51 protein-coding genes are annotated in these 44,954 nt (G+C 75.6%); 29 read left to right on the top strand and 22 right to left on the bottom strand.

All coding sequences use genetic code 11. The annotated features are described in order from the left end of the window. The first annotated feature begins 273 nt into the window (after positions 1–273). Positions 274–1,806: an SCO6880 family protein gene (locus ACI79D_RS22135; RefSeq protein WP_456920663.1), complete on the top strand. Its 1,533-nt coding sequence runs from the start codon at positions 274–276 to the stop codon at positions 1,804–1,806. Next, positions 1,803–3,332: a hypothetical protein gene (locus ACI79D_RS22130; protein WP_456920662.1), complete on the top strand. Its 1,530-nt coding sequence runs from the start codon at positions 1,803–1,805 to the stop codon at positions 3,330–3,332. Before ACI79D_RS22135 ends, ACI79D_RS22130 begins: the two co-directional genes overlap by 4 nt. Positions 3,333–3,447: 115 nt before the next feature. Here the strand turns inward: ACI79D_RS22130 and lepB are convergent, their stop codons facing one another. The 10 genes from lepB to glgA form a co-directional block, all read right to left on the bottom strand. Further along, on the bottom strand, positions 3,448–4,011 hold the full coding sequence (gene lepB / locus ACI79D_RS22125; RefSeq protein WP_456920661.1) for a signal peptidase I: 564 nt from the start codon (positions 4,009–4,011) through the stop codon (positions 3,448–3,450). A 23-nt stretch (positions 4,012–4,034) separates the two neighbouring features. Next, the gene (locus tag ACI79D_RS22120; protein WP_456920660.1) at positions 4,035–4,688 is read right to left on the bottom strand and encodes a hypothetical protein; all 654 of its coding nucleotides are present in this window, start codon (positions 4,686–4,688) and stop codon (positions 4,035–4,037) included. A 194-nt stretch (positions 4,689–4,882) separates the two neighbouring features. Next, positions 4,883–6,247: a sensor histidine kinase gene (locus tag ACI79D_RS22115; RefSeq protein ID WP_456920659.1), complete on the bottom strand. Its 1,365-nt coding sequence runs from the start codon at positions 6,245–6,247 to the stop codon at positions 4,883–4,885. Further along, positions 6,237–6,923 (bottom strand): response regulator, encoded by a 687-nt coding sequence (locus ACI79D_RS22110; RefSeq protein WP_456920658.1) that lies wholly within the window; start codon positions 6,921–6,923, stop codon positions 6,237–6,239. The genes ACI79D_RS22115 and ACI79D_RS22110 overlap by 11 nt, the downstream gene beginning before the upstream one ends. Positions 6,924–7,120: 197 nt before the next feature. Next, positions 7,121–7,534 (bottom strand): response regulator, encoded by a 414-nt coding sequence (locus ACI79D_RS22105; protein WP_456920657.1) that lies wholly within the window; start codon positions 7,532–7,534, stop codon positions 7,121–7,123. A gap of 208 nt (positions 7,535–7,742) precedes the next feature. Then, positions 7,743–8,486 carry a GAF domain-containing protein gene (locus ACI79D_RS22100; protein ID WP_456920656.1) on the bottom strand — a complete coding sequence of 248 codons (744 nt, stop codon included), beginning with the start codon at positions 8,484–8,486 and terminating at the stop codon, positions 7,743–7,745. Positions 8,487–8,562: 76 nt separating this feature from the next. Further along, the gene (locus ACI79D_RS22095) at positions 8,563–9,363 is read right to left on the bottom strand and encodes an ABC transporter ATP-binding protein (protein WP_456920655.1); all 801 of its coding nucleotides are present in this window, start codon (positions 9,361–9,363) and stop codon (positions 8,563–8,565) included. After that, entirely contained in the window at positions 9,360–10,439 is a 1,080-nt protein-coding gene (locus ACI79D_RS22090) for a FecCD family ABC transporter permease (RefSeq protein ID WP_456920654.1), read from the bottom strand. The genes ACI79D_RS22095 and ACI79D_RS22090 overlap by 4 nt, the downstream gene beginning before the upstream one ends. 11 nt (positions 10,440–10,450) lie before the next feature. Then, entirely contained in the window at positions 10,451–11,389 is a 939-nt protein-coding gene (locus tag ACI79D_RS22085) for an ABC transporter substrate-binding protein (RefSeq protein WP_456920653.1), read from the bottom strand. Positions 11,390–11,607: 218 nt separating this feature from the next. Then, a complete protein-coding gene (gene glgA / locus ACI79D_RS22080) occupies positions 11,608–12,780 on the bottom strand; it encodes a glycogen synthase (RefSeq protein WP_456920652.1) in 1,173 nt (390 codons plus the stop codon). A 74-nt stretch (positions 12,781–12,854) separates the two neighbouring features. Between glgA and glgC the strand changes: the two genes are divergently transcribed. Together glgC and ACI79D_RS22070 are read left to right on the top strand one after the other, a co-directional pair. Beyond that, entirely contained in the window at positions 12,855–14,075 is a 1,221-nt protein-coding gene (gene glgC, locus ACI79D_RS22075) for a glucose-1-phosphate adenylyltransferase (RefSeq protein WP_456920651.1), read from the top strand. Positions 14,076–14,222: 147 nt separating this feature from the next. Continuing rightward, complete coding sequence (locus ACI79D_RS22070; RefSeq protein WP_456920650.1) at positions 14,223–14,705, top strand: 2'-5' RNA ligase family protein; 483 nt, start codon at positions 14,223–14,225, stop codon at positions 14,703–14,705. Positions 14,706–14,710: 5 nt separating this feature from the next. On the opposite strand, the gene ACI79D_RS22065 is transcribed toward ACI79D_RS22070, so the two are convergent. Then, positions 14,711–15,361 (bottom strand): O-methyltransferase, encoded by a 651-nt coding sequence (locus tag ACI79D_RS22065; RefSeq protein ID WP_456920649.1) that lies wholly within the window; start codon positions 15,359–15,361, stop codon positions 14,711–14,713. A gap of 275 nt (positions 15,362–15,636) precedes the next feature. Between ACI79D_RS22065 and sigE the strand changes: the two genes are divergently transcribed. From sigE to ACI79D_RS22045, 4 genes are all read left to right on the top strand, one after another. Beyond that, positions 15,637–16,254 carry an RNA polymerase sigma factor SigE gene (gene sigE / locus ACI79D_RS22060; protein WP_456920648.1) on the top strand — a complete coding sequence of 206 codons (618 nt, stop codon included), beginning with the start codon at positions 15,637–15,639 and terminating at the stop codon, positions 16,252–16,254. Continuing rightward, complete coding sequence (locus ACI79D_RS22055; RefSeq protein WP_456920647.1) at positions 16,251–16,829, top strand: anti-sigma factor; 579 nt, start codon at positions 16,251–16,253, stop codon at positions 16,827–16,829. Before sigE ends, ACI79D_RS22055 begins: the two co-directional genes overlap by 4 nt. Positions 16,830–16,936: 107 nt before the next feature. Then, the gene (locus ACI79D_RS22050) at positions 16,937–18,454 is read left to right on the top strand and encodes a S1C family serine protease (RefSeq protein WP_456920646.1); all 1,518 of its coding nucleotides are present in this window, start codon (positions 16,937–16,939) and stop codon (positions 18,452–18,454) included. Positions 18,455–18,551: 97 nt separating this feature from the next. Continuing rightward, positions 18,552–18,941: a twin-arginine translocase TatA/TatE family subunit gene (locus ACI79D_RS22045; protein ID WP_456920645.1), complete on the top strand. Its 390-nt coding sequence runs from the start codon at positions 18,552–18,554 to the stop codon at positions 18,939–18,941. A 150-nt stretch (positions 18,942–19,091) separates the two neighbouring features. Here ACI79D_RS22045 and ACI79D_RS22040 read toward each other — a convergent pair whose 3' ends face one another. Then, entirely contained in the window at positions 19,092–20,243 is a 1,152-nt protein-coding gene (locus ACI79D_RS22040) for an Mrp/NBP35 family ATP-binding protein (protein ID WP_456920644.1), read from the bottom strand. Positions 20,244–20,426: 183 nt separating this feature from the next. Between ACI79D_RS22040 and ACI79D_RS22035 the strand changes: the two genes are divergently transcribed. Together ACI79D_RS22035 and ACI79D_RS22030 are read left to right on the top strand one after the other, a co-directional pair. After that, the gene (locus ACI79D_RS22035) at positions 20,427–21,122 is read left to right on the top strand and encodes an AzlC family ABC transporter permease (protein ID WP_456920643.1); all 696 of its coding nucleotides are present in this window, start codon (positions 20,427–20,429) and stop codon (positions 21,120–21,122) included. Further along, positions 21,119–21,436 carry an AzlD domain-containing protein gene (locus ACI79D_RS22030; protein ID WP_456920642.1) on the top strand — a complete coding sequence of 106 codons (318 nt, stop codon included), beginning with the start codon at positions 21,119–21,121 and terminating at the stop codon, positions 21,434–21,436. Before ACI79D_RS22035 ends, ACI79D_RS22030 begins: the two co-directional genes overlap by 4 nt. Positions 21,437–21,444: 8 nt before the next feature. Here the strand turns inward: ACI79D_RS22030 and ACI79D_RS22025 are convergent, their stop codons facing one another. Further along, positions 21,445–21,921: a methylated-DNA--[protein]-cysteine S-methyltransferase gene (locus tag ACI79D_RS22025; protein WP_456920641.1), complete on the bottom strand. Its 477-nt coding sequence runs from the start codon at positions 21,919–21,921 to the stop codon at positions 21,445–21,447. Positions 21,922–22,009: 88 nt separating this feature from the next. On the opposite strand from ACI79D_RS22025, the gene ACI79D_RS22020 reads away from it, so the two are divergent. Next, a complete protein-coding gene (locus tag ACI79D_RS22020) occupies positions 22,010–22,654 on the top strand; it encodes a DUF6518 family protein (RefSeq protein ID WP_456920640.1) in 645 nt (214 codons plus the stop codon). Here the strand turns inward: ACI79D_RS22020 and ACI79D_RS22015 are convergent, their stop codons facing one another. Next, the gene (locus tag ACI79D_RS22015) at positions 22,655–23,185 is read right to left on the bottom strand and encodes a DUF1003 domain-containing protein (protein ID WP_456920639.1); all 531 of its coding nucleotides are present in this window, start codon (positions 23,183–23,185) and stop codon (positions 22,655–22,657) included. After that, positions 23,178–24,416 carry a magnesium transporter MgtE N-terminal domain-containing protein gene (locus ACI79D_RS22010; protein WP_456920638.1) on the bottom strand — a complete coding sequence of 413 codons (1,239 nt, stop codon included), beginning with the start codon at positions 24,414–24,416 and terminating at the stop codon, positions 23,178–23,180. The genes ACI79D_RS22015 and ACI79D_RS22010 overlap by 8 nt, the downstream gene beginning before the upstream one ends. A gap of 100 nt (positions 24,417–24,516) precedes the next feature. On the opposite strand from ACI79D_RS22010, the gene ACI79D_RS22005 reads away from it, so the two are divergent. The 3 genes from ACI79D_RS22005 (at position 24,517) to ACI79D_RS21995 (ending at position 27,532) form a co-directional block, all read left to right on the top strand. Next, the gene (locus tag ACI79D_RS22005) at positions 24,517–25,392 is read left to right on the top strand and encodes a PhzF family phenazine biosynthesis protein (RefSeq protein ID WP_456920637.1); all 876 of its coding nucleotides are present in this window, start codon (positions 24,517–24,519) and stop codon (positions 25,390–25,392) included. Positions 25,393–25,556: 164 nt separating this feature from the next. After that, the gene (locus tag ACI79D_RS22000) at positions 25,557–26,417 is read left to right on the top strand and encodes a DMT family transporter (protein WP_456920636.1); all 861 of its coding nucleotides are present in this window, start codon (positions 25,557–25,559) and stop codon (positions 26,415–26,417) included. A gap of 161 nt (positions 26,418–26,578) precedes the next feature. Next, the gene (locus tag ACI79D_RS21995; RefSeq protein WP_456920635.1) at positions 26,579–27,532 is read left to right on the top strand and encodes an HpcH/HpaI aldolase/citrate lyase family protein; all 954 of its coding nucleotides are present in this window, start codon (positions 26,579–26,581) and stop codon (positions 27,530–27,532) included. Between the two features lie 51 nt (positions 27,533–27,583). Here the strand turns inward: ACI79D_RS21995 and ACI79D_RS21990 are convergent, their stop codons facing one another. Together ACI79D_RS21990 and ACI79D_RS21985 are read right to left on the bottom strand one after the other, a co-directional pair. Beyond that, a complete protein-coding gene (locus tag ACI79D_RS21990) occupies positions 27,584–27,976 on the bottom strand; it encodes a DUF4190 domain-containing protein (RefSeq protein ID WP_456920634.1) in 393 nt (130 codons plus the stop codon). A 20-nt stretch (positions 27,977–27,996) separates the two neighbouring features. After that, on the bottom strand, positions 27,997–28,656 hold the full coding sequence (locus ACI79D_RS21985; protein ID WP_456920633.1) for a hypothetical protein: 660 nt from the start codon (positions 28,654–28,656) through the stop codon (positions 27,997–27,999). 124 nt (positions 28,657–28,780) lie between these two features. On the opposite strand from ACI79D_RS21985, the gene ACI79D_RS21980 reads away from it, so the two are divergent. Further along, entirely contained in the window at positions 28,781–29,977 is a 1,197-nt protein-coding gene (locus ACI79D_RS21980; protein WP_456920632.1) for an acyl-CoA dehydrogenase family protein, read from the top strand. Between the two features lie 49 nt (positions 29,978–30,026). Here the strand turns inward: ACI79D_RS21980 and ACI79D_RS21975 are convergent, their stop codons facing one another. Next, a complete protein-coding gene (locus ACI79D_RS21975) occupies positions 30,027–30,737 on the bottom strand; it encodes a DUF4230 domain-containing protein (RefSeq protein ID WP_456920631.1) in 711 nt (236 codons plus the stop codon). A gap of 124 nt (positions 30,738–30,861) precedes the next feature. After that, positions 30,862–31,089, bottom strand: a complete 228-nt coding sequence (locus ACI79D_RS21970; protein ID WP_456920630.1) for a mannosyltransferase YkcB-related protein — start codon at positions 31,087–31,089, stop codon at positions 30,862–30,864. Between the two features lie 122 nt (positions 31,090–31,211). Here ACI79D_RS21970 and ACI79D_RS21965 point away from each other — a divergent pair, with 122 nt between their 5' ends. The 5 genes from ACI79D_RS21965 to ACI79D_RS21945 all read left to right on the top strand — a co-directional run bounded on the left by ACI79D_RS21965 (position 31,212) and on the right by ACI79D_RS21945 (position 35,755). Next, positions 31,212–32,150: an NADP-dependent oxidoreductase gene (locus ACI79D_RS21965; RefSeq protein ID WP_456920629.1), complete on the top strand. Its 939-nt coding sequence runs from the start codon at positions 31,212–31,214 to the stop codon at positions 32,148–32,150. 83 nt (positions 32,151–32,233) lie between these two features. Next, positions 32,234–32,566: an EthD family reductase gene (locus ACI79D_RS21960; RefSeq protein ID WP_456920628.1), complete on the top strand. Its 333-nt coding sequence runs from the start codon at positions 32,234–32,236 to the stop codon at positions 32,564–32,566. Positions 32,567–32,600: 34 nt separating this feature from the next. After that, entirely contained in the window at positions 32,601–34,151 is a 1,551-nt protein-coding gene (locus tag ACI79D_RS21955) for an acetolactate synthase large subunit (protein WP_456920627.1), read from the top strand. 148 nt (positions 34,152–34,299) lie between these two features. After that, positions 34,300–34,863: a hypothetical protein gene (locus ACI79D_RS21950; protein WP_456920626.1), complete on the top strand. Its 564-nt coding sequence runs from the start codon at positions 34,300–34,302 to the stop codon at positions 34,861–34,863. Positions 34,864–34,945: 82 nt separating this feature from the next. Further along, complete coding sequence (locus tag ACI79D_RS21945; RefSeq protein WP_456920625.1) at positions 34,946–35,755, top strand: alpha/beta hydrolase; 810 nt, start codon at positions 34,946–34,948, stop codon at positions 35,753–35,755. A gap of 7 nt (positions 35,756–35,762) precedes the next feature. On the opposite strand, the gene ACI79D_RS21940 is transcribed toward ACI79D_RS21945, so the two are convergent. Then, positions 35,763–36,434 carry a class I SAM-dependent methyltransferase gene (locus tag ACI79D_RS21940; RefSeq protein WP_456920624.1) on the bottom strand — a complete coding sequence of 224 codons (672 nt, stop codon included), beginning with the start codon at positions 36,432–36,434 and terminating at the stop codon, positions 35,763–35,765. Between the two features lie 112 nt (positions 36,435–36,546). On the opposite strand from ACI79D_RS21940, the gene ACI79D_RS21935 reads away from it, so the two are divergent. The 3 genes from ACI79D_RS21935 (at position 36,547) to ACI79D_RS21925 (ending at position 38,968) form a co-directional block, all read left to right on the top strand. Beyond that, positions 36,547–37,497: a helix-turn-helix domain-containing protein gene (locus tag ACI79D_RS21935; protein ID WP_456920623.1), complete on the top strand. Its 951-nt coding sequence runs from the start codon at positions 36,547–36,549 to the stop codon at positions 37,495–37,497. A 152-nt stretch (positions 37,498–37,649) separates the two neighbouring features. Beyond that, entirely contained in the window at positions 37,650–38,312 is a 663-nt protein-coding gene (locus ACI79D_RS21930) for a DUF4142 domain-containing protein (protein ID WP_456920622.1), read from the top strand. Beyond that, positions 38,309–38,968 carry a class F sortase gene (locus tag ACI79D_RS21925; RefSeq protein WP_456920621.1) on the top strand — a complete coding sequence of 220 codons (660 nt, stop codon included), beginning with the start codon at positions 38,309–38,311 and terminating at the stop codon, positions 38,966–38,968. The genes ACI79D_RS21930 and ACI79D_RS21925 overlap by 4 nt, the downstream gene beginning before the upstream one ends. A gap of 164 nt (positions 38,969–39,132) precedes the next feature. Here ACI79D_RS21925 and ACI79D_RS21920 read toward each other — a convergent pair whose 3' ends face one another. Beyond that, the gene (locus ACI79D_RS21920; protein WP_456920620.1) at positions 39,133–39,375 is read right to left on the bottom strand and encodes a hypothetical protein; all 243 of its coding nucleotides are present in this window, start codon (positions 39,373–39,375) and stop codon (positions 39,133–39,135) included. A 380-nt stretch (positions 39,376–39,755) separates the two neighbouring features. Next, positions 39,756–40,208, bottom strand: coding sequence for a peptidase inhibitor family I36 protein (locus ACI79D_RS21915; RefSeq protein WP_456920619.1), 453 nt, complete (start codon positions 40,206–40,208; stop codon positions 39,756–39,758). Between the two features lie 477 nt (positions 40,209–40,685). Between ACI79D_RS21915 and ACI79D_RS21910 the strand changes: the two genes are divergently transcribed. Genes ACI79D_RS21910 through ACI79D_RS21885 form a run of 6 tightly spaced genes read left to right on the top strand, consistent with a single transcriptional unit; the run spans position 40,686 to position 44,885 of the window. Then, positions 40,686–41,933, top strand: coding sequence for a CpaF family protein (locus ACI79D_RS21910; protein WP_456920618.1), 1,248 nt, complete (start codon positions 40,686–40,688; stop codon positions 41,931–41,933). Then, positions 41,921–42,793, top strand: a complete 873-nt coding sequence (locus ACI79D_RS21905; RefSeq protein WP_456920617.1) for a type II secretion system F family protein — start codon at positions 41,921–41,923, stop codon at positions 42,791–42,793. Before ACI79D_RS21910 ends, ACI79D_RS21905 begins: the two co-directional genes overlap by 13 nt. After that, positions 42,790–43,731: a type II secretion system F family protein gene (locus ACI79D_RS21900; RefSeq protein WP_456920616.1), complete on the top strand. Its 942-nt coding sequence runs from the start codon at positions 42,790–42,792 to the stop codon at positions 43,729–43,731. The genes ACI79D_RS21905 and ACI79D_RS21900 overlap by 4 nt, the downstream gene beginning before the upstream one ends. Before the next feature lie 29 nt (positions 43,732–43,760). Then, on the top strand, positions 43,761–43,967 hold the full coding sequence (locus ACI79D_RS21895; protein ID WP_456920615.1) for a hypothetical protein: 207 nt from the start codon (positions 43,761–43,763) through the stop codon (positions 43,965–43,967). Further along, positions 43,960–44,421, top strand: a complete 462-nt coding sequence (locus ACI79D_RS21890; RefSeq protein ID WP_456920614.1) for a TadE/TadG family type IV pilus assembly protein — start codon at positions 43,960–43,962, stop codon at positions 44,419–44,421. The genes ACI79D_RS21895 and ACI79D_RS21890 overlap by 8 nt, the downstream gene beginning before the upstream one ends. Then, entirely contained in the window at positions 44,418–44,885 is a 468-nt protein-coding gene (locus ACI79D_RS21885; RefSeq protein WP_456920613.1) for a hypothetical protein, read from the top strand. The genes ACI79D_RS21890 and ACI79D_RS21885 overlap by 4 nt, the downstream gene beginning before the upstream one ends. The last annotated feature ends 69 nt before the right edge of the window (positions 44,886–44,954 follow it).

Raw genomic sequence — 44,954 nt, 5'->3', positions numbered from 1 at the left:
CCCCCCCCCCCCCCCCGCCCCCCCCCCCCCCCCCCCCCCCCCCCCCCCCCCCCCCCCCCCCCCCCCCCCCCCCCCCCCCCCCCCCCCCCCCCCCCCCCCCCACTCCGCGGCCCGCCTGGGCACCGGCGGTCGTGGTCTCGAGCGCACTAGGGGCGCCGAGCCGGTCCCGGTGGCCGGGCCCGTGACCGAGCCGTTCCGCGCGGGCGCCACCCGCAGCTCCTCCGAGGCCCGTCCCGTCCCGACGCCCCGACCCGACGTGGAGGACCCGCTCCCGTGACCGTCGCGCCCCCCGCCCCCGCCCAGCCCCGCACGTACGGCAACTGGCGCCGCCCGGCCAGCCCCGGGCTCGGCAGCCTGGGCATCCTGGGCACCGCCCTGCTGCTGGCCGGCCTCATCGGGGTGATCGCCACCCTGGTGCTGGTCGGCCTCCTCGAGGCGGTGGTCGCCGGCGCCGTCGTCGGCCTGCTGCTCGCGCTGCTGGTGGTCCGCGACCGCCACCACCGGTCGGGGGTGCAGCGGCTGTCCACCCGCGTCGGCTGGACCCGGGCCCGGCGCGGCGGGGCGCACCTCTACCGCTCCGGGCCGCTCGGGCGCACCCCGCAGGGCACCTTCTCGCTCCCGGGGCTGGCCGCGGCGTCCCGCCTCTCGGAGTGGGAGGACTCCTACGGCCGGCCCTTCGCGCTGGTCACCGTCCCGGCCACGCGGCACGCCACCGTCGTGCTGGTCACCGAGCCCGACGGCGCCTCCCTGGTCGACGACGAGCAGGTCGACACCTGGGTGGCGCACTGGGGCGCCTGGCTGGGCGCGCTCGGCAACGAGCCGGGCCTGGTGGCGGCGTCGGTGACCCTCGAGACCGCGCCGGACTCCGGCACCCGGCTGCGCCACGAGGTCGGCACGCACCTCGACCCGCGGGCGCCCGACGTCGCGCTGGCCATGCTGCGGGAGGTCGTCGACACCTACCCGGCCGGGTCGGCCACGGTGACCGCCTACGTCTCCCTGACCTTCACCACGGCCGGCCGGTCCGGTGGACGGCGGCGGAACGACGAGGACGTCGCCCGGGACATCGGCACCCGCCTGCCGGGCCTGACCGCCGGGCTCAACGCCACCGGCGCCGGCGCGGTGCGCCCGGCCACCGCCCAGGAGCTGTGCGAGGCGATCCGGGTGGCCTACGACCCGTCGGTGGCGGCGGCGCTCGACGAGGCCCGCACCGCCGGCGGCACCCCCGAGCTGCGCTGGTCGGACGTCGGACCGGCCGCCGCGCAGGCCGGCTGGGGCTGGTACCGCCACGACGGCGGGCTGTCGGTGACCTGGTCGATGACCGAGGCGCCGCGCGGCGAGGTGTACTCCTCGGTGCTGGCCGACCTCGTCGCGCCGCACCCCGACATCGACCGCAAGCGGGTCACGCTGCTGTACCGACCGCTCGACGCCGGCCGCGCCGCCCGGATCGTCGAGCAGGACAAGCGCACGGCGGACTTCCGCGCGTCGTCGTCCTCCCGGCCCACCGCGCGGGTGCTGCTGGAGCAGCGGGCGGCGGCGCTCAGCGCCGAGGAGGAGGCCCGCGGCGCCGGGCTGGTCGACTTCGCGATGCTCGTGACGGCGACCGTGGCCGACGCCGACCTGATCGACGACCCGCGGGCCGCGCTCGACGTCGTCCGCGCCGCGGTCGACAACCTGTCGGCGACCGCCCGCACCCAGCTGCGTCCGGTGTACGGCTCGCAGGACTCGGCGTTCGCCGCCGCGCTGCCGCTGGGCATCGTCCCCTCGGCGCACCTGGCCGTGCCCCGTGAGCTCCGGGAGGCGCTGTGAAGCACCGGTCGACGAAGCGGACGGCGCCGGCCCCGGGGCCCGCGCCCCGCGGCTGGTCCGGGCGCGGTCGGGGCGCCTCGACCTACGTCCAGGCGCCCGACGAGTGGCGGGCGACGACCGTTCAGGCCTGCGGGCTGTGGCCGTTCGCCGTGGGCGCCGGGACGCCGATGACCGGGGTGCCGCTGGGCCGCAACCTGCTCTCCGGCGCGACGCTGTGCTGCGACCCGATCAGCTGGTTCCAGCGGGCCAACCTGATCAGCAACCCGTCGGCGTTCGTGCTGGGCAGGCCGGGCCTGGGCAAGTCCACCGTGGTCCGCCGGATGGCCCTCGGGCTGGCCGGCTACGGCGTCCTGCCGATGGTCCTGGGCGACCTCAAGCCCGACTACGTCGACCTGGTGGAGGCCATCGGCGGCCAGGTCATCCGGCTCGGCCGGGGCCGCGGGCACCTCAACGTCCTCGACCCCGGTGAGGCGGTGGCGGCCGCGGCCCGGCTGACCGGCGACGCCCGCGAGCAGGTGCTCGCCGACGCGCACGGACGCCGACACGCGATCGTCTCCGCGCTCATCACGGTCATGCGCGGGACGCCGCCCACCGACCGCGAGGAGACCGTCCTCGACCGGGCGCTGCGCGTCCTCGACGACACCCACGACACCGCCCGGCTGGGCGCCCCGACGCTGCACCACCTGCTCGAGGTGCTCCGGGCCGCGCCCGACGACGTCCGCGCCGCCGCCCTCGACCGCGGCGACCGCAGCCGCTACGACGACGTCACCGAGGACCTCGAGGCCACGCTGGTCGGGCTGACCGGTGGCGGGCGGCTGGGCCGCATCTTCGCCGAGCCCACCACCACGCCGATGCGCCGCGACCGCCCGGTCGTCTTCGACGTCTCGAGCATCGACGACGCCCAGACCGACCTGCAGGCGGCCGTGCTGCTGGCCTGCTGGTCGGCCGGCTTCGGGACGATCAGCGTCGCGCACGCGCTGGCCGACGCCGGCCTCGAGCCGCGCCGGCACCACTTCGTCGTCCTGGACGAGCTCTGGCGGGCGCTGCGCGCCGGTCGGGGCATGGTCGACCGGGTCGACGCCCTCACCCGCCTGAACCGGCAGCGCGGCGTCGGCATGGCGATGGTCAGCCACACCATGAGCGACCTGCTGGCCCTCCCCAGCGAGGAGGACCGGATGAAGGCGCGCGGTTTCGTCGAGCGCTCCGGCATGGTCATCTGTGGCGGGCTGCCGTCGGCGGAGATGCCGATGCTCACCTCCGCCGTCCCGCTCACCCACGCCGAGCAGGACCTGCTGGTCGGCTGGCAGGACCCGCCGGCCTGGAACCCCGGCACCGGCGCCGAGGCCGAGCCCCCGGGCCGGGGCCGCTTCCTCGTCAAGGTGGGCGGCCGGCCGGGCATCCCGGTGCACGTGACGCTCACCGGCGTGGAACGTCAGCTCAACGACACCAACAAGCTGTGGCACGAGCTGTCCCGCTCCGCCGACGACCTGACGTCCTCGGCGGCGGAGGGCCCCGTCCGCGGCTGACGACCCGCGCCCCGGTCGGCCTCCCCGGCGAGATCACGCGATCTCACACGCTCGGCGGGCGGCTGGACCTGCGAGATCCCGTGATCTCGACCGTGGCCCCGGTGAGAGCGTGCGCTCAGCAGCCCTCGTAGGGGGAGGGCAGCGAACCCGGTGAGGGCCACAGGCGCCCGCTCACGGCGCCGACCAGCGCGTCCTCGGGGACCGCCCCGAAGGCGCGGGAGTCGATGGCGCCGTCACGGTTGTCGCTGAGCAGGAACAACGAGCCCTCCGGCACGGTCACCGGGCCGAAGTAGACGCCGTCCAGCAGCGCGGGGTCGATCGCCGGCTCGCAGACCGCGGCGCCGTCCACCACGAGGACGCCGTCCTCGATGGCCACCTGGTCCCCGCCCAGCCCGACGACCCGCTTGACCAGCAGCAGGTCCTCGAGGGGGCTCTCCACGGCCACGACGTCCCCGCGGTGGACCGCGCCGTGCCAGTGCTGCACGAGCAGCAGGTCGCCGGGGGAGACGGTCGGCTGCATGCTGACGGAGTCGACCCGCATCACCTGCACCGGGAGCAGGCCGACCAGGCTCGCGGTGAACAGCACGGCCAGGCCGACGGCCCCCCACGCCACCGCCCCCCGCAGCCGGGCGAACAGGGCACCGCCGCGGCCACCGGTGCGGGGGTCACCGGTGACCACGGCGGCAGATCGGGGGGTACGGCTCACCCGAGGACGCCGGTGAGCCAGAGCACCCAGGCGAGTGCGCCCAGGGCGAGGAGGGCGTTGGTGGCGCGACCGCGCCAGGACGACGGGAGGAGCGCGGTGAGCGCGGTCATCGCCAGCAGTTCGACCGCGACCGTCGCCGTCCCCAGAGCCTCGGGTCCGTGCCCGGCCGGCTGCACCGTGGGGCCGTCCATCGCGACCGGTCCGTCGGAGGCGATCGGCATCCCGTCGGCGAACCGCACCCCGGTGATCGGGTCCACGGCGACGGTGTCCCGCCCGGCGACGTCGTGCGCGTGACCGGCCGCGACGTCGTGCACCGCGAAGGCGTCGAGCAGGTTGGTGGTGTGTGCCAGCAGGTACAGGCCCAGCAGGCCCACCGTGCCCAGCAGCCCGAAGGCGACCAGTTCGCGGCTGGGCCGTCTGCCCGCCCAGGCGGTGAGCAGCAGCCAGGCGGCCAGGCCGACCTGTGCCAGCGCGGTCAGCAGGAAGAAGCCGACGGCGAGCTCACCGGACTCCAGGTGGTCGACGGCTGTGGCCACGTGCAGGACCCCTGCGGCCGCCATCGCCAGCGCGGCCACCAGCTGCCACCGGGGGGCGCGCCGGCGCGCGGGCGCGGCGGGGGGAGTGGCCGGGGCGGTGTCGACGACGGTCACCGCGCACTCCCCTCGGACCACACCGGGAGGGTGGAGCGGCGGTGCCGGCTGGGCGTGTCCATCGGGCGGCTCCTCACTACCGATCGGGTAGGGGAACTCTCGCCTGTCCGACGCCCCGGTCACAGCCGCTCCCAGGGGTGGTGCACCTCCCGCAAATGGGGGGGTCCGCCCCGGTGTGGCACGGAGCTGTGGCGTCACTCGTCGCGGCGCAGCGGTACGACGGCGATGAGCAGCGCGCCGCCACCCTGCCGCTCCGTGAGGGTGACCGTGCCCCCCAGGTCGACGATCCGGTCACGCAGCAGGGACAGCCCCAGGTGCCCCTCCTCGCGGCGGTCGGTGCCGTCCTCCGGGAAGCCCACGCCGTCGTCGGCGATCTCCAGCCGCACCGCCCGCGCGCCGCGCAGCTCGGTCTCCTCGAGGGTGATCCAGGTGTGCTGGGCCTTGGCGTGCTTGGCCACGTTGGCCAGCGCCTCCTTGGCCGTGCGGTAGAGGGCGGCCGCGGCGTCGGGCGTCATCTCCGGCAGGGGAGCGGCGTCCATGAGGACGTCGACCCCCTGGGTCCGCAGCGGCTCGGCGACGTCGGAAATCGCGGCCCCCAGCCCCGGACCGCTGAGGTCGGGTGGGTAGATGTCGACCATGAGCCGCCGCAGCGACTGGACGGCGTGGCGGACGGCGCCCACCAGCCGGTCGACCGTCGGTTGTCGCTCCTCGGGCAGGCTGCCGCGCAGGGCCGACAGCGCGTAGCTGACCCCGGCGAGGTCCTGCACCGGCCCGTCGTGGACGTCGGCGGCGATCGCGCGGCGCTCGCGCTCGGAGGCCTCGACGTTGCGCTGCATGAGCGTGGCGCGCTCGGCCTCCTGGCGGCGCACCCGCCGGGCCAGGGACGTGGCGATGGGGATCTGCACCACCTGGAGCACGACCAGGGCCCCGATGGCCATGGGGATGATCTCGCCGCGCAGGAGGGCGGCCTGCCGGTCGATCCCCTCGTAGGCGAAGTAGGCCTCGAACGCCAGCCGCTCGCCGCGCACGTCCAGCGGTGCGTACACCTCGAGCATGACCCCGCCGGCCTGCGGCGAGGTCTCCGGTTCCTCGTCGACGTCGGAGACGGTCTCCCCGCCGATCGCGGCGAGCAGGTCGTCGGAGGGGCCGATGACCCGGCCCTGCAGGCCCGGCTCGCTGGCGTAGAGCACCTCGCCGGTGGCCCGCCAGACCACCATGCGGGTCACCGAGCCGTCGCTCATCCGGTTCTGCACGTTCCGGTCGAGCTCTTCCCACCGGCCGTCCACCCCGGCCAGCGCGTCGGCGAGCACCGGCGCGACGAGCAGGCGGCCGAGCCGCTCGGCGCCCCGCTCGGCCTCCGCCAGCGCGTTCGCCCGCGCGATGCGCTCACTGACCCAGATGGTGCCGGCGGACACCGCGAGCAGGACCAGCAGCGCGGTCGCGCAGAAGGCCGCCAGCTCCCGGCGCGGGCCCGCGCCACCCCGGGCAGGGGGGCGGCGGCGCGACCTGGTCGCGCGGGTGGAGCTGTCGGAGGAGGAGTGGGAGAGCTCAGCGGTCATTCAGGGAGCCGAGCAGGCCCAGCTGCTGGGCCTTGACGACCGCCTCGAGCTGGGAACGGACGCCGAGCTTGGCGTGCAGGGACTTCACGTAGCCGCGGCAAGTCTCCAGGGTGATGCCGAGGACCCGGGCGATCGCCTTGACCTGCATGCCACGGCCCAGGCAGTCGAGGACCTCCTGCTCGCGGCGGGTCAGCTGCGGCGGGGCGGTGCGGTCGGCGGAGGCCGGCGGCGCTGCGGTGGGGCCCCCGGCGAAGGTGGACGGGGCGACGAGCATCTGGCCGGCCTGCACCCGCGACAGCACGTCGATCATCTCGGCGAGCGACCCGTCCTTGGGGATGAACGCCGACGCGCCGGCCTGCGCCGCCCGGACGACCCAGTCGGGGTCCCGGTGCGCGGTCACCACGGCCACGACCGCCCGCGGGGCGACCTCGCGGACACGCCGGGTGGCGGCCAGCCCGTCCTGGCGGGGCATCTCGATGTCCATCACCACGATGTCGGGCTGCAGGTCCTGCGCCATGGCGACGGCCTGGGCGGCCGAGTTCGCCGTCCCGATCGCCGTCATGCCGGCCGAGGACAACGCCCCGGACAGCAGTTCGGCGAACGTCCGGTGGTCGTCGACGACCAGGACCCGGGCCTGGTCGAGCCGGGCATGCCGGTCCATCTGAGCGAGCGCCATGGGAACCCCCGTAGTGTCAGTGCCCTGACCACCTGCGTGGGAGGGCGCCGATATGGGACCCGAGTCGTAGGTCGTTTGGCCAGAGGTCCTGGGTCAACGCGGGACCTAGGTCCTCACCCGGCGCCACGCCCGACGAGCGAGTCGGAACACAGCGTGACCGAGACTGCGCTGTTTCGTTGCTGACGTCACACCGGGGTTCACCCGATGGAGTCAGTGGCCGAGGCCGCCGCGTCGCTCCAGGCCGTACCACCGGCGGCGACCGTCCGCACGTGCTCGGGGAGGGCGCCGGGATCGTCGTCCTTGAGGAGGTAGCCGACCACCCCGATCTCCTGGGCCTCCTTGACCAGGGCCGGCGTCAGAGACCCGGTGAGGACGACGACCCGTGACTCCGGCTGCTCGGCCAGCAGTTCCCGCGCCGCCTGCAGCCCGGTCACGCGCGGCATCGCCAGGTCGAGGAGGACGACGTCGGGCCGGGTGCGCCGGGCGGCGTCGAGCACCTGCTCCCCGTCCTCGCACTGGGCGACCACCGTGACGTCGCCGGAGGCGGAGAGCAGCTCGGTGAGCGAGTCGCGGACGAACGCGTGGTCGTCGGCGAGCAGGACCCTGATCACCAGTCACCTCCCTCCCTGGCCGCGGCACGAGCGCTGGGCACCGTACCCAGCGGCGTTGCCGGGGTCCGACCAGGGGCTGCTGTGCCGGTGCGGGCCCCAGTGTCGCAACGCCTCCCGCGGCGAGCCACATCACAACGACGGGGGTCCCCTACCCCCAATCACGGGGGGAAATGCAACCAGTTCCTGACGGACGGTGAGCAGGCCGGGGTCAGCCCGACGGCGTGCCCCCGCCGGGCCGCAGCTCCGCCGGGTCGAGCAGGCCGGCCACCAGGTCCGTCGCCAGGTCGTCCACCGCCCGCCCGGCCGAGAACGCCGCGGCCCGCAGCAGGTCCAGCGCCGCGGGCGTGTCGGTGTCCAGCGACATGCTCAGCCGGCCGACCGCCTCCCACACCGTCGCCCGTGCCCGCGCGGCCGGCCCGTGCAGCCAGGCGGGGCCGCCCCGCGGGGACCACGGCGACCAGACGGCGGCCTCGCCGAGGGCGGAGGACACCAGGTCACCGACGGCCATGGCCTCGAAGACGTCGAGGTCGGGGACCGACGCCTCCTCGGCGAAGAGCAGGTCCATGGCCCCCTTGCCGGCCAGCGTCTCGCCCAGCGGCAGGGCCACGACGGCCCGGTACGGGGTCAGCTCGGTCAGCAGCCCGGCGAACGTCGGCCAGCGGCGCTCCAGGTCGGCGGAGGCCGCGAAGACCGGTTCGCGGTGCAGCTGCGCGGTCTCGCACGGCCCGCTGCCGGCGGTGAACTGCAGCCGCTCAGCGAGCGCGGCCTGTTCCGAGCTGGCGCCGAGCGGGATCCGCCGCCCCGCGCCGTCGAGGACGCTCAGGCCGGCGCCGTCGACACCCAGGATCCGGGCCGCCGCCCGGGACAGCCGCACCGGGAGCAGCTCCGGACCGGCGAGGCCGGCGTCGGAGACGTCGTCCACCGCGGCGTGGAAGCGCTCGGCGATCGACACGGGCTGATCATGCGCCATCCGAGGCCCGTGCACCCCCGGAAGCGGATCGGTTCGATCCGTATCCCTCCGGCGCCGGTCAGTTCCCGTCCCCGCCCGGGGCGGCGCGCAGCGGCAGGACGGCGGGGCCGTGCGGACCGGGCACGACCCGGGCCCGCGCCCCGTAGTGGCTGGCCAGCGCCTCGGCGGTGAGCACCTCGGCCGGCGTCCCCTCGGCCACCACCCGGCCCGCGGAGAGCAGGGCCAGCCGGTCGGCGTACTGGCCGGCGAGGCTGAGGTCGTGCAGCGTGCTCAGCACGGTCAGCCCGTCCTGGCGGCGCAGCCGGTCGACCAGGTCGAGCACCTGCTGGGCGTGCCCCAGGTCCAGGGCCGCGGTCGGCTCGTCCAGCAGCAGCACGCGCGGCTGCTGGGCCAGGGCCCGGGCCAGCACCGCCCGCTGCTGCTCCCCGCCGGACAGCGTCGACAGCGGTCGGCCGGCCAGCCCGGTGAGCTCCAGCCGCGCCATCACGTCCGCCACCACCTGGCGGTCCCCGGCGCGGGGAGCGGCCAGCAGCGAGCGGTGCGGGGTGCGCCCGAGGGTCACGTAGTCGGCGGTGGTCACGCCCTCGGGGACCACCGGGCGCTGCGGGGCGTACGCGAGGTGGCGGGCCCGCTCCCGGCGCGGCATGCCGGTGGTGGGGACGCCGTCGACGCGGACCTGGCCCTCGTGCGGGTGAGCGCCGAGCACCGCCCGCAGCAGCGTCGACTTCCCCGCGCCGTTGGGGCCGATGACGGCCGTCCACCCGCCGGGCGCCACGTCGAGCCGCACGTCCTCGAGGACCCGCGTGCGGCCGAACGCGGCCGACAACCCGATGACCTCCACCCGGGCACCGCCGTTCACCGCCGCCGGGCCCCCGCCCACAACAGGCCGGCGAAGAACGGGGCGCCGACGAACGCGGTCACCACGCCGATCGGCAGCTCGGCCGGGGCCAGGACGACCCGGGCCACCAGGTCGGCCAGCACCAGGAACGCGCCCCCGACGAGGAGGGCGGCCGGCAGGACGCGGGCGTTGGACCCGCCGACCAGCCGGCGGGTGATGTGCGGGACGACCAGGCCCACGAACCCGATGAGCCCGCTGACCGCCACGGCGGAGGCCGCCGCCAGCGACGCCGCGAGGACCACCAGCAGCCGCACCCGACCGGGGTGCACGCCGAGGGAGCGGGCCTCGTCGTCGCCCACCGCCAGCACGTCCAGCGCCCGCCCGCACAGCAGCAGGACCGCGCAGGCCAGGCCCAGGTAGGGCAGCACCAGCGCGACGTCGGACCACTGCGCCCGGCCCAGCTGGCCCAGCAGCCAGCCGTACACCTCGCGCAGGTCGTCGGTGTTCTGCTGCTGCACGAGGGTCTGCGCGGCCGCCAGGAAGGAGGCGACGGCGACCCCGGCGAGCAGCAGGGTGGCGCTGTGCGACCCGCCGGCGGCGGTGCCGAGCAGCAGTGCCGCGCCGACGCCGGCCAGGGCCCCGGCGAACGCCGCCAGCGGGACGACGCCGACCGGCCCGAGCGACGTCCCCGGCGCGTAGGCGATCACCAGCGTGGCGCCCAGCCCCGCACCGGCGGCCGCCCCGAGCAGGTACGGGTCGGCCAGCGGGTTGCGGAACACCGCCTGGTAGGCGGCGCCGGAGACGGCCAGCCCGGCGCCGACCAGCGCGGCGAGGACCACGCGCGGCAGCCGCAGCTGCAGCAGCACCGCGGCACCGGTGCCCTCCAGGCCGCCGGGCACGTCGACGCCCAGCGGGGCGAGCGCGCGGTCGGCAAGCGTCGCGACGACCGCACCGGGGGGCAGGGCCAGTGCACCGACCCACACCCCGGCGAGCAGCGCCAGCACGAGCACGGCCGCGCACGCCACGAGCACCCCCGCCGTCCGGCGGCGGGGCCGGACGGCGGGGGGTGCGGTGGGGGCGTCCGCCGGGGCCGTCATCGCGGCTGCGCTCAGCCCCGCAGGACGGCGGCGACGGACTCGGCGAAGTCGGCCACGCGCGGTCCCCAGCGGGAGGCCACCGCGTCGTCGACCGCCAGGACCCGGCCCTGCTGGACGGCGGGGACGGTGTCGAACGCCGGCCGCGCGGCCAGCGCGGCGGCGTCCTGGGCGCAGCACAGCGTGTCGGCGAGGACGACGAGGTCCGGCGCCTGGCCGACGACGTACTCCGCGGACAGCTGCGGGTAGCCGCCGGCGGGATCGGCCGCCCCGTCGGCGATGTTCTCGAGGCCGAAGAGGGCGTAGACGCTGCCGATGAACGTCTCGCTGGTCGCGGAGTAGAAGCTCGGGTCGAGCTCGTGGTAGACCCGCTGGCCCCGGGCCTCGTCGGCGACGGAGTCCACCGCGGCGGCGATGCGGTCCTGCACGTCGGCGACCACGTCGGCGGCCTCCTCGGTGTGGCCGGTGGCCGCGCCGAGCGTCTCGATCTGGGCGTAGCTGTCCTCGAGGCCGTCGACCGCGCCCAGCAGCAGGGTCGGCACCTGCAGCGCGTCGAGGGCGTCGACGATGCCGTTCATGTCGTCGCTGAGGACGACGAGGTCCGGCGCGTACGCCGCGATGGCCTCGGCGTTCGGGGTGAACGCCGACAGGTCGGTGGTCGGCGCCTCGGCGGGGAAGTCCGACGTGCTGTCGACGGCCTCGACCTGCTCGCCGGCGCCGATGGCGAACAGCATCTCGGTCGCCGAGGCCGACATCGAGACGATGGCCTCGGGTCGCTGCTCGAGCGTGAGGTCGCCGTCGTCGCCGGCAACGGTGACGGGGAACGCGCCGTCGGAGGCCGGCGACGGGCCGGTCGCCTCCGCAGCCGAGTCGTCCCCGGCGCACGCCGAGAGGACCAGGAGGAGCGGGAGGAGCAGCGCGGCGGGGGCACGCCGGCGGGTGGTGCGGGGCAACGGAGGCCTCTCGTCGGCGGCCGGCGCCGCCCACGGGCACCCGACGCCCGGTGCGCGACCCCTGCCGCGAGGGTCGGTACACGACGCGGGGCAGGCGATCTGGCTCAGGTCGACAGGGACCATCACAGTTGCGGGACAGCGCCGGGTTCCCACCGGTCTTCGCTGCGCGAGCGCCGCCGGCGAGCCGCCGGCGGGGGAACGGTACCAGCGGCGGCCGGTCAGCCTCCGTCGCCGAGGACGGCGGAGTAGACCCCGACCGTCTGCTGGGCGATCGCCGGCCAGCCGAACTCCGCCAGCACCCGCTCACGGCCCGCGGCGCCCATGCGGGCGGCCCGGTCCGGATCGGCCAGCAGCTCGGCGATCCGCGCGGCCAGGCCCGCCTCGAAGGCCGCGGTGTCGTCGGGGTCGTAGGCGACCAGCAGGCCCGTCCGGCCGTCGTCGACCACCTCGGGGATGCCCCCCACCGCGCTGGCGACGACGGCGGTGCCACAGGCCGCCGCCTCGAGGTTCACGATGCCCAGCGGCTCGTAGACCGAGGGGACGACGAAGACGGTCGCGCCGGTGATCAGCGGCACCAGCTGCTCGCGGGGCAGCATCGCCTCGATCCACACCACGCCGTCGCGCCGGGACTGCAGCTCGGTGACCGCGTCGGCGACCTGCTGGCGCTCGGCCGGGGTGTCGGCCGCACCGGCGCACAGCACCAGGCCGGCCTCGGCGGGCAGCTGCTCGGCGGCCCGCAGCAGGTGCATGACCCCCTTCTGCCGGGTGATCCGGCCGACGAACAGCGCGTAGGGCCGGTCGGGGTCGACCCCGAGGCCGCGGACGACGTCCGGCGCGTCCACCGGCCGGTAGGCCTCGGCGTCCACCCCGTTGCCGACGACGTGCACCCGGGCCGGGTCGAGGTCGGGGTAGACGGTGAGCACGTCGGCCTTCATGCCGGCGCTGACGGCGATCACCGCGTCCGCGGCGAGGTAGGCGGTGCGCTCCACCCAGGACGACAGCCGGTAGCCGCCGCCGAGCTGGTCGGCCTTCCACGGCCGGCGCGGCTCGAGGGAGTGGGCGGTCACCACGTGCGGCGTGCCGTGCACCAGGCCGGCGAACAGGCCCGCGGCGTTGGCGTACCAGGTGTGGCTGTGCACCAGGTCGGCGTCGGCCAGCGCCCCGGCGATCTCCACGTCGACGCCCAGGGCCTGCAGCGCGCCGTTGGCCGAGCGCAGCCCCTCGGGGACCGGGTGGCCGGTCGCGTCGGACCGGGGGTCGCCGAAGCAGTGGACGTCGATCTGTGGACCCGCCGGCAGCGAGCGGAGGGCCGCGGCGAGGTGCTCGACGTGCACCCCCGCGCCCCCGTACACGTCCGGCGGCCACTCCCTCGTCACCATCCCGATCCGCACGGACCTCACCCTAGGGGGCGGCGCCGTGCGGCGCGGTGCGGCGAACGCCCCGCTCAACGGCTACGTTGCGTCACATGCGCGGCGGTCCTCGGGTTCTCGGCATCGTCCTGGCTGGTGGTGAGGGAAAGCGACTCGCGCCCCTGACACAGGACCGGGCCAAGCCGGCGGTGCCCTTCGGGGGCAACTACCGCCTCATCGACTTCGTCCTGTCCAACCTGGTGAACGCCGAGATCCGGCAGATCGCCGTCCTCACCCAGTACAAGAGCCACAGCCTCGACCGGCACATCACGACGACGTGGCGGCTGTCGCAGATGCTGGGCAACTACATCACCCCCGTGCCGGCGCAGCAGCGGCTCGGCCCGCGCTGGTACACCGGCAGCGCCGACGCGATCTTCCAGAGCCTGAACCTCATCTACGACGCCCGGCCCGACATCGTCGTCGTCTTCGGCGCCGACCACGTCTACCGCATGGACCCGGCGCAGATGATCGACCAGCACCTGCAGACCGGCGCCGGCGTCACCATCGCCGGCCTGCGGGTGCCCCGGCACGAGGCCACCGGGTTCGGCGTCATCGACGCCGACGCCGCCGGCAAGGTGCGCGGCTTCCTCGAGAAGCCGGCCGACCCGCCGGGCCTGCCCGACTCGCCCGAGGAGAGCTTCGCCTCCATGGGCAACTACGTGTTCACCACCGACGCGCTGCTGGAGGCCCTGCGCGCGGACGCCGAGGACGAGAACTCGGCGCACGACATGGGCGGCTCGATCATGCCGATGCTCGCCGAGGCCGGGGACGCGTACGTCTACGACTTCTCCACCAACATCGTCCCGGGCGCGACCGAGCGCGACCACGGCTACTGGCGCGACGTCGGGACGCTCGACTCCTACTTCGACGCGCACATGGACCTGGTGTCGGTCACCCCGATCTTCAACCTCTACAACGACCGCTGGCCGATCCTCACCCTGCCCCCGCAGCAGCCCCCGGCGAAGTTCGTGCTCGGCGGCCGCGCGGAGGAGTCCATGGTCAGCGCCGGCGCGATCATCGGCGGCGGCTCGGTGCACAGTTCGGTGGTCTCGCCGGGGGTCCGCGTGGAGCGCGGCGCCCGGGTCGAGGACAGCGTGCTCATGGACGGCGTGTACGTCGGCGAGGGCGCCTACGTCCGGCGGGCCATCCTGGACAAGAACGTCGTCGTCCCGGACTGGGCGCGGATCGGGGTGGACCTGGCCGCCGACCGCGAGCGCTACCACGTCAGCGCCGGTGGGGTCACCGTGCTGGGGAAGGGCGCCCGCGCCCACGTCTGAGGAAGGACCCTCGTGCCCCCCGACCCTCGCTGCGCTCGGGCCGGGTCCCTGCACGAGGGCCGCTCCAGCACGTCACCACCCCCCGACCCTCGCTCCGCTCGGGCCGGGTCCCTGGACGAGGGCCGCTCCCGCACGTTCCCACTGGTCGTGACCCTGCTGCTGGGCTCTGAGGCCCAGGAGCGGTTCGACCGGCTGCGTGCGGCGCACTTCCCGCCGGAGCGCAACCACCTGGCCGCGCACGTCACGCTCTTCCACGCCCTGCCCGGTGACCAGGTGGACGCCGTCGCCGCCGACCTGGCCGCCGTGGTCGCCCGGCCGCCGTTCGCGGTCGCGGTCACCGGCCTGCGGCTGCTCGGCCGCGGTGTGGCCTACACCCTCGAGTCGCCGGAACTGGCCGCACTGCGCGACCGGCTCGCCGCGGCCTGGGAGCCGTGGCTGACCCGGCAGGACCGGCAGCGGTTCGCTCCGCACGTCACCGTGCAGAACAAGGCCGAACCCCGGGTCGCCCGGGCACTGCGCGACCGGCTGGCCGCGCAGTTCACGCCCGAGCGGGTGCGGGCGCGCGGCCTGGGACTGTGGCGCTACCGCGGCGGCCCGTGGGAGCCGGTGGCCGAGTACCCGTTCGGCTGACGGCGCTATCGGCGCCTGGTGGCCACCAGCAGTCCCGCCCCGATCGGCAGGACGGCGGAGGTGAGGTCCTCGTGCTCGCGGATGCTGCGGGCCAGCTCCCGCCAGGTCACCGTCTGCTCGTCGCGGGCGCTGCGGTCGGCGATGCGACCGCCCTCCAGCAGGCCGTGGCAGGCGACCGTGCCGCCCACCCGCACCAGGTCGAGCAGGCCCTGGAGGTGCGCGGCGTACTCGGTCGGCGGTCCGGCGCAGACCACCATGTCGTAGGCGCCCGGGGACAGCCGCGGCAGCACCTCCGCCGGGGTGCCGAAGATCGTCCGGGTGCGGCCGGCCGGGTGCCCGGCCTCGCCGAAGGCCCGGCGCGCGGCGCGCAGTTGCTCGGGATCGCCGTCGAGGGCGGTGAGCAGCCCGTCCGGGCGCATGCCCTCGAGCAGCCAGAGGCCGACCACCCCGCCACCGCTGCCGATGGACACCACCGCGCGGGCGCCGCCGCTCGCGGCGAGGACCGCCAGCGTGGCGCCGACGGCGGGCTCCACCGGCGCGGGACCCGCGAGCCGGTCCGCGCGGGCGCGCGCCGCGGCCAGGGCGGGGGTCTCGGCGGCGAAGCGGTCGGCGTACGCGGCGCCGTCCCGGCCCGGCCGCGGCCCCTCGGCGCTCACGGCAGGGCTCCGGCGTCGATCAGCTCCTCGCGGGTCGCTCGCCGACCCGTCGTCCTCGGAGCGCTCACTGCTCGACTCCGGGTCATCACCGGCCGAGGGTAGTGGCCCTTCCCGCCGTGCCCCCCGCGACCGGCGCAGCTGTGAGCTCGCTGTGAACGGGAACACCGGGGAATCACCGGTCCGTTGGACAGGGCGTGCCCTCCGAGCGAGCAGTGCCCGATCGACCCACCGACGTCCGGGGGTCGGGATCGGAGTCCGTCTGCGATCCTGGGACCGTGAGCGACGCCGTCCCCGCCTCGCCGGCCCCGGGCCCGGACGTGCCCGCCGCCGGCGTCGAGGCCTGGGTGGCGCCGACGTGGGAGCAGGTCGTGCGCGACCACTCCGCGCGGGTGTACCGGCTGGCCTACCGGCTGTCCGGCAACGCGCAGGACGCCGAGGACCTCACCCAGGAGACCTTCGTCCGGGTGTTCCGCTCGCTGGCGGACTTCTCGCCGGGCACCTTCGAGGGCTGGCTGCACCGCATCACCACGAACCTGTTCCTGGACATGGTGCGCCGCCGGCAGCGGATCCGGTTCGACGCGCTGCCCGAGGACACCGAGCGGCTGCCGGGCACCGCGCCCAGCCCCGAGCAGGTCTACGCCGACACCCACCTCGACCCGCAGGTGCAGGCGGCGCTGGACGCCCTGTCGCCGGAGTTCCGGGTGGCCGTGGTGCTGTGCGACATCGAGGGGCTGACCTACGAGGAGATCGCGGCCACCCTGGGCATCAAGCTCGGCACGGTCCGCAGCCGCATCCACCGGGGCCGCGTCCAGTTGCGCGAGGCCCTCGCCCACCTGGCTCCGCGCCGGCCGGCGGTCCCCGCGCGTGGTGTCGTCGAGGGGAGCGCGGGGTGAACATCCCGGAGAGCCACCTGGCGCAGGAGGCGATCACCGCGCTGGTGGACGGCGAGCTCGGTGGCGGCCCGGCCGCCCGCGCCGCTCGTCATCTCGCCGGCTGCGCCCAGTGCCGCATGGCCGTGCAGGCCCAGCGGGAGGCCAAGGCGGCGCTGCACGACTCCTCCGACGTCGCCGTCCCCGGTGATCTGCTGTCCCGGTTGCGGGCGATCCCGTTCACCGCGGACGTGCCCGGGGGAGGCATGGGGTCGGTCAGCGCCGGTCCGGGTCAGCTGACCGTGCGCGGTGCGGGCGGGTCCTGGGCCGTCCCGCTGGACCCCGCGCCGGCCGAGCCCGACCGCCCCGGCCAGGCGCGCTGGCTGCGGCGCGGTGTCGCCGGTGCCCTCGCCGGCCTCGGCCTCGGCGTGACCGCGCTCGCGCTCAACCTGCCCACAGGCGGTGCCGCGGGCAACGACCGGCCGCCGGCGTCGGTGGCCGGTCCCTCCGCTGAGGAGCGAACCGAGATCGTGCCGCCGGTGGTGCGGGCCTTCACCGTGAGCCGGGCCGCCACCGGCACCCCGGGTGGGACGCCCTGAACACCCGCACCGACCCACCGTCCGGGGAGGACCCGCTGCCCGAGAACCCGCGGACCCCGGACGAGTTGCGGCCTCCGGTTGCCGGCTCCGCGGAGGAGGGCGCCCCGGTGCCCGACGAGGCCTTCGCCCGGCCGCGGGAGGGCGTCGGCCCCTTCGACCCGCCCCCCGCTCCCACCCGCCCCGCGGTGGTCCGCCCCGTGGCGGCCGACCCCGCCCAGCAGGCCGCATTCGGGCGCCCCGCCGCCGTCCCCGGGAGCTTCGCCGGCGACCGGCCCACCCCGCCGCCGCGCCCGGTGCTCCCGCCGCCGCCCGAGGCGGTGCTGCGCGCCTTCGCGCCGCCCGGCCCCGGCCGCCGCGGGCTGGAGGAGCCGCCCGGCGGTCGTCCCGGCCGCCGGCGCACCTCCGCCGGACCGTGGTGGAAGGCCGACGCCCGCTCCGACCCCTGGCGCGACCCGCACGCGCCGGCCGCCCTCACCGGCCCGGCGGTCTTCGAGGAGGAGTCCGAGCAGGACGGCCCGCTCGTCGTCGACGGCCGGGGCCGCAAGAAGCTGCGGCTGCGGGACCTGTCGATCCGGCTGTCGGTCCTCGTCCTGCTCGCCGTGCTGCTGGTCGGGGCCGTCGGGGGTGCCGCCGGCTACCTGCTGACCCGCACCGCCGACGAGACGCCGCTGCTCGCGCCGGGCACCCAGCTCAACGAGACCGACGAGGGCATCTCCCGCGAACCCGGGTCGGTCTCCGACATCGCCGAGCGGGTGACCCCCACCGTCGTGTCGGTGGAGGTGCGCCTCGGGGAGGCCGGCGCCACCGGGTCCGGCGTGGTCGTCGACGGCGAGAACGGCTACATCGTCACCAACAACCACGTCATCTCCGGCGCCGATGGCGTCGAGGGCGCCGAGATCCGTGCGGTGTTCTCCGACGGCAGCGGCTCCGCGGCCCGCATCGTCGGTCGCGACCCGGCCAGCGACATCGCCGTCCTCAAGGTCGAGAAGCCCGGCCTGCTCACCGCGGCGCTGGGCACCTCGGACTCGGTGGTCGTCGGTGACCCGGTCGTGGCGATCGGTTCGCCGCTGGGCCTGGCCAGCACCGTGACCAGCGGGATCGTCAGCGCCCTGGACCGCCCGGTGCGGTTGTCGGGGGAGGGCAGCGACACCAACGCGGTGATCAGCGCCGTGCAGACCGACGCGCCGATCAACCCCGGCAACTCCGGCGGGGCGCTGGTCAACGGCGCCGGCGAGGTCATCGGGATCAACACCGCCATCGCCTCGCTCGGCGGCGGCAGCGTCGGGCTGGGCTTCGCGATCCCGATCGACACCGTCCGGGACATCGCCCAGCAGCTGATCAGCACTGGGGAGGCCGTGCACGCCTCCCTCGGCGTGAACGCGCGCTCGGTCACCGACGGCACTAGGGACGGCGCCCTGGTGGTGAACGTGGAGCCCAGCAGCGCGGCGGCGACCGCGGGCATCCGCGAGCAGGACGTGATCATCGCCGTCGAGGACCAGCCGGTGGGCAGCTCCGAGGAGCTGGTCGTCGCGATCGACGCCCACGACCCGGGCCAGACCGTCACCGTCGAGCTGGTGCGCAACGGGTCGTCGACGACGGTCGAGGCGACGCTGGGCACCGCCTGAGCGGCATCCCCCCGGATCGGGGCGCTGACCCGGCGGCCCGGCCCGCATACCCTGGGAGGCCGCGGCGGTGCCGGGCCGCGGGAGACAGGAGCGGTGGGTGTTCGACTCGATCGGCTGGGGCGAGATCGTCGTCCTCGCGCTGGCCGCGCTGTTCATCTTCGGGCCCGAGCGGCTGCCGCACCTGGCCAAGGACGCCGCCACCGGGCTGAAGAAGGTGCGCGAGGCGATCACCGGCGTCCGCGCCCAGGTCGACGAGTCGCTGGGCGACGACCTGGCCAAGCTGCGCGACCTCGACCTGCGCCAGTACCACCCCAGGACCTTCATCCGGAACCAGCTGCTCGCCGACGACGACGGTCCGACCGCCCGCCGGGGCAGCGCCACCGGCTCGGCCGGGCTGGCCGCGACCGGCGGAGCGGTGGCCGCGCGCAACGCCGTCCGCACCCGGGACGCGGCGACCCCGCCGCCGTTCGACCCGGATGCCACCTGAGCCCTCGGCCGGTGTGATCGCCGCCGTTCCTCGTGCGCTGCGGGCGCTGCAGGACCGGCACTGCACGAGGAACGCCCGCACTGTCGCGGTCGGCAGAAGACGCGAGAGGCCGGTTCCCCTGGCGGGGAACCGGCCTCTGCCGCGTTCAGGTCAGCGGCGGACCGGGGTGAGCCCCAGCGACATGCCGGACAGCCCGCGCTGGCGGGTGGCCAGGCCGTCGGCGATGGCGGTCAGCGCCCGCGCCGCGGTGGACTCCGGGTCGGCGAGCACCACCGGGGCGCCGGCGTCGCCGGCCTCGCGGACCCGCGTGTCCAGCGGGATCTGGCCGAGCAGCGGGACGCGGGCGCCCAGCGTCCGGGTCAGCGCCTCGGACACCGTCTCGCCACCGCCGGAGCCGAAGACCTCCATGCGGGAGCCGTCGGGCAGGTCCAGCCACGACATGTTCTCGATGACGCCGACGACCTGCTGGTGGGTCTGGGTGGCGATCGCGCCGGCGCGCTCGGCCACCTCGGCGGCGGCCAGCTGCGGCGTCGTCACGACCAGGATCTCGGCGTTGGGCAGCAGTTGGGCGATGGAGATCGCGACGTCGCCGGTGCCGGGCGGCAGGTCCAGCAGCAGGACGTCGAGGTCGCCCCACCACACGTCGGCGAGGAACTGCTGCAGCGCGCGGTGCAGCATCGGCCCGCGCCACACCACCGGGGTGTTGCCCGGGGTGAACATCCCGATCGAGATGACCTTCACGCCGTAGGCCTGCGGCGGCATGATCATGTTGTCGACCTGGGTCGGCTTGTCGTCGACCCCGAGCATCCGCGGCACCGAGTGGCCGTAGATGTCGGCGTCCACGACGCCCACCGACAGTCCGCGCTTGGCCAGGGCCGCGGCCAGGTTCACCGTGACGCTGGACTTGCCGACGCCGCCCTTGCCGGAGGCGACGGCGTACACGCGGGTGAGCGAGCCGGGCTGGGCGAACGGGATGACCGGGTCGGCGGCGTCGGTCCCGCGGACGGTGCGGCGCAGCTCGGCGCGCTGCTCGTCGTTCATGACGTCGAGCCCGACCTGGACCGCGGTGACACCGGGGACGGCGGACACGGCCTCGGTGACGCGGTTGGTGATCGTCTCCCGCATCGGGCACCCCGAGACGGTCAGGTAGACCTCGACGCGGACGGTGCCGTCGGCGTCGATCTGCACGTCCTTGACCATGCCCAGGTCGGTGAGCGGACGGTTGATCTCCGGGTCCTGGACGGTGGCCAGAGCGGCGGTGACGGCGTCGAGGGCCGGCGCGCCGGTCAGCTGGTCGGACATGGTGTTCGTCTGTCTCCTTCGACGGGGGGACCCGGCCGGCCCGCCGAGGGCGGCGACCTGCGCACACGGGTCTCCTGCCACTGTACGGCGGCGCGGACGTACCACCGGCCCGCGCAGGGGTGATCCGGTACGCACCCGGGGAGCCGTCAGGGAGCGTCCGACCCGGTGGCTAGCCTCCCTCGCGTGTCCGCCGACCGTTCCGCGACCCTGCGCGACGCGGTCGGCCTGGGGTTGGCGGTCGGCCTCTACGGGGTCGCCTTCGGGGCGGCCGCCGACGCCGCCGGGCTCGACCTCTGGCAGGCCATGACCATGTCGCTGGTGATGTTCACCGGCGCCTCGCAGTTCGCGCTGGTCGGCGTCCTGGGTGCCGGCGGGGGCGCGGCGGCCGCGGTCGGGAGCGCGCTGCTGCTGGGCACCCGCAACACGGTCTACGGCGTCCGGCTGGTGCCGCTGCTGCGTCCCCGGGGGGTGCTCCGGCGGGCCGCTGCGGCGCACTGGGTCATCGACGAGACGACGGCCCTGGCGATCGCAGCGCCCGATCGGAAGCTCGCCCGGCTGGCCTTCCTCGCCGGCGGCGGCACGATCTTCCTGGTCTGGAACCTCACCACGGTGGTCGGTTCGCTGGGGGCGGCCGCGCTCAGCGGTGCCGCGCTGGCCGCGCTGGACGCCGTCGTCCCGGCCGCCTTCCTGGCGCTGCTGTGGCCGCGGCTGCGGCGTCCCTTCCCGGAGGCGGCCGTGCAGCGGCGGGTGGCCGCGGGGGGCGCGGTGGTGGCCCTGGCCCTCACCCCGTTCGTCCCGGCGGGCGTGCAGGTGATCGTCGCGGTGGTGGCGGTCGCCCTCGCCGGGCGGCCGCGGGTGGCGGCGGAGGAGGAGACGTGAGCGGGACCGCGCTGTGGGTGACCGTCATCGCCGGCTCGCTGGGCTGCTACGTGCTCAAGCTGGCCGGGCTGTCGGTGCCGGCGGCCTGGGTGGAGCAACCCTGGGTGGCCCGGGTCGTCGACTTCGTCCCGGCGGCGCTGCTGGCCGCGCTGGTCGCCGTCCAGGCGCTGACCACAGATGGCCGGATCGTGGTCGACGGGCGGCTGGCCGGGCTCGCGGTGGCGGCGCTGGCGCTGGCCCTGCGCGCCCCGTTCATCGTCGTCCTCGTGCTGGCCGGGGGCGCGGGCGCGCTGGTGCACGTCCTCACCGGCTGAGTCGCGGGTCAGAACAACCGCTGGCCGCGTTGCTCCAGGTCGAGCAGGAACCGCTTGCGGGGCAGCCCGCCGCCGAAGCCCACGAGGCTCCCGTCGGCGCCGATCACCCGGTGGCACGGGACGACGACCGGCAGCGGGTTGCGCCCGCAGGCCGCGCCCACCGCCTGGGCGAGGGTCCGGGCGCCGAGCCGTCGGGCCAGCGAGCCGTAGGAGCGGGTCTCGCCGTAGGGGATCTCCGCCATGAGTCGCCAGACGGCCAGCTGCAGTTCGTTGCCGGAGGGCCGCAGCCGGAGGTCGAACGCGGTCCGCTCGCCGGCGAAGTACTCGCCGAGCTGGCGGACGACGTCGGTGAGGGCGGCGTCGTCCCGCGCCCCGAGCGCGGCCGCGTCGGGCGGGTCCAGGTACAGCGCGACCAGCGCGCCGTCCTCGGCCACCGGCGTCAGCGGGCCGATCGGCGACCCGGTGACGGTGTGCGTGCGCGTCACGACCCGATCGTGCCGCAGGGGTACGACGGAACCGGCCGGCCCGGCGGGTCGCCGACGCCGGGCCGGGCGCCCGACCGATCATGCGGCGGTGACCGCCACCCGCAGTGAGTCCGCCGTCACTCCGCGGGCGCTGTCGTGGGCTCTGCTGTCCGGCCTGCTGGCCGGCGTCGTGGCGAAGGCCGCCGACGAGTCGGGGCTGTCCTGGGCCGCCGACCTCGGCAGCTACCCCGCGGCGTGGGTGCTCGCGGTGGCGCTGGTCGGCCGGACGGCCCCCACGGTCGGGGCGGCCGCCGTACGCGCGGCGGTCTTCTTCGCCGCGATGACGCTGGCCTACTACGCGTGGGCGGCCTGGGTGCTCGGCTTCGGCTGGAGCCCGCTGCTGCCCGCGTGGCTGGTGCTGTCGGCCACCGCCGTCGCGGCCACCGCGGCCGGCTGCTGGTGGGCCACCCGCCGCGCCGGCCTGCTGCCGGGCGCGGTGGTCGCGCTCACCGCCGGCGTGACCCTCGCCGGGGGCGAGGCGGCCGCCCTGCTCTGGACGCTCACCGGCGGGGCCGGGCCCGGCTTCCGCACCGCGCACCCCGTCCAGGGCTGGGTCGACGCCGTCGTCGCCGTGGTCCTGGTCGCCGTGCTGCCCCGGTCGGGCCGCACCCGGCTGTGGGCGCTGGTCCTGCTGGCGCCCGCGACCTGGCTGGCCGCCCGCGGCCTCGAGGTGCTGGCGCAGCTGCTGGGCTGATCAGCCCATCGCGTCGCGGGTGACGGCGTCGCGCTTCTTCTTCGCCTTCTTCTCCCGCTTCTCGCCGTCCTCGGTGCTGTCCTCGGCCAGCCGGTTGAGCTCGCTGCGGATGAAGTCGCGGGTGGCGAGCTCGCCGATGGCCACCCGCAGCGCGGCCAGCTCCCGGGCGAGGTACTCGGTGTCGGCGCGGGTGGTGGCCGCCCGCGCGCGGTCCTCCTCCGCCTGCACCCGGTCGCGGTCGGCCTGCCGGTTCTGCGCCAGCAGGATCAGCGGCGCGGCGTAGGCGGCCTGGGTGGAGAAGGCCAGGTTCAGCAGGATGAACGGGTACGGGTCCCACTGCAGCCGGACGGCGAAGACGTTGAGCAGGATCCAGACGGTCACGAGCACCGTCTGGACGGCGAGGAACCGGCCGGTGCCCAGGAACCGGGCGATGGCCTCGGCGAAGCGGCCGACGGCGTCGGGGTCCAGCCGCAGGAAGCTGCCGAAGCCACGCGCCCCCCGCGGGACGTCGAGCCGGCGCCCCTCAGCCACGGCGGGCCCGCTCGCGCCAGTCGTCGGGCAGCAGGTGGTCGAGGACGTCGTCCACGCTGACCGCGCCCACCAGCCGGCCCTGCGGGTCGACGACCGGCGCCGCGACCAGGTTGTAGGTCGCGAAGTACCGGGTCACCTCGGCCAGCGGCGCCTCCGGCCGCAGCGGCTCCATGTCGTCGAGCACGCCGCTGACCAGGGTGGACGGCGGCTCGCGCAGCAGCCGCTGGATGTGCGCCAGCCCCAGGTAGCGGCCGGTGGGCGTGGCCGACGGCGGCCGGCAGACGTAGACCTGGCTGGCCAGCGCGGGGGTCAGCTCGGGATCGCGCACCCGGGCCAGCGCCTCGGCGATCGTGGCGTCGGGGGTCAGGATCACCGGCTCGCTGGTCATGATCCCGCCGGCGGTGTCCTCGGAGTACTGCAGCAGCTGGCGCACCGGCTCGGCCTCGTCGGGCTCCATGAGCTCCAGCAGCCGGTTGCGGTCGACGTTGGACAGCTCGGCCAGCAGGTCGGCGGCGTCGTCGGGGTCCATCACCTCGAGCACGTCGGCGGCCCGGCTCTCCTCGAGCGTGCCGAGGATGGTGATCTGGTCGGCCTCGGGCAGCTCACCGAGGACGTCGGCCAGCCGTTCGTCGTCCAGCGCCTCGGCGACCTCGTGCCGCCGCTTGATCGGCAGGTCCTGCAGCGCGTGGGCGAGGTCGGCCGCGTTGAGCTCCCGGTAGGTGGCGATCAGCGTCTCGGCGCCCTGCCCGGTCTCGGGGAGGGCCAGCCCGGTCACCTCGTCCCAGTTGAGCTGGTGCAGCTGCCCGCGGCGGCCGAGCCGGCCCGGCTCCTGGACGGCGAGCTTGGAGAGCACCCAGTCACCGGTGCGGGTCTGCTCCATGCCGGCGTCGACCACGTGCGCGGGGCGGCCGGACTCGGAGATCTGCACCCGCCGGTCGAGCAGCTCGCCGAGGACGAGGGTCTCGCCGCGCCGCTGCTCGAACCGCTTGAGGTTCAGCGTCCCGGACCCGAGCACCACCGAACCCGGGTCGAGGGCGGTCACCCGGCCCATGGGCACGAAGATGCGGCGGCGGGCGACCACCTCGACGACCAGGCCCAGGACCCGCGGCGGTGCGGTGCCGACGCGCAGCGCCACGACGACGTCCCGCACCTTGCCGACGCGGTCCCCGTTGGGGTCGAAGACGGGCATCCCGGCGAGCCGGGAGACGTACGCCCTGGTCGCCGTGGTCACCGAACCTCCTCGCTGGCACACGTCGGCTCCACGCCGGGTGCGGTCGTCCGGGCGGGACCGCGCGCGCCGGGCCCCGACGGCTGAGGCTACCGTCGGGGCCGTGTCGTCCCCCGGAGCCGAACTCGAGTACGAGGTCGTCGACGTCTTCGCCGCGCGGGCCTTCGCCGGCAACCCGCTGGCCGTGGTGTTCGACGCGGACGCGCTGAGCACCGAGCAGTGCCAGGCGCTGGCCAACGAGTTCCACCTCTCGGAGACCTCGTTCCTGTGCGCGCCGAGTCAGGGCTCGAACGCCAGCTACCGGGTGCGGATCTTCACGCCGTACGCCGAGCTGCCCTTCGCCGGCCACCCGAGCGTCGGCGCCGCGCACACGCTGGTGCGGGCCGGGCGGCTGCCCGCCGGGACGCTCCGGCAGGAGTGCGGCGCGGGGATCCTCGACGTCGTCGTGGACGGCGACGGCGCGACGCTCTCCGGCGGCCGCCCCACGCTGGAGGACGGCCCAGAGCCCGGCGCGCTCGCCGAGGCCATGGGCCTGTCGGCCGCCGACACGGTCGGGGTGCCCGCGCACGTCGCCGGCTGCGGCCTGCCCTTCGCCTTCCTGGCTGTCCGCCGCGAGGTCGTCGACGACGCCGCGCCGGTCCCCGCGCTGCTCGGCGAGCTCGGGGTGGGGGAGGGGGTGTCGGTGCTGGCCTGGGACGCCGCCACGTCGACTGCCTACGCGCGGGTGTTCGCCAACGACCTCGCGTGGGGCGAGGACCCCGCGACCGGGTCGGCGGCCCTCGGCACCGGGGTGTGGCTGGTCGCCGCCGGCCTGGTGGCCCCCGACGGGACGTCGTCCTACGTCGTCCGCCAGGGCGAGGCGATGGGCCGGCCGTCGGTGCTGTCGTGCACCGTCACCGCCTCCGGCGGCCGCGCCGTGGGGGCGACCGTGCAGGGCGGGGTCGTCCCGGTCGCGCGCGGCCGGATCCGCGTGCCTTGACGAAGGAGCCTCCTGCCCCCCGCCATGAAAGGACCCCGTCCTCCTCACCCCTCGCAGGCTCGGGGCGAGCCTCGGGACGGGGCCGCGGCGGGACCCTGCAGGAGGGCCGTGGGGCCGCGGCTGCCTGGGCGGTCCACCGGCCCGGCGGCCGGGACGTCGGGATCATGGCGGTCGCGGTCGTCGGCATCTCGCTGTCCGCGCCGCTGACCACACTGCTGAGCGCGCCGATGCTGGCGCTGGCGTTCTGGCGGAACGTGGGTGGCGCCGGGGTGCTGCTGCCGGTGCTGCTCCTGCGGGAGCGCTCGGTGCTGGCCGGGCTGCGGCCCCGGGACCTGGGCAGCTCGGTGGTCGCCGGGCTGTTCCTCGCCGCCCACTTCGCCGCCTGGCTGCCGAGCCTGTCGATGACCACGGTCGCCGCCTCCACGGCCCTGGTCACCACGACCCCGATCTGGACGGCGCTGGCCGCCCGCGTCAGTGGTGTGCGGTTGTCCGCGGCCGTCTGGTGGGGCCTGGTGCTCGCCGTCCTCGGCGTCGCACTGATCGCGGGGGTGGACGTCACGGTCAGCCTGCGGGCGCTGGCCGGCGACGGGCTGGCCCTGCTCGGAGCCGTCTGCGCCGGCGGCTACGTGCTGGCCGGCGCCCGGGCGCGGCAGCGGCTGTCGACGTCGGCGTACGCGGTCGTCTGCTACTCGGTCTGCGCGGCGGCGGTCGCGGTCTCGGCCGCCGTCGTCGGGGTGCCGCTCGTGGGGTTCTCCGCGCGGAACTGGCTGCTGATCGCCGCCATCACCTTCTGCGCCCAGCTGCTCGGGCACACGCTGCTCAACCTGGTGCTCTCCTCGGTCGGCCCGACCATGGTCAGCCTGGTGGTGCTCCTCGAAGTGCCGGGGGCGCTGCTGTTCGCGCTGGTGCTGCTCGGCCAGGTTCCGCCGCTGCTCGCCCTGCCGGGGGTCGCCCTCGTCGTCGCCGGGGTGGCGCTCGTGGTCCGCGCCAGCCGACCCTCGACGCTGGTCGAGCCCGGCACCTGAGATAGGACCCCGTGAAGGACCCCGTCCCCCTCACGCCTCGCAGGCTCGGCGCGAGCCTCCGGGCGGGGCCGTAGGACCCCTCGCGAGCTCGGGGCGGTGCCCTGGACGGGGCCGCCGCTGGCTACCCTCCGAGACCCGACCACCGAGATCGCGGAGGCACCGTGGCCGAGCTCCGATCCCGTCGTTCCAACCTCGCCGTCCCGGGCAGCAACCCCCGGTTCCTGGAGAAGGCGAAGGGTCTGCCGGCCGACCAGGTGTTCCTCGACCTGGAGGACGCCTGCGCCCCGCTGGCCAAGCCCGGCGCCCGGAAGAACATCGTCGCGGCGCTCAACGAGGGCGGCTGGGGCGGGAAGATCTGCACTGTCCGGGTCAACGACTGGACGACGGAGTGGACCTACCGCGACGTGATCGAGGTCGTGGAGGGTGCCGGAGCCGAGCTCGACTGCATCATGCTGCCCAAGGTGGTCGACGCAGCCCAGGTGCAGGCGCTGGACCTGCTGCTCACCCAGGTCGAGAAGGCCAACGGCCTGGAGGTCGGCCGGATCGGCATCGAGGCGCAGATCGAGAACGCGCAGGGGCTGATCAACGTCAACGCCATCGCGTTCGCCAGCCCGCGGATCGAGACGATCATCTTCGGCCCGGCCGACTTCATGGCCAGCATCAACATGAAGTCCCTCGTGGTCGGCGCCCTGCACCCGGACTACGCCGGCGACCCGTTCCACTACATCCTGATGCAGATCCTCATGGCCGCCCGCGCCCGCGGCGTGCAGGCCATCGACGGCCCGTTCCTGCAGATCCGCGACGTCGACGCCTTCCGCGAGGTCGCCAAGCGCTCGGCGGTGCTCGGCTTCGACGGCAAGTGGGTGCTGCACCCCGGCCAGATCGACGCGGCCAACGAGATCTACGCGCCGTCCCAGGAGGACTACGACCACGCCGAGCTGATCCTCGACGCCTACGAGTGGCACACCTCCGAGGCCGGCGGCGCGAAGGGCTCGGCGATGCTGGGCGACGAGATGATCGACGAGGCCAGCCGCAAGATGGCCCTGGTCATCGCCGGCAAGGGCCGCGCCGCCGGGATGCAGCGGACGTCGTCCTTCACGCCGCCGGACAGCTGACCGACCGGACCCGACGGCCCGCCCGGTGCGCCCGGGCGGGCCGTCGGCGTCCTAGGGCCCGAAGGAGACGCTCGACAGCGAGGCGAGCGCGACGAACCACAGCACGATGCCGAGGACGACCAGCGCGCAGAAGACGGCCCCGACGATGATCCCGGCCAGGGCCAGGCCCTCGCCCTCCTCGCCGGTCTGCCGGATCTGCCGGCGCGCCACGATGCCGAGCACCAGCCCGGCCGGGGCGAACACGAAGGCCATGACCAGCGCCAGGACGGCGAGGGTGTTGGTCGGCCGGCGGTAGAAGGCGGGCGGGTAGCCGGGCGGGAACCCGTGGCCCGGTGGGAACCCGTGTCCGGGCGGCGGGCCGTACCCCGGCGGCGGGCCGTAGGGCGGCGGGAACCCCGGCGGCGGGGGATCGCCCCGGTACAGCCCGTCGTGCTGCGTGCTCATCGGATCCTCTCCTCGCGGCCTCACCGGTCGACCGCCGCCTCGGGCAGGGCGGCCATCCGGCCGGCGACGGCCCGTGCCGCCGTCGCGCCCGCCGCAGGATCCTCCGCGATGAGCACCGACACCACCGCGCCACGCCCTTGGGCCAGGACGTCCTGCGTGCCGCCGTCCTCGAGCCGGTAGCGCGCCGCGACCACGGTGCCGGCCAGGCCGTCGACGACCGGGGGTTCGACGAGGACGCGGTCGCCGGCCGGGCAGGACTCGAAGGCGTCCCGCAACTCGGTCAGGGCCAGCTCCCCGGACGCGGCCGAGTCGTAGGCGATCGCCTCCGAGACCAGCGTCGCGTCCCCCTGCGGGTCGAGCCCGACGACCGGGTGCTTCGCCGTCCGGTGCCCCTCGGAGGTGAAGGCGACGCCGCAGATGCCCGACAGGCTGGGGTCGTCGGAGAGGTCGCCGTCGGCGACCGGGTTGGCCTGCACCGACCAGCCCGACGGCAGGTCAGCGGCCCGCAGCGCGACCGCCAGGGCCGCCTCCTCGGGGGTGGTCGCGGCCGCCGGGTCGGCCGTCGCGGCCGCCGACTGCTCGGCCTGCGCCGGCTCCGGCTCCTCCGGCGGGGCGTCGCCCGTGCCGCCGCAGCCGGCGAGCAGCAGGACGGCGGCGAGCGCGGCGACCGGGGACCTCACCCCGGCGACGCTAACCCCGGTTCCTGGGCGCCGGCCGGTGGCACCGGGGCTCCCCGGACGGCGGGGGCGAGTGCTCCATACTCACCGGTAACCACGGACACCGGAGTCCCGGAGGAGCGACGCCATGACCCGCCTGGCCCAGACCGCCGACCTGACCGACGTCCAGCAGGAGATCCTGGCGACGGTCCGCAGCTTCGTGGACAAGGAGATCATCCCCAACGCGCAGGAGCTCGAGCACGGCGACGTCTACCCGACCGAGATCGTCGAGGGCCTGAAGGAGCTGGGCGTCTTCGGGCTGACCATCCCCGAGGAGTACGGCGGCCTCGGCGAGTCGCTGCTGACCTACGCGCTCGCCGTCGAGGAGATCGCCCGCGGGTGGATGAGCGTCTCCGGCGTCATCAACACCCACTTCATCGTGGCGTACATGCTGGTCCAGCACGGCACCGAGGAGCAGAAGCAGCGCCTGCTGCCGCGCATGGCCGCCGGCGAGGTCCGCGGGGCGTTCTCCATGTCCGAGCCGGGGCTGGGCTCCGACGTCGCCGGCATCCGCACCAAGGCGGTGCGCGACGGCGACTCCTACGTCGTCGACGGCCAGAAGATGTGGCTGACCAACGGTGCCAGCTCCACGCTGGTCGCCGCGCTGGTGCGCACCGACGAGGGGGCGGAGAAGCCGCACCAGAACCTGACGACCCTCCTCGTCGAGAAGCCCGCCGGTTTCGGCGAGGTGCTCCCGGGGCTCACCATCCCCGGCAAGATCGACAAGATGGGCTACAAGGGCGTGGACACCACCGAGCTGGTGTTCGACGGCTTCCGCATCGGGGCCGAGCACGTCCTCGGCGGGACGCCGGGCCGCGGCTTCGCCCAGATGATGGACGGCGTCGAGGTGGGCCGGGTCAACGTCGCCGCCCGCGGCTGCGGCATCGCCCTGCGGGCCTTCGAGCTGGCCATCGAGTACGCCCAGCAGCGGGAGACGTTCGGCAAGCCGATCGCCCAGCACCAGGCGATCGCGTTCAAGCTCGCCGAGATGGCGACCAAGGTCGAGGCCGCCCACGCGATGATGGTGCGCGCCGCGCGGCTCAAGGACGCCGGCTCGCGCAACGACGTCGAGGCCGGCATGGCCAAGCTGCTGGCCAGCGAGTACGCCGCCGAGGTGACGAGTGAGTCGTTCCGCATCCACGGCGGCTACGGCTACTCCAAGGAGTACGAGATCGAGCGGCTGATGCGCGAGGCGCCGTTCCTGCTCATCGGCGAGGGCACCAGCGAGATCCAGAAGACGATCATCAGCCGGGGCCTGCTCAAGGAGTACGCGCTCAAGCGCTGACGCACACCGGCCCCGGCCCCCCCGTCGCGAGGGGACCGGGCCCCTCGAGTCAGCCGGCGGCGCCGGGCGCCTCCGCGAAGGTCACCTCGACCTGCTCGACGCCCAGGGACTGCGCCAGGGTGGTCAGCATGTCGCGGGTGTTGTCCTCCGCGCGGTCGAGCAGGTCGCTGGCGGCCGCCGCGCCGGCCAGCTTCTCCTCGGCCAGGGCGTAGAGCGCGGAGTCGTCCGAGGATCCGTCGCCCAGCGCGTCGCCGACCCGGTCCAGCAGCCCGCGGTCGCGGTCGAGCACCCGGCTCTGGGCCGGATCGACCCGCACCTCCGCCAGACGGGGGGCCGGCAGGTCGATGGTGGCCGAGGTCCCGTCGGGGGAGAGCTCCACGCGGCCGGCGTCCAGGCCCTCGAAGTCGACGTAGGCGTCGGCGGTGCCCGTGGCCAGGAAGCTGACCCGCTCGCCGCTGATCACCGACGGGACGTACCGGGTGTCCACCTCCCGGTCCACGACGACCTGGAAGGTGCCGGTCGCGGCGTGGTACTCGTGCAGGTCGTCGAGCGCGAGCAGCAGCGGCGTCGTGCTGCGGTCGACGACCTGCTGCTCGAGCGGGTTGCCCGGGAGCCAGTCGCGCACCTGGGCGGCGACCGGGACCAGCACCGCGACGCCGATCCCCGCGGCGACCAGTCGGCGCGGGAAGGGCCGGCGGGAGCGGGGCGTCCCCTCCGTGGCGGGGGCGGGAGCGGGGCGGTGCTGCAGCAGAGCGGGCATGCGCGGCCTCTCGCGATCGGGGGGATTGCCCCGTTCAGCGACGGCCGCCGGCGGCTCATTCCCGACACGCCGGGTGCTCGTGCGCGGCCCACCGGAGCGGGCGGCGCACGAGCACCCGCGGACCTCAGCCGGCGGGCTGGGTGAGGTCGTAGAACGTCACGCCGTCCACGGTCGTCGACTCGGAGTTCTCCGCGACCCAGGTGGCGATCTGTGCGGCGGCGTCGCTGCCGCCGTCGCTGCGCATCCCGATCCCGCCGCCGATGAACCGGTGGACGTCGCCGGAGCCGACGAGGGCCTGGAAGTCCTCCAGCGTGGGGCAGGGGTCGCTGCCGTTGGAGCCGCCGACCGGCATCACTCCCCGGCAGCTCGGCGTCACCGTCGCGCTGCGGACTGGGACGTCCCCCGGAGCCGGCTGGGGTTCTGCTGTGCGGAAGCGCCGGGAAGGCGGCCGGGCACGGGGTGTTGGGTCGGGGCATGAGAGCTGTCGGAGTGACCGAGTACGGAGGCCCGGAGGCCCTGCACGTCGTCGACGTCCCGGCCGAGCCGCTGGGGCCGGGGCAGCTGCGGCTGCGGGTGACCGCCGCGACCGTCAACCCCACGGACACCTACGTCCGCAACGGCGTCTACGCCGACCGGGACCCGGTCAAGGAGATGCCGAAGGTGCCCGGGATGGACGCTGCCGGCGTGCTCGCCGAGATCGGCCCCGGCGTGCAGACCGACCTGCAGGTCGGCGACCGGGTGATGGCGGTCGTGCTGCCCTCCGGTGCGCACGGCGGCTACCGCGAGGACCTCGTCGTCCCGGTCGGCTCGGTGGCCCGCTCGCCGAAGGACAGCTCCGACGCCGAGGCCGCGACCCTGCCGATGAACGGGCTCACCGCGCGGCTGGCGCTGGACCGCATGGCGCTGCAGCCCGGCCAGGTGCTCGCCGTCACCGGGGCCGCGGGCGCGTTCGGCGGGTACGTGGTCCAGCTGGCCAAGAACGAGGGGCTGACCGTGGTCGCCGACGCCTCCGAGGCCGACGAGCAGCTGGTCCGTGACCTCGGCGCCGACGTCGTCGTCCGGCGCGGGGACGACGTCGCCGAGCGGATCCGCGAGCGCTACCCCGACGGCGTCGACGGCCTGGCCGACGGCGCGGTGCAGGACGAGCTGGTGCTGCCGGCGGTGCGGGACGGCGGCACGGTGGCCACCGTCCGCGGTTACCGGGGCGACGGGCAGCGCGGGCTGCGCGTGCACCCGGTGATGGTCCGCCAGTACGCCGAGGAGGCGGGGGAGCTCGACGGGCTGCGCGAGCTGGCCGAGCAGGGTGTCGTGTCGCTGCGCGTGGCGCGCACCCTCCCCGCCGAGCAGGGCGCCGAGGCGCACCGGCTGCTCGAGGGCGGCGGCATCCGCGGCCGCCTGGTCATCACGTTCTAGCGGTCGCGGGAGTGGCGCCCGACCTGCCAGGGTGGGGGCCACTCCCGGGCAGCGGGGCCCGGGCCGGATCGGAGGGTGCGCACATGGTGCACAGGCTCGTGGTCAGCTACGGACAGCCCGAGGACCCGGGGGCGTTCGACGAGTACTACCGCGACACGCACGTCCCGCTGGCCATGGAGATGCCCGGCGTGAACCGGTTCGTCGTCGGGCACCCCCAGTCGATGGACGGCTCACAGCCGACCGCCTACTTCGTCGCCGAACTGGAGTTCGACTCCGAGGAGGCGATGGGCCGGGCGCTGTCCTCGCCGGAGGGTCAGGCGGCGGCGGCCGACGTCGGGAACTTCGCCACCGGCGGGGTCACCTTCGCCCACTTCGACGTCCGCGAGGTCAAGGCCGGCATGCCCTACGTGCCGTGACGGCGGTGCAGCGGGGCGCCGCGGGGGAGACCCGGTGAACGGCGCACAGGCGCTCATCCGCACGCTCGTGGGGGCCGGCGTCGACGTCTGCTTCGCCAACCCCGGCACCTCGGAGATGCACTTCGTCGCGGCGCTGGACGACGTGCCCGGGATGCGCGGCGTGCTGACCCTGTTCGAGGGGGTGGCCACCGGCGCGGCCGACGGCTACGCGCGGATGGCCGGCCGCCCGGCGGCGACCCTGCTGCACCTGGGCCCGGGCCTGGGCAACGGCCTGGCCAACCTGCACAACGCGCGGCGCGGCGGAGCCCCCGTGGTCAACGTGGTCGGCGACCACGCCCGCTCGCACAAGCGGTTGGACGCGCCGCTGGAGTCCGACGTCGACGCGCTGGCCGGGGCGGTGTCGGGCTGGGTGCGCCGCTCGCTGTCCCCGGCCGACGTCGCCGCCGACGCCGCCGAGGCTGTTGCCGCGGCGGCCCGCGGGACGGTCGCCACGCTCGTCCTGCCCGCGGACGTCTCCTGGTCCGACGGCGCCGCGCCGGCCGACCCGCGCCCGGTGCGGCCGGCCCCGCAGGTGCCCTCCTCCGTGGTCGCGGACGTGGCCGCCGCGCTGGGCTCGGGGCGGCCGGCGGTGCTCTTCCTCGGCGGGGACGTCGTGGCCAGCGAGGAGGCGCTGCTGGCCGCGGGGCGGGTCGCCGCCGCCACCGGCGCGCGGCTGGTGAGCGAGACCTTCTCCACCCGGATGGTGCGCGGCGCGGGCCTGCCCGACGTGACCAAGCTGCCCTACCCGCCGGAGATGGCGATGGCCGCGCTGGCCGGCACCGCGCACCTGGTCCTGGCCGGCGCGCCCACCCCGGTGCACTTCTTCGGCTACCCCGGGGTCCCGGGCACGCCGGTGCCGCACGACTGCGCGGTGCACGTGCTGTCCGCCCCCGGCGAGGACGGCGCAACCGCGCTGCAGGCCCTCGCCGAGCTCGTCGCGCCCGAGGCGCAGCCGGTGCTCCTCGAGGCGGCCCGCCCCGAGATCCCGGCCGGGGAGCTCACCCCGCGGTCGATGGCCGCGGTGGTCGGGGCACTGCTGCCCGAGGGCGCGGTCGTCGTCGACGAGGCGCTGACCTCCGGCGTCGGCCTCGCCGAGCTCACCTCCGGGGCGCCGCGGCACGACTGGCTGTCGCTCACCGGCGGCGCCATCGGCGACGGGCTGCCCATGGCGGTCGGCGCGGCGGTGGCCTGTCCCGACCGGCCGGTGCTCGCGCTGCAGGCCGACGGCAGCGCCATGTACACGATCCAGGCGCTGTGGACCATGGCCCGCGAGCAGCTCGACGTCACCGTGCTCGTCTGCGACAACGGCTCCTACGCGATCCTCGAGCACGAGCTGTCCCGGGTCGGCGCGCGGGGCGACGGCGAGCGCGCCGGGCAGCTGCTGCACCTCGGCGGCCCGGGGCTGGACTTCGTCGCCCTGGCCTCCGGCATGGGCGTGCCGGCCACCCGGGCCCGGACGGCGGAGGAGCTGGCCGACCAGCTGCAGAAGGCGCTGGCCGAGCCCGGCCCGCACCTGGTCGACGCGGTCCTGCCGGGCCGTCGCTGAGCCGCGGCGTCGCCGCGTAGCGCCCGTCGCACGCCCGGGAACGGAACGCGGCGGCACCGCACAGGACGGTCCTCGGACCGGCGCGGGCCGCCGCGGCACTCCCTACGCTCCGCCGCGAAGGAGCCGACTCGGCGAGGAGGTGGTCGCGGTGCGACGAGTCCTGGTGGGAACGGCGGTGACGGTGCTGGCGCTGTCCGGGGGCGGTACCTCGGCGGCGAACGCCCAGCCACCCGACGACGACGGGTGGGTCCCCGTCCCGGAGGAGTTCTACGACCCGGTCGACGTGGAGGCCTGCGGATCGGTGGTCACGATCGCCGGCGGCGACGTCCGGGAGGCGGAGCAGCGCCAGCAGGCCCTGGACGACGGCGGCACGTTCGTCGAGTTCCGCGGCGCGCGGACGGTCGACCTCACCCGGCAGTCCGACGGCGCCACCGTCGACGAGCTGGACACCTCGGGTCCCAGCTGGGACCTCGTCTCGTCGGACAGCACCGAGGTGGTGTTCGAGGTCGACGGACCCACGGTGCTCTACGCCGGCAACGACGTCGAGCGGGCGGCGGCCGACGAAGCCGGCCTGCCGTACCTCATGTACGTCCAGGAGGGCACGATCCTGCTGCGCCTGACGATCGACCCCGCGACCGGGGAGTCGACCGCCGTGGACGGCCTGCGGCTGGACGCCGACGTCATCGACCTCTGCGACAGCTTCGTCGCCTGACCCCGGCGGGAACGCCGGCGGGACGGATCGGGGGCCTCCGCCAACGGGTCCCGCCGGCGTCGTCCTGACCGGGAGGAGCGGTGTGCGTGCCCTGCTGCGGGCCGCGGTGGTCGTCGTCGCGGTGCTCGCCGTGCTGACCGGCCTGCTGTGGGGGCTGCAGCGCCGGCTGGTCTACCTGCCGTCGGACGGCCCGCTCCCACCCGCCGCGGCGGTGCTGCCCGGCGCCCGCGACGTGGTCCTGAGGACCTCGGACGGGCTGGAGCTGGACGCCTGGTTCGTGCCCGGCGCCGGTCCGGCCGCACCCGCGGTGCTGGTCGCCAACGGCAACGGCGGGCACCGCGGCCTGCGCGCCCCGCTGGCCCGGGCGCTGTCCGACCGCGGGCTCGCCGTGCTGCTGTTCGACTACCGCGGGTACGGCGGGAACCCCGGCAGCCCCAGCGAGGAGGGCCTGGCCCGGGACGTCCGCGCCGCGCGGGCGCACCTGGTCGAGGAGGCCGGGGTGCCGCCGGGCCGGCTGCTCTACCTCGGTGAGAGCCTGGGCGCCGCGGTGGTGACCGAGCTGGCCACCGAGCACCCGCCGGCCGGCCTGGTGCTGCGCTCGCCGTTCGTCGACCTCGCCGCCGTCGGCAGCGTCCACTACCCGTTCCTGCCGGTGCGGGCGTTGTTGCGGGACCGCTACCCGGTGGCCGAGCGGATCGCCACGGTGCGGGTGCCGACGACGGTCGTGCTGGGGGACGCCGACTCGATCGTGCCGCCGGAGCAGAGCCGCGCGGTCGCCGCGGCCGCCGCCGGGCTGCACCGGCTGGTGGAGGTGCCCGCCGCCGACCACAACGACCCGGTGCTGCTCGACGGCGACGCCCTGGTCGACGCCGTCGTCGAGCTGGCCGGCTGACCCGCGCTCAGGTCGTGGCGCGGTAGCTGGTGTAGCGGCCGATCCGGCGGTGCTCACCCGATCCGGTCGCGACGACGTCGACGAACCCGGCCCGCCGGAGCAGGTCCGGGATGCCCTCGACGGCGTGCGGCCCCGAGTGCTCGTGCCGGTGCCCGCGGGGGCGGAGCCGGCCGTGGGCGGGGTTCTCCCCGCCGCCGACGTCCACCAGGTGCAGCGCGCCGCCGGGCCGCAGCACCCGGACCGCCTCGCGCAGCGCGGGGTCGCGCTGGTCGTCGGGCAGGTGGTGGAGCATGAACGAGGAGAGGACGACGTCCACGCTGTCGTCGGGGTAGGGCAGCGCGTCGGCGTAGCCGCGGTCCAACTGGACGGCGACCCCGCGGCGGCGGGCCTTGCGGCGGGCGCGGGCCAGCGCGGCGAGGTCGGGGTCGAGGCCGACGGCGACCGCCGCGGGCTCGGCCTGCTTGGCCGCGAGCAGCAGGTTGCCGGTGCCGCAGCCGATCTCCAGCACCCGCTGCCCGGGCCGCAGGCCGACCTGGTCGACCAGCCGGCGGTGGATCCGGTCCACGCCGAACAGCCGGGTCATCGGGTCGTACAGGGGGAGCAGCCACTCCCGGGCCATCCCGGGGAGGAAGTCGCGCTCCTCGCCGGTCACCGTCGTCCGCGTGGTGACCTCGCCCATGTCGGTGCCTCCTCAGGCGTTCGGCCCGCCGCTCGACGGGACCATCTTCGGGGTCTGTCCCACTACGATCAGCCGCCTGGGGAGCGGCGACAAGGGTGGGAGATCGGGCGGTATGGGACGTTCTTCCGACGATCGCGAGCCGGTCGGGCGGGTGCTGCGCGGGCGGCGGGTCGACGGCGCGCCGGTCTACTCCTACGCGCGCGAGGCCGGCGCCCCGCCGGTGACCGTCTCCCGGTTCGACGGCGACCACGCGCACGCCGGCGCCCCGCCCGGCCGCCCGCACGCGCACGACTTCCTCGTGCTCAGCTACGTCGAGCGGGGCGCCGGCCGGCTGCGGGTGGACGCCCGGGACTGGCCGGTGTCGGCCGGCGACCTGCTGGTGGTGGCCCCTGGTGAGGTGGTCGCGCCCGACCTCACCGGCGACCTCGCCGACGTGCTGCTGTGGTCGGTCTTCTTCCCGCCCGACGCCGTCGAGCGGCGCAGCCCCGGCAGCTTCGGCTCCTGGCGGGCGCACCCGCTGCTGTTCCCCTTCGTCGGCGGGCGGGCCGGCGGCGTGCAGCGGCTGGGCGTGCCGGAGACCGAGCGGGCGGCGTGGTCGCGCCGGCTGGCCGACCTCGAGCGGGAACTGCGCGAGCGGCGGGAGGGGTACGCCGAGGCGGCGCTGGCCTGCCTGACCCTGCTGCTGGTCGACCTCGCCCGGCTGGCCGCCGACGTCCCCGGCCACCTGCGGCTGCGGGACGAGCCGCTGCTGGCCGCCGTGTTCGACGTGGTGGAGCAGCGCTACGCCGAGCCGATCTCGCTGCGCGAGGTCGCCGACGCCGTCGGGTTGTCGCCGGGTCACCTGACCACCGTCGTCGGCCGGCGCACCGGCCGGACCGTGCAGCAGTGGATCACCGAGCGCCGGCTCGCCGAGGCCCGCCGGCTGCTCACCGAGACCGACCTGACCGTGCAGGCGGTGGCCGGGCGGGTCGGGTACGCCGACGCCGGCTACCTCATCCGGCGCTTCCGCACGGCGCACGGCGTCCCGCCGCAGGAGTGGCGCCGGGCCGCCCGCGGGCGCTGACGCGCCGGGGTTCGACCGGTGCATTTCGAGACGATCGACTCCCGTTGAGTGGCGTGAGACACAGTTGTGCGGGGTACGTCGCCGACGTCCTCCGCGGCGGTGGGCAGGAGGCGCCCCGGCCGTGACCCGTTCGACGCATCGGAGTCCCCGACATGCGCAGATCGTCCCGTCTCGTCCTCCTCCCACTGGCGGTGCTCGGCACCGTCGTCCTGGCCGCCGGTCCGGCGCTGGCCGCGCCGTCGGACCAGGACGTCACCTGGATGCAGGCCGCCCACCAGAGCAACCTCGCCGAGATCGCCGCCGGCAACGCCGCGCAGCAGGCGGCCACCACCCCGGAGGTGCGCGACCTCGGCGCGATGTTCGTGCAGATGCACACCCAGCTCGACCAGCAGCTCACCCAGGCCGCGCAGCAGCTCGGCGTCGAGCTGCCCGGCGAGCCGACCGCCGAGCAGCAGCAACAGCTGGCCGCGGTGCAGCAGAACTCGGGCCAGGAGTTCGACACCGCCTGGATCGCCCAGCAGATCGGCTCGCACTCGACGACGCTGGCCGCCACGCAGCGCGAGATCCAGAACGGGTCGGACCAGACGGTGCTGCAGCTGGCCCAGGCGGCCACCCCGGTGGTCCAGCAGCACCTGTCGCAGCTCCGCGACGCGGCGCAGAAGTACGGCGTCCCGACGTCGGTGCCCGGCGGCACCGGCGGACAGGCGGCCGGCGACGGGCTCGGCACCACCGGGTGGGTGCTGACCGGCGTGGGCGCGCTGGCGCTGGCGGCCGGGACCGTGGGGCTGGTGCGCCGGCGGGCGACCGCCGCGTGAGAGGTCCGCGCGTCCGGCACCTGGTGCTGGTCGTCGCGGGCGTGGTGCTCGTCGGCTCGGGGCTCGCGCTGACCCGTGTGCCGCCCCGGGCCGACGCGCCCGACATCGGGCCGCCGGTGGCCGCGGCGGCCTCGGCGTCCGTCGCGCCGTCGCCGTTGGTTCCGTCGCCGTCGACCCCGGCACCGACCACCCCGCCGCCGGTCTCCCCGGCACCGGTGGCGCTCACCCTCCCGCCGGTCACGACCCCGGACCCGGTGCCGCTGGTGCCGGTCGGGGTGCTGGCCTCCGGCGCGCTGCAGCTGCCGGAGCGGCCGACGGTGCTCGGCTGGTACGCCGGGGGAGCGGTGCCCGGTGACCCCGCCGGGACTGCGGTCGTCGCCGGGCACGTGGACTCGGCGCGCTACGGCGCGGGCCCGCTGGAGGGGCTGCTGTCCCTGCGCCAGGGGGACGTCGTCGAGGTGACCGACGCCGGCGGGGCCGTGCACCGGTACGCGGTGGCCTCGCGGACGTCGATCGCGAAGTCGGCGCTGCCGCCGGAGCTGTTCCGCACCGACGGCCCGCCGCAGCTGGCGCTGGTGACCTGCGGCGGCGCCTTCGACGAGCGGACCGGGAGCTACGCCGACAACGTGGTGGTGGTCGCCGTCCCCGTGGCGTGAGCCGGTGGCCCGGAGCGGGAGCGCCGGCCTGGGGCGTGAGCAGGCCCTCGACGTGCGAGTGCTCGTGCTCTGCGTGCTGGTCGCACGCAGGGCACGAGCACCCGGGGAGGACTCGTCAGCCAGGGACTACGCCGCCGGCGTGCCCATGGCCGGGAGGCTCATCATTAGTAGCACTCCTCGTAGTAGACCCAGTTCCCCCAGTCGTCCCAGACGTACACCCAGTCGCAGTAGTAGTCGTCCGGCTGCGTGGTGGGGGTCTCGGTCGTCGTGACCTGGGACGCCGGCGCCTCGACGGCGGCGCTCTGGGCGGGCGTGGCGGCCATCGCGGTGGCACCCGGCAGCAGCACGCCGCCGATGCCGAGGGTGGTCGCGGCAGCGGCCAGGATCAGGGGACGCTTGAGGGCCATGGGTTCTCCAGGTGTGCCGGGGCAGGGCGCGATCGGCCCTGCTCGTGGTGGGGGATGGGTCCAGCACCCCGGACGCCGTGGACCGGTGGCCGTGGGCCGGTGGTCGTGGGGTGCCCGGGTGGGAGAGCCTCCGCGGTGGTGAGGAGTGCCGCTCCCGTTCCTGCACCTCAAGGATCGGGGGAACGGCCGAGCGGCTGAATGGAGCTGACCCCCGTCCGCGGGGAGGTGGCCCCCGACCGGAGCGGTTGCTGTCCCCCGGGGGGTCACCCCGGCGGATCGACCGCGCGACCCCGCCGCAGTCCTCGCCCGGGCGACGACGCGCTGCGGCCACCGGACGACCGTGGTCGTCCGGTGGCCGCAGTTACGAGCGGGAGGTGGGGTCAGCAGGGCGTGGTGGAGTACGTGGCCGAGGAGGCGCGGTCCCAGTCGAACGAGCTGAAGTTGCCGCGGTCGCCGGGGGAGATGCACAGCAGCTCGTCGCCGGTGTAGCCGTACCCGTCGTACACGCGCCAGGTGTAGCTGTCGTTGTTCCAGTAGGAGCGCGTGTTGTTGTCCGCGGGCCGGCCGGGGTTGGTGGAGAACCCGTCGTCGCTGAAGTCGGCGTCGTCCAGGTACAGGTCGAACATGTCGCCGCCGTAGTTCTGCATGTAGTACAGGCAGAACTCGCCGGCGTCACACCAGCCGTCCTTCTCGTACATGGTCGGGGCCACCGAGGTGGCGGTGGTGCTCGCATCCGTCGTGGCAGCCATCGCGGTGGCGCCCGGCAGAAGCACGCCGCCGATGCCGAGGGTGGTCGCGGCGGCGGCGAGGACGAGGTTGCGCTTGAGGGCCATGGGGTTCTCCTGGGGGTGCGGGGCAGGGCGGAGCAGCCGTGCTGGGGGGTGGGGGAGGTGTCGAGCGATCCCGGACCGGTGGCTCAGCTCTTTCACGGACCGCTCGGTGGAAGGGCCTTCCGCGGTGGATCGGAGTGCCGTTCCGTGTGGTGCGAGACCAGAATCGGGTCCACGGCGGCGCTGCTGAATGGAGCTGACCCCCGTCGGCGAGAGGTCTTCCCCCGACCTGATCGGACGCTGGCCCCGGGAGGAGACCCCACCCGTGGGGCTCGGGTGGACCACCGCCGGGCCCCGGTGTGCGCTCCGTCACGCCCGTCCCTCCTGGGCGTGACGGCGGCCGGCCGGGGGTGACACCCGAGCGGGTGGGACTGCCGCGGCGTCGTCCACAGACCGTCCGTTCCGCGCCCCGCGGACGGGGGCGTTCTCCTACAGTCCGTCGTCCTGAGATCCGGAACCGAACAGGCCACGGGGGTGGGCGTGCCGACTGCGACCAGTGCGCTGGAGGTCGTCGACGGCGAGGTGCGGGAGCTGATCCGCCGTCGCGGGCTCGACCCGTTCGTCGACCCGGCGCCGGTGCGGGTGCTGGTGCGCGACGTCGTCGCGGACTACTCCGAGCGGTCGCTGACCTCGGCGCTGCCGCCGATCGTCGACCCGGAGTCGGTGGTCCGCGACGTGCTGGACCGGGTGGCCGGCTTCGGTCCGCTGCAGCGCTACCTCGACGACCCGGAGGTCGAGGAGATCTGGGTCAACGAGCCCGGGCGGGTGTTCGTGGCCCGGCGCGGCCGCAGCGAGCTGACCACGACGATCCTGGCCGCTGGGGAGCTGGCCGACCTGGTGGAGCGGATGCTGCGCACCTCGGGACGGCGGATCGACATGTCGACCCCGTTCGTCGACGCGACGATGCCCGACGGGTCGCGGCTGCACGTGGTCATCCCGGACATCACCCGCCGGCACATGGCGGTCAACATCCGCAAGTTCGTGCTCCAGGCGCACTCGCTCGACGAGCTGGTCGGCCTGGGCACGCTGACCGTGCAGGCGGCGCGGTTCCTCGAGGCCGCGGTCGCCGCCGGACTGAACGTCCTGGTCGCCGGGGGCACGCAGGCCGGGAAGACGACGCTGCTCAACTGCCTGTGCGCGGCGATCCCCGCGCGGGAGCGGGTGATCACCTGCGAGGAGGTCTTCGAGCTGCGCCTGCCGCTGCCCGACGTCGTGGCGATGCAGACCCGCCAGCCGAACCTCGAGGGAGCGGGGGAGATCCCGCTGCGCCGGCTGGTGAAGGAGGCGCTGCGGATGCGGCCCTCCCGCATCGTCGTCGGCGAGGTCCGGCAGGAGGAGTGCCTCGACCTGCTCATCGCCCTCAACTCGGGCCTGCCCGGCATGTGCACCCTCCACGCCAACAGCGCCCGCGAGGCCGTCGTGAAGATGTGCACGCTGCCGCTGCTCGCCGGCGAGAACATCGGGCACGCCTTCGTCGTCCCGACCGTGGCCGCCAGCGTCGACCTGGTCGTGCACGTGGGCACCGACCCCGACGGGCGACGGCGGGTGCGCGAGATCGTGGCGGTGCCCGGCCGCGCCGAGGACGGCGTCATCGAGCTGGCCGACGTCTTCACCACGCGCGACGGGCGGCTGGTGCGGGCCGACGGCTACCCGCCGCACGCCGAGCGGTTCGCCGCGCGCGGCATCGACCTCCCGGCGCTGCTGGACGGCGCCCGGTGGGCCTCGTGACCCTGACCGGCGCGCTGCTGGGTCTGCTGCTCGGGGTCGGTCTGCTGCTCGTGTGGCGCAGCGGCGCGCGGGCACCGCGGCGGAGCACCCGGGCGCGAGGGGTCTCCCGCACGCAGCAGCGGCTGGCCGCGGCCGGGTTGACCGGCATCAACGCCGCCCAGCTCGTCGCGCTGCAGGTCGGGCTGGGACTGCTGGTGTTCGTGGTCGTGCTGCTGACCACCGGCACGGTGACGGTCAGCCTGGTCTTCGGCGCGTTCGGGTTCGCGCTGCCCGCCGTCCAGGTGCGGCGGCTGGCGGTCAAGCGGCGCGCGGACCTGCGCGAGGTCTGGCCCGAGGTCGTGGACAACCTGGCCTCCGCCGTCCGCGCCGGGCTGTCGCTGCCCGAGGCACTGGCCGCGCTGGCGACCCGCGGACCGGAGGTGCTCCGCCCGCCGTTCGCACGGTTCGCCACCGACTACCGCTCCAGCGGCCGCTTCGGCGCCTGCCTGGAGCGGCTCAAGGACGACCTCGCCGACCCGGTCGGCGACCGGATCGTCGAGACGCTGCGGGTGGCCCGCGAGGTCGGCGGCAGCGACCTCGGCCGGGTGCTGCGGACCCTCGCCACGTTCCTCCGCGAGGACGCCCGCGCCCGCGCCGAGCTGGAGACCCGGCAGGGCTGGGTGGTGCAGGCGGCGCGGCTGGCGGTCGCCGCGCCGTGGGTGGTGCTGCTGCTCCTCGCCACCCAGTCGACGACGCTGGACGCCTACGACTCCCCGGTCGGCACCGCGCTGCTGCTCGGGGGCGCCGCGGTCTGCCTGGCCGCGTACCGGCTCATGCTGCGGATCGGCCGGCTGCCCCAGGACCTGCGGGTGCTCCAGTGAGCGGACCGCTCGCCGGGATGCTGCTCGGGCTGGCCGCGGCGGCCGGCGTGCTCCTCGTGGTGACCTTCGCGCCGCCGTTCCGGTCGGTCCGGCTGGTCGACCGGCTGGCGCCCTACGTGCACGACACCCCGCCGCCGTCCCGGCTGCTGGGCACGGCGACCGAGGCCGGCCTGCTCACCGCCGCGCGGCGGGTCTTCGGGCCGGTGGTCGCCGACGGCGCCCGGCTCGTGGACCGGGTGGTCGGCGGCCGGACGGCGGTGCGCCGGCGGCTGGACGCCCTCGGCGGCGACGTCACGGTCGAGGACTTCCGCATCGAGCAGGTGGTGTGGGGCGGTCTCGGGCTGCTGGGGTCGGCGCTGCTCGCGGCGGTCGGCTCGCTGCTGGCCGGCAGCGTCAACGTGCTCTCGGTGGCGTTGCTGTGCCTGGCCGGCGGGGTCGGCGGGGTGCTCGGCCGTGACTGGTGGCTCACCCAGCAGGTGCGCCGCCGGGAGGAGCTGCTGCTGGCCGAGTTCCCGGTCGTCGCCGAGCTGCTGGCGCTGGCCGTGACGGCGGGAGAGAGCCCCACGGCGGCGATCGCGCGGGTCACCCGGCTCTCCGGCGGTGAGCTCGCCCGCGAGCTGGGGTCGGCGCTCGGCCGGGCCCGTGCCGGGGTGCCCCTGGTCGACGCGCTGCAGCAGGTGGCCGACCGCACGTCGCTCGATGCCCTGGCGCGGTTCATCGACGGCCTGCTGGTCGCGATCGAGCGCGGCACGCCGCTGGCCGAGGTGCTCCGCGCGCAGGCGGCCGACGTCCGCGAGGCCGGCAAGCGCCGGCTGCTGGAGGCCGGCGGCCGGAAGGAGATCGCGATGATGGTCCCGGTCGTCTTCCTGGTGCTGCCGGTCACCGTTCTCTTCGCCCTGTTCCCGGGGCTGATCAGCATCGTCTCGCTGGCGCGATGAGCCCGCGGACACGACAGGAAGGACGAACGATGCCGGGTCTCACGGGGGTCCTCGCGGCGCTGGCCGCACTGGCCGACCGGTTGCGAGGGGACGATCCCGAGCGGGGCGACGTGCCGGGCTGGGTGATGATCACCGTGATGACGGCGGCCCTGGTGCTGGCCATCCTCATCCCGTTCCGCGAGGCGATCGTCGCGGCGGTGACCAACGCGCTGGACTCCGTCACGAGCGGTGGCTGAGCAAGGACCCCGTCCTCCCCGTTCCGCACTCCGCTCGGGGCGGGGTCGTCCCCTCACCTCACCGGACGACCGGGAACGCGGCGGCGCGGTCGTCGAGTTCGTCTTCGTCTCGGTGCTGGTCGTGGTGCTGCTCCTCGCGGTGCTGCAGGTCGCGGTCTACGTGCACACCCGCAACGTGGTGACCGCCAGCGCGCAGGAGGGGGCCCGGTTCGCGGCCAACGCCGACGTGCCGTCGTCGTCCGGTGCGGACCGGACGGTGGCGATCGTGGCGCGGGCGACGTCGGAGCAGACCGCCGAGGGGCTGGTCTGCAGCTCGGGCCAGGAGGCCGACCCGAGCGGGCTGACGCTGGTCGTCGTCCGGTGCTCGGGTGCGGTGCCGACGCTGTTGGCCGGGCTGGGCAACCTGCTGCCGGTCGAGGTCACTGGCCGGGCGGTCAAGGAGATCGCGGCGTGAGGTGGCTGCGGGCCCGGCTGGGGCAGCTCGAGGGGGAGCGGGGTTCGGCGCTGGTCGAGTTCGTGTTCATCGCGATCGTGGTCTTCGTGCCGCTGGTCTACATCGTCGCGGGGTTCTCGGCGGTGCAGCGCGGGGTGTTCGCCTCCACCGCGGCGGCGCGGGAGGCCGGCCGGGCGATCGGTACCGCGCCCGACCCGGTCAGCGGTGCGGCCCGGGCGGAGGCGGCCGCGCGGCTGGCGGTGGCCGACCAGTCGATCGACGCCACCGACGTCCGGGTGGCCTACGCGCCGGCCGGTGCCGGCTGCGAGGCGGCGGGCCGGTGGACGCCGACGCTGGCGCCGGGGGAGGAGTTCTCCGTGTGCGTGACGGTGACCGTGCGGATCCCGCTGCTGCCGGAGTTCGTCGACGCCAACACCGCGACGGGCCAGTTCCTCGTCGAGCGCGACCGCTACGTCGACGGCTGAGTCGAGGCGACCGCGCGGACCCCGTTGCGGGCCGTTCTCTCGTATTGCCGGTCCGACAGGACCGGCAAT

This window comes from Geodermatophilus sp. SYSU D00708 (genome assembly GCF_054050115.1).
Note: the sequence above shows the minus strand (reverse complement) of the source record. Positions and strands in the feature narration are given on the sequence as shown.

Excerpts from the sequence above, each read along its gene's own strand:
- ACI79D_RS22115 (WP_456920659.1), bottom strand. The coding sequence starts at position 6,247 with ATGACCGCTGAGCTCTCCCACTCCTCCTCCGACAGCTCCACCCGCGCG.
- ACI79D_RS22110 (WP_456920658.1), bottom strand. The coding sequence starts at position 6,923 with ATGGCGCTCGCTCAGATGGACCGGCATGCCCGGCTCGACCAGGCCCGG.
- ACI79D_RS22090 (WP_456920654.1), bottom strand. The coding sequence starts at position 10,439 with ATGACGGCCCCGGCGGACGCCCCCACCGCACCCCCCGCCGTCCGGCCC.
- glgC (WP_456920651.1), top strand. The coding sequence starts at position 12,855 with ATGCGCGGCGGTCCTCGGGTTCTCGGCATCGTCCTGGCTGGTGGTGAG.
- ACI79D_RS22040 (WP_456920644.1), bottom strand. The coding sequence starts at position 20,243 with ATGTCCGACCAGCTGACCGGCGCGCCGGCCCTCGACGCCGTCACCGCC.
- ACI79D_RS22000 (WP_456920636.1), top strand. The coding sequence starts at position 25,557 with ATGGCGGTCGCGGTCGTCGGCATCTCGCTGTCCGCGCCGCTGACCACA.
- ACI79D_RS21990 (WP_456920634.1), bottom strand. The coding sequence starts at position 27,976 with ATGAGCACGCAGCACGACGGGCTGTACCGGGGCGATCCCCCGCCGCCG.
- ACI79D_RS21980 (WP_456920632.1), top strand. The coding sequence starts at position 28,781 with ATGACCCGCCTGGCCCAGACCGCCGACCTGACCGACGTCCAGCAGGAG.
- ACI79D_RS21975 (WP_456920631.1), bottom strand. The coding sequence starts at position 30,737 with ATGCCCGCTCTGCTGCAGCACCGCCCCGCTCCCGCCCCCGCCACGGAG.
- ACI79D_RS21970 (WP_456920630.1), bottom strand. The coding sequence starts at position 31,089 with ATGCCGGTCGGCGGCTCCAACGGCAGCGACCCCTGCCCCACGCTGGAG.
- ACI79D_RS21965 (WP_456920629.1), top strand. The coding sequence starts at position 31,212 with ATGAGAGCTGTCGGAGTGACCGAGTACGGAGGCCCGGAGGCCCTGCAC.
- ACI79D_RS21960 (WP_456920628.1), top strand. The coding sequence starts at position 32,234 with ATGGTGCACAGGCTCGTGGTCAGCTACGGACAGCCCGAGGACCCGGGG.
- ACI79D_RS21940 (WP_456920624.1), bottom strand. The coding sequence starts at position 36,434 with ATGGGCGAGGTCACCACGCGGACGACGGTGACCGGCGAGGAGCGCGAC.
- ACI79D_RS21935 (WP_456920623.1), top strand. The coding sequence starts at position 36,547 with ATGGGACGTTCTTCCGACGATCGCGAGCCGGTCGGGCGGGTGCTGCGC.
- ACI79D_RS21930 (WP_456920622.1), top strand. The coding sequence starts at position 37,650 with ATGCGCAGATCGTCCCGTCTCGTCCTCCTCCCACTGGCGGTGCTCGGC.
- ACI79D_RS21920 (WP_456920620.1), bottom strand. The coding sequence starts at position 39,375 with ATGGCCCTCAAGCGTCCCCTGATCCTGGCCGCTGCCGCGACCACCCTC.
- ACI79D_RS21915 (WP_456920619.1), bottom strand. The coding sequence starts at position 40,208 with ATGGCCCTCAAGCGCAACCTCGTCCTCGCCGCCGCCGCGACCACCCTC.
- ACI79D_RS21895 (WP_456920615.1), top strand. The coding sequence starts at position 43,761 with ATGCCGGGTCTCACGGGGGTCCTCGCGGCGCTGGCCGCACTGGCCGAC.